Annotated in this window: 49 protein-coding genes and 1 tRNA gene (2 of these 50 cut by a window edge); 34 read left to right on the top strand and 16 right to left on the bottom strand. The window is 36.7% G+C overall.

Annotation, left to right across the window (positions count from 1 at the left end; all coding sequences use genetic code 11):
- The 12 genes from leuS to DDF69_RS03125 form a co-directional block, all read left to right on the top strand.
- Positions 1–1,965, top strand: the 3' portion of a protein-coding gene (gene leuS, locus DDF69_RS03180; RefSeq protein ID WP_114819493.1) for a leucine--tRNA ligase. 849 nt of this gene lie to the left of the window's left edge; 1,965 of the gene's 2,814 nt are visible here — the last part of the coding sequence; the start codon falls outside the window, past its left edge; it ends in the stop codon at positions 1,963–1,965.
- Between the two features lie 240 nt (positions 1,966–2,205).
- Positions 2,206–3,069, top strand: a complete 864-nt coding sequence (locus tag DDF69_RS03175; RefSeq protein ID WP_105681686.1) for a MotA/TolQ/ExbB proton channel family protein — start codon at positions 2,206–2,208, stop codon at positions 3,067–3,069.
- A gap of 61 nt (positions 3,070–3,130) precedes the next feature.
- On the top strand, positions 3,131–3,739 hold the full coding sequence (locus DDF69_RS03170) for an ExbD/TolR family protein (RefSeq protein ID WP_114819492.1): 609 nt from the start codon (positions 3,131–3,133) through the stop codon (positions 3,737–3,739).
- Between the two features lie 11 nt (positions 3,740–3,750).
- On the top strand, positions 3,751–4,320 hold the full coding sequence (locus tag DDF69_RS03165; protein WP_114819491.1) for an ExbD/TolR family protein: 570 nt from the start codon (positions 3,751–3,753) through the stop codon (positions 4,318–4,320).
- Between the two features lie 29 nt (positions 4,321–4,349).
- Positions 4,350–5,192 (top strand): energy transducer TonB, encoded by an 843-nt coding sequence (locus tag DDF69_RS03160; protein WP_062675757.1) that lies wholly within the window; start codon positions 4,350–4,352, stop codon positions 5,190–5,192.
- 75 nt (positions 5,193–5,267) lie between these two features.
- Complete coding sequence (locus DDF69_RS03155) at positions 5,268–5,465, top strand: DUF308 domain-containing protein (RefSeq protein ID WP_171006307.1); 198 nt, start codon at positions 5,268–5,270, stop codon at positions 5,463–5,465.
- Positions 5,455–6,327: a PstS family phosphate ABC transporter substrate-binding protein gene (locus tag DDF69_RS03150; protein ID WP_114819490.1), complete on the top strand. Its 873-nt coding sequence runs from the start codon at positions 5,455–5,457 to the stop codon at positions 6,325–6,327. Before DDF69_RS03155 ends, DDF69_RS03150 begins: the two co-directional genes overlap by 11 nt.
- Before the next feature lie 91 nt (positions 6,328–6,418).
- Complete coding sequence (locus DDF69_RS03145; RefSeq protein ID WP_114819489.1) at positions 6,419–8,071, top strand: tetratricopeptide repeat protein; 1,653 nt, start codon at positions 6,419–6,421, stop codon at positions 8,069–8,071.
- Between the two features lie 82 nt (positions 8,072–8,153).
- Positions 8,154–8,873, top strand: a complete 720-nt coding sequence (gene bshB1, locus DDF69_RS03140; protein WP_114819488.1) for a bacillithiol biosynthesis deacetylase BshB1 — start codon at positions 8,154–8,156, stop codon at positions 8,871–8,873.
- A gap of 35 nt (positions 8,874–8,908) precedes the next feature.
- Positions 8,909–8,984, top strand: a tRNA-His gene (locus DDF69_RS03135).
- Between the two features lie 150 nt (positions 8,985–9,134).
- A complete protein-coding gene (locus tag DDF69_RS03130) occupies positions 9,135–10,805 on the top strand; it encodes a T9SS type A sorting domain-containing protein (RefSeq protein WP_114819487.1) in 1,671 nt (556 codons plus the stop codon).
- Between the two features lie 208 nt (positions 10,806–11,013).
- Positions 11,014–13,347: an FG-GAP repeat domain-containing protein gene (locus tag DDF69_RS03125; RefSeq protein WP_114819486.1), complete on the top strand. Its 2,334-nt coding sequence runs from the start codon at positions 11,014–11,016 to the stop codon at positions 13,345–13,347.
- A gap of 128 nt (positions 13,348–13,475) precedes the next feature.
- Here DDF69_RS03125 and DDF69_RS03120 read toward each other — a convergent pair whose 3' ends face one another.
- On the bottom strand, positions 13,476–13,811 hold the full coding sequence (locus DDF69_RS03120) for a DUF3276 family protein (RefSeq protein ID WP_002976288.1): 336 nt from the start codon (positions 13,809–13,811) through the stop codon (positions 13,476–13,478).
- Between the two features lie 99 nt (positions 13,812–13,910).
- A complete protein-coding gene (locus tag DDF69_RS03115) occupies positions 13,911–15,572 on the bottom strand; it encodes an ABC transporter ATP-binding protein (protein WP_114819485.1) in 1,662 nt (553 codons plus the stop codon).
- Positions 15,573–15,663: 91 nt separating this feature from the next.
- Here DDF69_RS03115 and DDF69_RS03110 point away from each other — a divergent pair, with 91 nt between their 5' ends.
- From DDF69_RS03110 to DDF69_RS03090, 5 genes are all read left to right on the top strand, one after another.
- The gene (locus tag DDF69_RS03110; RefSeq protein WP_114819484.1) at positions 15,664–16,569 is read left to right on the top strand and encodes a transcription antitermination protein NusB; all 906 of its coding nucleotides are present in this window, start codon (positions 15,664–15,666) and stop codon (positions 16,567–16,569) included.
- Between the two features lies 1 nt (position 16,570).
- Positions 16,571–17,077 (top strand): DUF1573 domain-containing protein, encoded by a 507-nt coding sequence (locus DDF69_RS03105; protein WP_114819483.1) that lies wholly within the window; start codon positions 16,571–16,573, stop codon positions 17,075–17,077.
- A 10-nt stretch (positions 17,078–17,087) separates the two neighbouring features.
- Positions 17,088–17,450, top strand: coding sequence for a preprotein translocase subunit YajC (yajC, locus tag DDF69_RS03100; RefSeq protein ID WP_062675766.1), 363 nt, complete (start codon positions 17,088–17,090; stop codon positions 17,448–17,450).
- 141 nt (positions 17,451–17,591) lie between these two features.
- Positions 17,592–18,326 (top strand): SDR family NAD(P)-dependent oxidoreductase, encoded by a 735-nt coding sequence (locus tag DDF69_RS03095; RefSeq protein WP_114819482.1) that lies wholly within the window; start codon positions 17,592–17,594, stop codon positions 18,324–18,326.
- Between the two features lie 276 nt (positions 18,327–18,602).
- Complete coding sequence (locus DDF69_RS03090; protein WP_114819481.1) at positions 18,603–19,448, top strand: mechanosensitive ion channel family protein; 846 nt, start codon at positions 18,603–18,605, stop codon at positions 19,446–19,448.
- 51 nt (positions 19,449–19,499) lie between these two features.
- On the opposite strand, the gene DDF69_RS03085 is transcribed toward DDF69_RS03090, so the two are convergent.
- The 4 genes from DDF69_RS03085 to DDF69_RS03070 all read right to left on the bottom strand — a co-directional run bounded on the left by DDF69_RS03085 (position 19,500) and on the right by DDF69_RS03070 (position 23,405).
- Positions 19,500–20,039: a hypothetical protein gene (locus tag DDF69_RS03085; protein WP_114819480.1), complete on the bottom strand. Its 540-nt coding sequence runs from the start codon at positions 20,037–20,039 to the stop codon at positions 19,500–19,502.
- A gap of 32 nt (positions 20,040–20,071) precedes the next feature.
- Positions 20,072–21,943: a DNA ligase D gene (ligD, locus tag DDF69_RS03080; RefSeq protein ID WP_114819479.1), complete on the bottom strand. Its 1,872-nt coding sequence runs from the start codon at positions 21,941–21,943 to the stop codon at positions 20,072–20,074.
- 71 nt (positions 21,944–22,014) lie between these two features.
- Positions 22,015–22,620 carry a DNA polymerase ligase N-terminal domain-containing protein gene (locus tag DDF69_RS03075; protein WP_114819478.1) on the bottom strand — a complete coding sequence of 202 codons (606 nt, stop codon included), beginning with the start codon at positions 22,618–22,620 and terminating at the stop codon, positions 22,015–22,017.
- Complete coding sequence (locus DDF69_RS03070) at positions 22,620–23,405, bottom strand: Ku protein (RefSeq protein ID WP_114819477.1); 786 nt, start codon at positions 23,403–23,405, stop codon at positions 22,620–22,622. Before DDF69_RS03070 ends, DDF69_RS03075 begins: the two co-directional genes overlap by 1 nt.
- Before the next feature lie 147 nt (positions 23,406–23,552).
- Here DDF69_RS03070 and DDF69_RS03065 point away from each other — a divergent pair, with 147 nt between their 5' ends.
- Both DDF69_RS03065 and DDF69_RS03060 read left to right on the top strand, forming a co-directional pair.
- Positions 23,553–24,122 (top strand): Crp/Fnr family transcriptional regulator, encoded by a 570-nt coding sequence (locus tag DDF69_RS03065; protein ID WP_114819476.1) that lies wholly within the window; start codon positions 23,553–23,555, stop codon positions 24,120–24,122.
- Positions 24,123–24,302: 180 nt separating this feature from the next.
- On the top strand, positions 24,303–25,571 hold the full coding sequence (locus DDF69_RS03060; RefSeq protein ID WP_114819475.1) for an adenylosuccinate synthase: 1,269 nt from the start codon (positions 24,303–24,305) through the stop codon (positions 25,569–25,571).
- A 69-nt stretch (positions 25,572–25,640) separates the two neighbouring features.
- Here the strand turns inward: DDF69_RS03060 and DDF69_RS03055 are convergent, their stop codons facing one another.
- From DDF69_RS03055 to DDF69_RS03045, 4 genes are all read right to left on the bottom strand, one after another.
- Positions 25,641–26,624 carry a M12 family metallopeptidase gene (locus DDF69_RS03055; protein ID WP_262510844.1) on the bottom strand — a complete coding sequence of 328 codons (984 nt, stop codon included), beginning with the start codon at positions 26,622–26,624 and terminating at the stop codon, positions 25,641–25,643.
- Positions 26,625–26,797: 173 nt separating this feature from the next.
- Positions 26,798–26,971, bottom strand: coding sequence for a hypothetical protein (locus DDF69_RS22250; protein ID WP_228411912.1), 174 nt, complete (start codon positions 26,969–26,971; stop codon positions 26,798–26,800).
- A 514-nt stretch (positions 26,972–27,485) separates the two neighbouring features.
- On the bottom strand, positions 27,486–29,240 hold the full coding sequence (gene aspS / locus DDF69_RS03050; RefSeq protein WP_114819474.1) for an aspartate--tRNA ligase: 1,755 nt from the start codon (positions 29,238–29,240) through the stop codon (positions 27,486–27,488).
- A 138-nt stretch (positions 29,241–29,378) separates the two neighbouring features.
- A complete protein-coding gene (locus DDF69_RS03045) occupies positions 29,379–29,741 on the bottom strand; it encodes an ankyrin repeat domain-containing protein (RefSeq protein WP_114819473.1) in 363 nt (120 codons plus the stop codon).
- Between the two features lie 112 nt (positions 29,742–29,853).
- Here DDF69_RS03045 and DDF69_RS03040 point away from each other — a divergent pair, with 112 nt between their 5' ends.
- Together DDF69_RS03040 and DDF69_RS03035 are read left to right on the top strand one after the other, a co-directional pair.
- Positions 29,854–31,248 carry an MATE family efflux transporter gene (locus DDF69_RS03040; RefSeq protein ID WP_114819472.1) on the top strand — a complete coding sequence of 465 codons (1,395 nt, stop codon included), beginning with the start codon at positions 29,854–29,856 and terminating at the stop codon, positions 31,246–31,248.
- Positions 31,249–31,368: 120 nt separating this feature from the next.
- Entirely contained in the window at positions 31,369–31,488 is a 120-nt protein-coding gene (locus DDF69_RS03035; RefSeq protein WP_079243310.1) for a 30S ribosomal protein THX, read from the top strand.
- Positions 31,489–31,548: 60 nt separating this feature from the next.
- Here the strand turns inward: DDF69_RS03035 and DDF69_RS03030 are convergent, their stop codons facing one another.
- Both DDF69_RS03030 and DDF69_RS03025 read right to left on the bottom strand, forming a co-directional pair.
- A complete protein-coding gene (locus tag DDF69_RS03030) occupies positions 31,549–32,205 on the bottom strand; it encodes a DUF937 domain-containing protein (protein ID WP_114819471.1) in 657 nt (218 codons plus the stop codon).
- A 110-nt stretch (positions 32,206–32,315) separates the two neighbouring features.
- A complete protein-coding gene (locus DDF69_RS03025) occupies positions 32,316–32,825 on the bottom strand; it encodes a DUF2480 family protein (protein WP_114819470.1) in 510 nt (169 codons plus the stop codon).
- A gap of 78 nt (positions 32,826–32,903) precedes the next feature.
- Between DDF69_RS03025 and lpxB the strand changes: the two genes are divergently transcribed.
- From lpxB to DDF69_RS02965, 12 genes are all read left to right on the top strand, one after another.
- The gene (gene lpxB / locus DDF69_RS03020; RefSeq protein WP_114819469.1) at positions 32,904–34,007 is read left to right on the top strand and encodes a lipid-A-disaccharide synthase; all 1,104 of its coding nucleotides are present in this window, start codon (positions 32,904–32,906) and stop codon (positions 34,005–34,007) included.
- Positions 34,008–34,042: 35 nt separating this feature from the next.
- On the top strand, positions 34,043–35,134 hold the full coding sequence (locus tag DDF69_RS03015; protein ID WP_114819468.1) for a glycoside hydrolase family 99 protein: 1,092 nt from the start codon (positions 34,043–34,045) through the stop codon (positions 35,132–35,134).
- A gap of 141 nt (positions 35,135–35,275) precedes the next feature.
- A complete protein-coding gene (locus DDF69_RS03010; RefSeq protein WP_114819467.1) occupies positions 35,276–37,048 on the top strand; it encodes a ComEC/Rec2 family competence protein in 1,773 nt (590 codons plus the stop codon).
- A gap of 145 nt (positions 37,049–37,193) precedes the next feature.
- Complete coding sequence (locus tag DDF69_RS03005) at positions 37,194–37,856, top strand: succinate dehydrogenase cytochrome b subunit (protein WP_034693075.1); 663 nt, start codon at positions 37,194–37,196, stop codon at positions 37,854–37,856.
- 15 nt (positions 37,857–37,871) lie between these two features.
- Positions 37,872–39,884, top strand: coding sequence for a fumarate reductase/succinate dehydrogenase flavoprotein subunit (locus tag DDF69_RS03000; protein WP_114819466.1), 2,013 nt, complete (start codon positions 37,872–37,874; stop codon positions 39,882–39,884).
- A 24-nt stretch (positions 39,885–39,908) separates the two neighbouring features.
- Complete coding sequence (locus DDF69_RS02995) at positions 39,909–40,676, top strand: succinate dehydrogenase/fumarate reductase iron-sulfur subunit (protein ID WP_034693080.1); 768 nt, start codon at positions 39,909–39,911, stop codon at positions 40,674–40,676.
- A gap of 308 nt (positions 40,677–40,984) precedes the next feature.
- Positions 40,985–42,526 (top strand): TlpA family protein disulfide reductase, encoded by a 1,542-nt coding sequence (locus DDF69_RS02990; protein WP_114819465.1) that lies wholly within the window; start codon positions 40,985–40,987, stop codon positions 42,524–42,526.
- Positions 42,527–42,634: 108 nt separating this feature from the next.
- A complete protein-coding gene (gene rlmD, locus DDF69_RS02985; protein WP_114819464.1) occupies positions 42,635–44,047 on the top strand; it encodes a 23S rRNA (uracil(1939)-C(5))-methyltransferase RlmD in 1,413 nt (470 codons plus the stop codon).
- 31 nt (positions 44,048–44,078) lie between these two features.
- Entirely contained in the window at positions 44,079–44,555 is a 477-nt protein-coding gene (locus tag DDF69_RS02980) for a DUF6452 family protein (RefSeq protein ID WP_114819463.1), read from the top strand.
- Positions 44,521–45,186 carry a DUF6048 family protein gene (locus DDF69_RS02975; protein ID WP_114819462.1) on the top strand — a complete coding sequence of 222 codons (666 nt, stop codon included), beginning with the start codon at positions 44,521–44,523 and terminating at the stop codon, positions 45,184–45,186. The genes DDF69_RS02980 and DDF69_RS02975 overlap by 35 nt, the downstream gene beginning before the upstream one ends.
- A gap of 276 nt (positions 45,187–45,462) precedes the next feature.
- Complete coding sequence (locus DDF69_RS02970; RefSeq protein ID WP_114819461.1) at positions 45,463–48,495, top strand: reprolysin-like metallopeptidase; 3,033 nt, start codon at positions 45,463–45,465, stop codon at positions 48,493–48,495.
- Between the two features lie 167 nt (positions 48,496–48,662).
- Positions 48,663–53,093, top strand: a complete 4,431-nt coding sequence (locus DDF69_RS02965) for a GEVED domain-containing protein (RefSeq protein ID WP_114819460.1) — start codon at positions 48,663–48,665, stop codon at positions 53,091–53,093.
- A 138-nt stretch (positions 53,094–53,231) separates the two neighbouring features.
- Here DDF69_RS02965 and coaE read toward each other — a convergent pair whose 3' ends face one another.
- From coaE to ruvB, 4 genes are all read right to left on the bottom strand, one after another.
- Entirely contained in the window at positions 53,232–53,861 is a 630-nt protein-coding gene (coaE, locus tag DDF69_RS02960; protein ID WP_114819459.1) for a dephospho-CoA kinase, read from the bottom strand.
- 9 nt (positions 53,862–53,870) lie between these two features.
- The gene (locus DDF69_RS02955; protein WP_114819458.1) at positions 53,871–54,737 is read right to left on the bottom strand and encodes an MBL fold metallo-hydrolase; all 867 of its coding nucleotides are present in this window, start codon (positions 54,735–54,737) and stop codon (positions 53,871–53,873) included.
- Between the two features lie 13 nt (positions 54,738–54,750).
- Positions 54,751–55,362: an FMN-binding negative transcriptional regulator gene (locus tag DDF69_RS02950; protein WP_114819457.1), complete on the bottom strand. Its 612-nt coding sequence runs from the start codon at positions 55,360–55,362 to the stop codon at positions 54,751–54,753.
- A gap of 61 nt (positions 55,363–55,423) precedes the next feature.
- A complete protein-coding gene (gene ruvB, locus DDF69_RS02945) occupies positions 55,424–56,446 on the bottom strand; it encodes a Holliday junction branch migration DNA helicase RuvB (RefSeq protein WP_114819456.1) in 1,023 nt (340 codons plus the stop codon).
- 260 nt (positions 56,447–56,706) lie between these two features.
- On the opposite strand from ruvB, the gene hutI reads away from it, so the two are divergent.
- A protein-coding gene (gene hutI, locus DDF69_RS02940; protein WP_114819455.1) for an imidazolonepropionase crosses the window boundary here: on the top strand, positions 56,707–57,671 show its 5' portion. The gene runs 259 nt beyond the window's last position; only the first 965 of its 1,224 coding nucleotides appear in the window; its start codon is at positions 56,707–56,709; the stop codon falls past the right edge of the window.

The raw sequence follows: 57,671 nt of genomic DNA, 5'->3' as shown, positions 1-57,671 counted from the left end.
GGAGCTCAGGTGCAATTCAATGTAGAAGGTCATGATGAAACCGTTGAGGTATTTACCACAAGACCTGACACCATCTTTGGAGCTACCTTTATGGTATTGGCTCCGGAAAATCCTTTAGTGGAAACGATTACTACAGATGCTCAAAAAGTAGAAGTAGATACTTATATTGAAGAAACTTCCAAAAAAACGGAGAGAGACAGAATGTCTGACGTGAAAAACGTGAGCGGAGCTTTCACAGGAAGTTATGCAATCAATCCTTTCAGCAATGAAAAAATGCCGATCTATATTTCAGATTATGTGTTGATGGGATATGGAACAGGAGCTGTGATGGCAGTTCCGGCACATGATGAGCGTGACCACAGATTTGCGAAGAAATTTAATCTTGAAATCAAGAAAGTGGTAGAAACGGAAGAAGACGTTCAGGAAAAATCTTTTGATTCCAAAGATTCTGTTTGTGTAAACTCTGATTTCTTAAACGGATTACATTATAATGAAGCGAAAGCAAAAATGATTTCCGAGATCGAAACGAAAGGAATCGGTCATGGAACTACAAACTACAGACAGCGTGATGCTATTTTCTCAAGACAGCGTTATTGGGGAGAACCAGTTCCTATATATTATAAGGATGGAATGCCTTACACGTTGCCAACTTCTGCTTTACCTTTGGAACTTCCTGAAGTTGAAAAATACTTACCTACAGAAGATGGAGATCCGCCATTAGGAAATGCAAAAGAATTTGCATGGGATGAAGCTAACCAGAAGGTAGTGGCTACAGATCTTATTGATGACAAAACTATTTTCCCGTTAGAATTATCTACAATGCCAGGTTGGGCAGGAAGCTCATGGTACTTCCTTAGATATATGGATCCTAACGATGAAGAAACTTTTGTTAAAAAAGAATTAGCAGATTACTGGGGGCAGGTAGACCTATATATAGGAGGAAGCGAGCATGCAACCGGTCACTTATTGTATTCCCGTTTCTGGAACATGTTCTTAAAAGACAGAGGCTATATCAGCCATGATGAGCCATTCCAGAAATTGATCAACCAAGGGATGATCTTAGGGATGAGTGCATTTGTGTACAGAATTGACGGTACGAATCAATATGTATCTAAAAATTTAGCTAAAGATTATCAGACTCAGCAGATTCACGTAGACGTATCCTTATTAAAAGGAACCTCTGACGAATTGGATACAGAAGCCTTCAAAGCATGGAGACCGGATTATGCTGAGGCAGAATTTATTCTGGAAGACGGAAAATACATCACAGACCGTGAAGTAGAAAAAATGTCCAAGTCAAAATATAACGTAGTCAATCCTGATGACATCTGTGAAGAGTATGGAGCAGACGGATTAAGATTATATGAAATGTTCTTAGGACCGTTGGAACAATCCAAGCCTTGGAATACTCAAGGGTTGAGCGGAGTGTATGGTTTCCTTAAAAAATTCTGGAACCTGTATTTCAACGGAGATGTATTTGAAGTTTCAGACGAAAAACCTACAAAAGCGGAATACAAAGTTTTACATACCTTAATAAAGAAGGTGGTATACGATATTGAAAACTTCTCTTTCAATACTTCAGTATCATCCTTTATGATTGCTGTAAACGAGCTTCAGAAAATAAAATGCAACAAGCGCAATATTTTAGAACCGCTTGCCGTTATCATTTCTCCATATGCTCCTCACATCTGTGAAGAATTGTGGAGTTTATTAGGACACGGTACATCGATAGAATTTGAACAATTCCCGGCATTGAATGAAGATTATCTGGTTGAAGACGAAATTGAGTATCCGGTAAGTGTAAATGGTAAAATGAAGTTCAAAATTTCACTTTCAGCGCAATTATCTGCCAAGGAAGTAGAAGATTTGGTGATTTCGAACGAGAAAATGCAACAGATTTTGGAGGGTAAAACCCCTAAAAAAATCATTGTAGTCCCTCACCGTATTGTGAATATCGTAATTTAAAAAAAAATTAACATTGGGAAATTAAAAAAAATGGGTGTCTTATTTTTATGATTTTTTAATTCAAATGTTAAATTTGGATAAAATAAATAAAATAATTTAAAATAATTATTATTTCGAAATCGTATTAAAATTTCTTTATCAAAAAAAAGCAAAATGTTTAATTAAGACTCTTGCATTTTAATTAATTTTGCCTTTAATTTACACCCTGTAAAATTTTAAAACAATATAATTTAGTTAAATATGGAAATGAATGTTTCAAAAAATGATGAGCAAGTAGTTGCTAGAAAGGCAGGAGGTTTAAATCCAGCTGTTATTATTCCTATTCTATTTGCTATAGGAGTATGTATTTATTTATTCGTTCTTGGTAGCCCAGGAAACTTTAAAGATGCAGATAAACTAGGAAGTGGTTCTGTAGCTTTTTCAAGTGTTGAAGGAAAAGACATTCACCCAGAATCGTTTTTAGGTATTATCTACAAAGGAGGGGTTATCGTACCAATCTTGATTACTTTCATGATTACTGTAATCGTTTTCTCTTTTGAAAGATATTTCGTTCTTGGTAAAGCAGCTGGAAAAGGAAACTTAGACAACTTCGTTGTTCAGGTAAGAAGCTTACTAAACCAAAACAAAATCGACGAAGCTATCGAAGAGTGCGACAGACAACAAGGTTCTGTTGGTAACGTAGTAAAAGAAGGTCTTACTACTTACAAAGCACTTTCTCACGATACTACATTAAATAAAGAGCAGAAAATGGTAGCTCTTAACAAAGCTATCGAAGAAGCTACTACTCTTGAGATGCCAATGCTTGAGAAAAACATGATGATCCTTTCTACTCTAGGTACAGTTGCAACCCTAATCGCACTACTTGGAACAGTAATCGGGATGATCAAGGCGTTCTTTGCATTAGGTTCAGGAGGTGGTACTCCGGATGCTGCTGCTCTATCTACAGGTATCTCTGAAGCCTTGATCAACACGGCATTAGGTATTGGTACTTCAGCAATCGCTATTATCCTTTATAACTTCTTTACATCTAAAATTGATGGATTAACTTACAAGATCGACGAGATCTCTATGAGTATCCAACAATCTTTCGCTGAATTCAACTAAGAATTAGCAAGATATTTGCATTGGCAATTAAAAGAAGTTTAATTAAAAATATTTTATAATAATGGCGAGAGTCAAACCTAAAAGACATGGAGTCGTAACGGACATGACCGCAATGTGTGACGTTGCGTTCCTACTTCTTACGTTCTTTATCTTGACCACTCAGTTTAAAAAACCTGACGTGGAGCAGATCAAACCGCCATCTTCAATTTCGGAAAAATTGCTTCCTGATGCTAGTTTAATGACTATCAACGCTACTCCGGACGGAAAATTCTATTTCCAGCCGGTAGAAAATGCATCAGAAAGAATTGCTCTTTTGGATAAAATGGGACAAAAGTATGGAATTACTTTTGACAACAACCAAAAAGCTGCTTTCCAGAAAGTTCAGGCAATCGGAGTTCCAATGAACCAGCTTAAAGGTTACTTGGATATGCCTGCAGATGAGCAGAAAAATTATAGAAGTCCGTCAGGAATTCCTATGGACAGTACAAATAAGCAATTAATTGATTGGGTAAAAGAAAGTTTGAGCGTTAACCCTGACTACAAGTTAGCGATTAAAGGTGACGTTACAACTGAATATCCTAAAGTGAAAAGCCTATTTGAAGGTTTAAGAGATATTGATTTTCTTAAATTTTGGTTGATTACATCACAAGAAGGTAAACCTAACGAATAATATCGATAGAAATGGCAGAAGTACAAGTACAAGAGAAAGGCGGCAAGGGCGGCAAGGTCCGTTCCAAGAAGCAAAACACCAGAGTCGATATGACTCCGATGGTGGACTTGGGTTTTCTATTGATTACCTTCTTTATGTTCACAACTACGTTCAGTAAACCGAACGTTATGGATTTGGGTCTTCCGGCTAAACCGAAAGATGAAAAACAAAAACCACCTCCAACAGAAATTAAACTTTCTAACTCAATTTCTATCTTATTAGGAAAAAATAACAGAGTTTTCTGGCACCAGCAAGATGCTACATCTTTGAATGACCAAACTCTTATGGAAACTAGTCTTGACAGAGAAGGAATTAGAAAAGTAATTCAGCAGGCAAAATCTAGAGCTGCAGATCAAACGAAATTTACCGTGATCATTAAGCCAACTGACGATGCTGTATATAAGAACTTTGTTGATATTCTTGATGAAATGGCAATTACCAAAAGTGAGCAGTACGGGGTTACTGACATCAAACCTTGGGAAAAGGCTATTTATGAGAAAAAAGTAGGAGGTGCTGCTGCACCGGCTGCTGCTACAAAGTAATTTAACCATAAAATTGTTATATCTAATCTATGGCAGATGAAAATGTATACGGTCAGAATCTTACTTTAGACGAGATCGTATTTGAAAATAGAAACAAGGAATATGGTGCCTATGATCTTAGACATCAGTATCCGAGACTTTTAACAAAGTCTTTTATTATCGGAACAGCATTATTCCTTTTGGCAGCTTTGTCTCCGTTCATCTATCTTACGATTAAGAATCTTACCGCTCCGCCTAAGCAAGAAGTGAAGGCAGATCTGGTAGATATTATCGAAGAAGATCCGATTATCGAGCAGCCTAAAGAAGAAGAACCACCTCCACCACCTCCACCTCCAAAAGAAGAGGAGAAAATTGAGGTAATTCAGAACGTGGTTCCTGAGCCTGTAAAAGCTCCGAAAATTGAAACTCCACCACCACCGATTTCTAAGCAGTTGGAAACTACAACTGGTTTACAAAATCAGGAGGGGGTAAAAGCTCCGGCTTATACACCACCGCCGCCACCACCATCTACAGGTACTAAAGCCAGTACAGTAGAAGTAAAAGCGAACAACCCTAACGAGATCTATAAAGATGTTGACCAGTCTGCAGAATATCCTGGAGGTATGGGTGCATTAAGAAAGTTCTTGGGAGATAACTTCGATACTTCTTTGATGGAAGGAGGTGAAGGAACACTTAAAGCGAAGCTTAAGTTCGTTGTAGAAAAAGACGGAACTGTTTCGAATGTTACTATTGAAGAGAAATCTCCAAATGGCGACTTCAACAGTGAAGCAATGCGTGTAGTTAAGAAACTTAAAAAATGGACTCCTGCGAAGAGAAACGGGGAGAGCGTTAGATCTTACTATAGCGTACCATTTACGATGAACTTTGAATAAGACTTATTTATTCAAAATATAAATAAAAAGAGAGGCTTATGCTTCTCTTTTTATTTTTTTTGGTATTTTTGTTACATGATGTTCAATTGGTTATCCCTGGTTACGGGATTGTTTTATATCGTTTTAGGAATTGTAGTGATTGTCTACAAATTCTTCTTTACTATTTTAGAACCTGCTGTTGCTTATGCATTAGGAGTGGTGCTCATTATTTATGGTATTTTTAGAATTTACAGAGCGATCTCAAGAATTAAAAAATCGAGAAATGAAGAATAGTTTAAAGCTTGCAGTAATTTTTGTCTTGAGTATGATGCTTGCAAGCTGCAAAAAGGAGAAAAATGCTCCCTCCTATCACAAAGGTGATCTTACCATTTTTACCGACGAATCTTTTCAAAGCGTTACAGAAGCATTAGCAGAAGGCTATATGATCAACTATCCTGAAACACACATCAAAGTAGAAACCAAGAAGGAAGATTTAGGACTTTTGGATCTTTTGAAAGGAAGTGCTAAAGCGGTAGTAATGTCCAGAAATCTTACCCCTGAAGAAATAAAAACATATGAGGAAAGAACAGATCTAAAGTTTCTTCCTTCCAGATTTGCTGCGGATGCAGTGGTTTTTGTCGTTCCTAAAGACTCTCCAAAAGAAAGTATTTCAATGGAAGAAATCAACAACGGTCTGATGTCTGATAAAAAAGAATTTATTTTTGACGGAACCAACTCCAGTAACCTGAATTTTGTTGCTGAGAAATTCAAAAAACAACCGAAAGACCTGAAATTTTCAATTATTCCGGGAAATCAGAAGATTATAGAGGAATTGGGGAAATATCCTGATAAAATAGGCGTTATTGGATTGAATACTTTCAGCCGTCCTTATGATAAAACTTCAGAAAAATTAAGAGAGATGGTGAAGGTTCTTCCTGTAGTAGAGAAAGGTAAATCATATAATGCAGATTTTGATGGACTCCGTACAATGGAATATCCGTTTACAAGAGTGCTTTATTTCCTGATTAACGAAGGTAATTTCAATATTGCCAACGGATTTATAAGATTTTCATGTACCCATTTAGGACAGAAGATTGTACAGAAAGAAGGCTTGCAGCCGTATAATATTTATAAGAGAGAAGTTCAGATGCGTTAAAAAATATTAAATTCACAATTTAACCATATTAAACTTTTTGATTTGGTCTAAAAATTGTGTATAATAAAACTCAATTATTAGAAAATATAAAATGAAAGATATAATGAATATGAATGTAAAGAAGATTGCTTTAGGAGCAGCCGTGGTATTTTTTGCCGGTTTTGCCTCTGCACAGACATTGCAGGATGGTATCAACAGTATAGACAGTGATAAATTTGCGCAGGCAAAAACAAATTTCACTGAAATGATTGCTAAAGAGCCCACAGCTGAAAACTACTTCTATTTAGGAAATACTTTCTTAAGACAAGGAGAGCCGGACTACGCTAAGGCAACTGAAAATTTCAATAAAGGCTTAGCTGCTGACGGTAAAAGCTATCTGAACAAAATCGGTTTAGCTGCCGTTAAATTAGGTAAAGGTGATAAAAGTGCCGTTGCTGAAATTCAGAAAGTAGTAACTGATTCAAGAGAAAAAGATGCTGAAGTTCTTTTCAGAGCTGCTGAAGCATTAACTCTATTCGAGAAAAACAGTTCACCTGATCTTGCCATTCAGTTTTTGACTAAAGCTATTGAAAAAGCTGAGAAAAAAGGTGTTCCTGCACACTATTATTATACATTAGGAGATGCTTACAGATTAAAGAGAATGCCGGGAGAGGCTATGTCTGCTTATGATAAAGCATTACCTACTGCTAAAAATAAAGCTTCCGTTTATACAAGAATGGCAACTTTATGGATGGCTGCACAACAATGGCAGCAAGCTAAGCAAAACATTGATAAAGCTGTTGGTGTAGATGCTACTTACGCGCCTGCATATAAGGCGTTGGCTGGTTATAATATCAGATATCAGCAGAATGCGAAAGCTACACAAGACCTTATCAACTATACAAAGTATGCTGATGAAGATCCATATACTCAGTTAGAAATTGCAAAACTATACTTCACAAACGAAGATTATGCAAATTCTAAAATGGTATTAGACAAAATTTTTGATAAAATTGATGATCCGATTAAGTTCAAATTAAGAGCGTATAATGCCTATGCAGATAGAAATTATGCAGATGCTAAGCAAAATATGGATACTTTCGTTTCTCAGGCTGAGAAAACAAGAATATTGCCTGCAGACCAAGGTTTACAGGGGCTTATTGCTGCTGGTTTAGCGAAAGATGAAAAAGATGCTGCTAAGAAATCTGCTTTAATGGCTGAAGCTCAGCAAAAAGTAGGTATTGCAAAAGCTGCTAAGGATGAAACAATGAAGTGGGATCTTGAATTGGCAAACATCGCAGGCGGTGGAGGAGCTTCTCAGGCAGAAGCTGACAAAGGACCTACCAATCCTGAAATTGAAGCATTGAAACAGAAAGTTGCTGCCAACAGTCAGGATTCTGATTCATTATTTAAGTTAGCAACAGCGTACCAGGATGTTAAAAACTGGAACGGAGCTATCCTTACATGGCAAAAAATGTCTGCCCTTCTTCCGGATTGGGCACCTGCATATTACAGCCAGGGATATTCTTACCAACAAGCTGGAAATAATGACGCTGCAAAATTGGCTTATGAGAAATTCATCAGTACAGTAAAACCAGCTGATCAGGAAGCTAACAAACAGACTCTTGCTTACGCTTACTTTGCGGTAGCATACATGAGCAAAGATTCTGATGCTACAAAAGCAAAAGATTATGTAGCGAAGTCTTTACAGTTAGATCCTACTTATCAGGATGCTGTAAAATTAAATGCAGAAATCAATAAGTAATTTAAAATTTAAATTATAGATATTAAAACTTCCCATACGTAATGTTTGGGAAGTTTTTATTTTAAACCCTATCTTTGAGTTTATGAAAACTGATATACTTGCTTTTGGTGCCCATCCTGATGATGTAGAACTGGGATGTGGCGGAACTATTGCCAAAATGGTTTCTGAAGGAAAAAAATGTGTTGTTGTAGATCTTACAAGAGGTGAGCTCGGGACAAGAGGTACAGATGAAACCAGAAAAGCTGAGGCCGCAGATGCAGCCAAAATCCTAGGACTTTCTGCAAGAGAAAATCTTGGAATGAAAGATGGCTTTTTGGTAAATTCTGAAGAATACCAAATGAGAATCGTAAAAATGATCCGCAAATACAGGCCAGAAATCGTCTTGGCTAATGCAATTGATGATAGACATCCGGATCATGCAAAAGGAGCGAAATTAGTGTCGGATGCGTGCTTTTTGTCCGGACTGCGGAAGATTGAAACCGTATTGGAGGGAGAATCTCAGGAAGTATGGAGGCCGAAGCATGTTTTTCATTATATTCAGTGGAAAGATATCAAACCGGAATTTGTTATTGATATTTCGGAGCATCTTAATACAAAGTTGGAAGCTTGTATGGCATACAAAACTCAGTTTTATGACCCAACGTCTAAAGAACCTGAGACTCCCATTACCACAAAAGACTTTTATGAAAGCTTAACTTACCGTGCTCAGGATTTAGGACGGTTATCGGGAGTTGCTTATGCTGAGGGCTTTACGTCTGAAAGATTAATTTCTTTGAAAAATTTTGATGGAATTGTTTGGTAGTTGAGGAAATTGTCCTATATTTGCACTCAGAAAACGGTGATTGTAGCTCAGTTGGTTAGAGCGTCGGATTGTGGTTCCGAAGGTCGTGGGTTCGAGACCCATCATTCACCCTAAATTAGCACATTTTCGAAAGATAATGTGCTATTTTATTTTATCTCTGAATAGTCAGTTTATATTAATACGCCACTTTTTGGTGTGTTAATTTTCTTTTTAATGACTTTTAAAAGTATATTTGCACGGTAATTATCAACATAATCGGGGATGAAAAATATATACTTTTTACTTTTTTTATTGAATTCTATACTAATTTCTTCAACGGTAAGGTATGTGAATGCTAATTCCAATGCTGGAATTGCACCTTACACTTCTTGGGCTACAGCAAGTAATGATTTACAGACAGTCATCAATGCGAGCCAGATTGGGGATGAAATCTGGGTATCCAGCGGAACTTATATTCCAGCACGAGATCCCTTTGGAAACAGCTCTCCTTCGGATAGTCGGGATAAAACGTTTTATTTAAAAGACGGTATTTCTGTGTATGGTGGATTTAATGGAACTGAGATATCTTTAACAGAGCGAAATATCAACAATAATATAACAATTCTGAGCGGTGATATAGGTACCTTAGGAACTAAAACTGACAACTGTTACCATGTTGTATTGTTTTCTGGTCATAGTACCAATGCAATTGGTGTGAGATTAGATGGATTTTCTATTACTAATGGCTTTGCGAATGGTACTGTTAATAATAATCTAAACGGAAATGTTGCTTCGAGATTAGCAGGTCCTGCCATCTATTTTATTAACGGAAATAATACAATTTCCAATAACAGGATTTATTTGAACTCCGGCTATTCAGGTGGAGGAATTTATACTTCAAATGGTAATAATATCATTTCAAACAATGAGATTTATAATAATAAAGCTTTTTATGACGGCGCAGGTGTGATTGTATTTCAAGGAACCAATACCATTACCAACAACTATATTCACGATAATACTGCCACGGGCGATGGTGGAGGGATCTATGCGGTTTTGGGTGTAAATAATGTAATCAGTAAAAATGTAATTGCTAAAAATAAAGCTGGGATCAGCCAGATTGATACCTATTATTATGGCGGTGGTGGTATTTATACTGAAAAGGGTTCAAATCTCATTGTAAATAATCTGCTTTACGAAAATACTTCAAACTATATGGGAGGTGGAATTTTTCTTTATTACGGAAGCAATAAAGTCATCAACAATACCATTTATAAAAATACAGGAACAAGAGGAGGCGGATTTTTTACCTATTTGGGAAATAATTATGTAAAAAATAATATATTCTGGGGTAATATCAATGGTACGGATAGTCAGCCCGGAGCAGATTATAAAAATCATAATGACTGGCCCGCTGAAAATTACTTCTACAATAATCTTTTTCAGCTGCCGCAGGGATTTTATACTTTGGCAAACCAAAATTCTTTATATGGTTATCCCAATAATATATTCCAGACTAATCCCGGCTTTACAGATGAAACCAATATTGTTGGAGCTGATGGAATTTTAAGAACTTCAGATGATGGATTATCCTTGTTACCCGGTAGTGTTGCTGTTAATTACGGAGTATTAACGGATGCTCCTGCAGATGATATAAGAGGAGTAGCCCGTATGGGTAACCCGGATGCCGGAGCTTATGAATTGATGGGAAGTCTTGGTGTTGCAGAAGTATCCATTAATGATTTTAAAATTTATCCAAATCCTGCTAAAGATGTTTTAAATATAAAAACTGGTCATAAAATTTTAAAGGTGGAGATCTTTAATCTCACAGGGCAGCTCATAAAAACTACAAAAGAATCAAAAATAAATATTTCAGAACTTCCGACTGGAAACTATATCCTAAATGTCGTTACAGAAAATAAGATCATTACAGAACAATTTATTAAGGAATAAATTATCTTTAATTCTTACCCTATTTTAGCCTTTCAAAATCTGAAAGGCTTTATTTTTTTCAAGTCTGTGTAATAACTTTTCGCTTGATTTACTGTAGCCTAAAGGGCTGCAAAATAAATTCTATGATCAGTGACTAAAACACTTATATTTGTTTAAGGAGAATCGTGAGAAAAATCTCACTCAACTCACTTTAATCAAAGCTATTAACATGAAAAAACTTTTTACAATTCTTATTGCTTTTTTTGCAATAAAATCCTATTCCCAATCGGGTTCCCAATCTTATTTTAAACGACTTTTTGATACCAGAGGACTCGACCAGTGGGATGGTAATTCTACCAGTCAGGATCAGCTTGAGTTTGCCTGGGGCGTGCCTTCCCACATGGAAGCACTGGTTTTGATGTATGAAAAAACACACGAGAAAAAATATGCTGAAACTTTAATCAAGTGTATCGGAAATACAATAGACAGGAGAGATGATTTGAGAAATCCTACATTGGGATACCCGATAATTTATGATTATCGCCATGTTTCCGGTGCTGCCTGGTCTACTAACCATTATAATGCCGTATCAGATACAACAGGATTACCTTATTCTCATTTGGTACATAGTGCCAATATTACATATCCTATGGCTAAGTTTGCAGCAATCGTTAGAAAAGATAGTACTATTCAAAACTTAACATATAATTCAACAGGACGTTATGCAGGCCAAAACTATATTACAATTGCTGATGACCTTATCCAAAAAATAAAAGAAACACTTGCTTACCACGCAGCCCAGTGGTTTATAGAACCTGGTTCTAACAACACGATAGGGTATTACAAGGAACGCAGCGATAATAATCCGCCAATAGGTTTTCCGGGCGAAATTTTACCTTTTAATATGCAAAGCTCCGTAGGAAGAGTGCTGGTGCAGATGTATAGGGCAACGGATGAAAACAATTATCTTGTCCAGCTCAATCAAATTGCCAATTTTATAAAAGCAAATACACAGCTTAATGCCAGCTTAGGATCTAATGTTTGGACCTATTGGAAGCACGATACTTTGCGCGAAGATATTTCTCATGCTGATTTAACGGCAGCTTTTCCTTATGAATGTAACAGGTATGGTATTTCAATCAATGGAAATCTTATTTATACTACTGCAGATATCAATGCTTATACTAAAACGTTGACAAAAGATATTTATATTTCCCCTCTGCATATAAAAAATGGGGTTAATTATAATGATGAGAATTGGAATATTAAATATAATATTAATACCTCTGACCCTACTGTGACTCCTAGATATGGCACTTACACCGCTTATTTATGGTTGTATTTATCTCAATATGATGATAAAACGCTGTATCAGATAGTTTCAGATTTACAGGCTGCTAAAAATTACTATAGTAATATAACGGTATTTGATTCTTCGATCACATGGGCTCTTTTATCAAATTTTGAAAACTTAATTGTGCCCGTCAATACGGATCATGAGTATGGAGAAGACTCTGATTGGAGAGGTGTTGCCAGCGGTAATTTTGACGGAGATAACGATGATGAATTTGTTGTTATCAGAAATTTTGACGGCTTAATGCAGACCTTAGAACCCTATGACAGAGCCTTTCGTCAGGTTAACACCAGTAAAGTATATGGTGGTTCCAATAACTGGAAAGGACTGGCTGCAGGTGATTTCTTTGGAGATAATAAAAGTGAGATCATTGCTTTAAACGATCATGCAGATGCCAACGAAAATGGTATTTATGTCTTGAAAATTGAAAACGGCAGTATTGTGGAACATACAAGATATACCGGATGGGGAGCTCAGTCAGAGTGGGTAGGTGTAGTTGCTGGAAACTTTATCAGTGGTGGAAAAGATGATGTTATCACAGTAAGAAATTTTAATAAAGAAGCCAGAGTGAGCAAATTTGTTGGGACAGACATGCAATCAGTATATTTAAATACACTTAATCTGCCTGCAAGTTCTAAAATCAAAGCAGTAGCATCAGGTGATCTTGATAAAGATGGTAAAGATGAATTAGTACTGCTTGTGGATGCTGATGATAATAACGCTATTTATAATGGTATCCATGTTTATCGGGTAAGTGATAGTGGCGTTCTTACAAAAATTACTGAATTTACAAACTGGGGTTCAGCTTCAGACTGGAAGGGGCTGGCTGTGGGAGATATTGATGCCGATGGTGCTGCTGAAATTATTGCTCACAGGAATTTCGACGGGGATTATAAATTATTTAAAATGAATGGAAATGTCTTATCCGGCATTACTGCTGAAAAATTTCCGATTCCACAAACCCGAAATAATATAATGTGTTTCGGAAATTTTGATCCAAGTACTAAGAATGAAGAGTTGGCTACCCTTAGAAAAGACGGAGGTATTGTCATGTTTTCTGCTGCAAATGTTACGAATAGCGTAAACAGCATGAATAACAGAAATCAGGAAGATCCTTGTAAAAATGAGCTGCCAGACGTGTTATACAGTTTCCTGAAATCAGCACCTTTTAACAAAGAAGAATCAAAAGAAATTGTTTCAGTTGAATAAAAGATGGGAATAATAGTAGATTCATATTCAATAGAACGGGCTGTAGCCCGTTTTTTTTATGTGTAGTTGGTTTTACCGCATAAAAAAAGCATCTTTTTCAGATGCTTGTGTTTTTAGATATTCTTTTTTTAAACCTCGTCGTCAGAATCAATTGTATATGATCTGCTTTTGAAGTCTTTGTCATGTTTTTCTGAAATTACATCCTCACCCTTTTCATTAATGATGAAATCTGTGGACTCATTAAACATCTCCTGGAAACTCTTAAAATCTTCCTTGTAAAGGTAAATTTTATGCTTCTCGAATGTAGCTTCCCCATTCTCTCCGAAATTCTTCTTACTCTCAGTGATTGTAAGATAATAATCTCCTGCTTTCGTCTCGCGCACATCAAAGAAATAAGTTCTTCTCCCTGCTTTTAACACCTTCGTGAAAATCTCATTTTCATGGCGTTCCTTGTATTCACTCATTGTTAGATATTTTTTAATCTTGTTAAGAACAAATATAAAAGAATTCTTTTAATCACAAAATTTTTTTTATGATTTATTTAACAATTGAGAACGAAATGGCTATGCAGTTACAGAATTGGCAATTTCGGTCAGGTTGATAATCTGATGGGCTTTTTGGGCGCTAGACTCTCTGTGTGTGATGATTATGGAAGTAGCGTTACTGATTTTTTTGTCAATATTTTCCAGAATATTCTGCTCCGTTTCAGTGTCCAGGGCAGACAAAGAATCGTCAAAAATAATGATATTGGGGTCCTTAATTAAGGCTCTTGCGATACAAATTCTTTGCTTCTGTCCCCCCGAAAGCATCACTCCGCGTTCACCAACAAGTGTTTTATATTGGTCTTTAAACTCTACAATATTTTTATGAACATCTGCAATATTAGCGTACTCTACTACCTTCTCATGAGAAGGATGATTAATGGCAAAACCAATATTATTTTCAATAGAATCAGAGAATAAATAGCTCTCCTGAGGAATATATCCGATAAAATTTCTGTAGTTTTCAAGATTATGTTCTTTCAGGTTTTTACCATCAATTAAAATTTCCCCTTCCGTAGGATCTATTAACCTGCATAATAATAAGGCAATCGTTGATTTTCCACTACCGGTTTTACCCATAATAGCCAACGATTCTCCGGCGTTTACTTTAAAACTTAGATTGTCCAGTGCTTTGATTCCCGTATTAGGATATACGTAGGATACATTTCTGAATTCTATATTTCCTTTGATCGGATAGTTTTCAAAATTAGTATTAATGATCTCTGATTTTTTATCCATGAATTCATTGATCCTCTGCATAGAGGCCTCAGCTCTCTGGTTGACAGAAGTTACCCATCCTACCATAGAGAAAGGGAAAATCAGCGTGTTGATATACATAAAGAAATCGGCAATCTTACCAATGCTTAATTCTCCTGCAATGTATTTTGTACCACCAATCCAGATAATGGCAACATTTAATAATCCGATCACAAAAAGAATAATGGTGAAGAAATAGGCTTCTGTTTTGGCAAGATCCAAAGCTTTATTCTGATAATCGGTAACTTTGATGCCGTAGTTTTTTTCAATGTATTTTTCTCTTGCGAAAAATTTTACCACACGGATTCCTGAAAAGCTGTCCTGTACAAAAGTAGAAATTGCAGACTGGCTTTTCTGCATGATCTTCGACTTTTTGTTGATAATAGAACTTACCTTATAAATAGCAAAAGATAAAACAGGAAGCGGAAGTAAAGTCCACATCGTCATGGAAGCATCCGTCTTTACCATGTAAATAGCTGTAATCAGCACCAGTACAATCAAATTCGCTACATACATTACCCCGGGACCAAGATACATTCGCACTGCAACAACATCTTCGCTCAATCTGTTCATTAAGTCTCCGATGGTGGTTTGTTTATAATCCGTTAAAGATAAATCCTGATAATGTCTGTAGATTTTATTTTTAAGTTCGTATTCTATTCTTCTGGAGGCAACAATGATGGTCTGTCGCATCATAAAAGTGAAGAATCCTGTTAGAAGAGAACATCCTACAATAATTCCAACATAAATTAAAACCTGCTGGTTGAAACCAAGGTTCCCACTTTTTGTAAGTTCATCCACAGATTTTCCTACAAACTGAACCTTATATATATTAAAGAAATTACTGGCGATGATAAAGAGTACCCCCCAAAACAATAGTATTTTGTGTTTCCAAAAATAAGGGTTTAAGGTTTTTAGCGCTTTCATATAGTTTGACAAAATTACAAAAATGTCATCACACTACGAATTTCATCAATTTTAAATTTTGTATCTTTGCACCCATAAAAAAGCTCTTTGAATGTTAGGAAGACGACAAATCCGTGAAAAAGTAGTACAGACCGTGTATTCTTACTACCAAAATCCTGTAAAATTTGATGTTTTAGAGAAAAACATGTTTGCCGGGATAGAGAAAATCTATTATCTATACATCTATCAGCTCAACTTTTTGGTGGGTTTGAAAGATTTGGCAGAAAATCAGATCGAAATTGGTAAGAATAAATTTCTTAAAACTGATGCTGATATTAATCCTAACCAAAAATTCATTAACAACCAGGTATTGCGTAAGCTGGAAGAAAACCCTGAAAGATTATTTTTTACAGGCCAGCACAAGCAGTTGAAATGGGATATGCATGATGATTTATTGGTAAAAACTTTCCAGAGAATTACTGCTGGGAAACGGTATCAGGATTTCATGAAAGAAGAAGGATACTCCTTCGAAGAAGATCAGAAATTTATAGGTAAATTATTTCTGAGGTATATTGCTGAAAATGAAGATTTTCATGATTATCTGGGAGATAAGGAGCTTTCATGGTACGATGATATCCATATTGCCAATTCCATGGTACAAAAAACAATCGGTTTCCTGAGAGAAGATGAAGAAAGCAGAACTTTGATCAAAATGATTAAAGATGAAGAAGATAAAACATTCGCTGCAAAGTTGTTGAAAGATACCTTGAACAACTGGGAAAACAATGAAAAGAAACTGGAAGAAAGACTGGAAAACTGGGATCTGGAAAGAGTTTCTCTAATGGATAAAGTAATTTTGTCTACAGCCATTGCAGAGCTTGATAACTTTGCTTTCACCCCTTCAAGAGTGATCATTAATGAATATATTGAAATTGCAAAAGTATTTGCTACAGACCGTTCCAATATCTTCATCAATGGTATTTTAGATAAATATTGTAAAGATCAAAATAGAATATAAAATGAAAAAGACGTTATCAATTATCGCCTTGTCTATTATAGGATTTGGGTTAGTTTCATGTAAAAAAGAAAACAAAGAAACTCAAAGTGCTGAAGCTGCAGCTACTGATTCTGCATCTGTTGTAGCTCCCCTAACTACTGATTCTGTAGCAGCACCTGTAAATAGTGAAGCAGCTGCTCCGGTTTCTAACGAGCCATCTACTTCTGTAGCTTTATCTGAAAACAGCTTTGATTTTGGAAAAATCAAAAAGGGAGATAAAGTAGAACACGTATACGAAATTACCAACACAGGTAAAAACCCATTGATTATTTCTGAAGTGAAGCCTGGATGCGGATGTACAGCTCCTGATTTTACAAAAGAGCCAATCATGCCTGGTAAAAAAGGAAAAGTTACATTACACTTTGATTCTTCAAGCTTCGACGGAAACGTGCAGAAGTATGCAGACGTTTTTGCTAATGTAGAAAAAGCTCCAATCAGATTAACGTTCACTGCGAACATTCAACCCTAATATTTAAAATATGCTGACACTATTTTTACAGGCACAAGGTGGATCTTCACCTATGATGCTGATCATGATGGGAGTGATGTTTGTAGGATTTTATTTCCTGATGATCAGACCTCAGATGAAAAAGCAAAAGCAGGAGAAAAACTTTCAGGAAAACCTTAAAGTGGGAACAAGAGTAGTTCTTACGTCAGGTCTTCACGGAAGAATTGCTCAGGTTCAGGATGATGGTTTTGTTATCGAAACATTATCTGGAAAACTGAAATTCGAAAAAGCTGCAGTTTCAAGAGAAATGACTGAGGCTCGTTTTGGAGATAAAGCAAAAACTGCTGAGAAGGCAGATGACAAAAAAGAAACAGCAACTGAAGAAAAAAAATAATTCAGTCTGAAAATATGTAGCTGCGGCGGGTGAACAAAGTTCACCCGCCGCAATTTTTTTCTACACTAGTTTGAAAATTATGTCCATTTGTGAAAAACAATTAATGAAATTAGTGTTTAATAAAACAATTATCTTTGCTTCATGAATCAAAACACAAACAAAACCGTTCTTATTCTGGGGGCTAATTCAGATGTAGCGAAACAATGTGTAATACAATATGTTGAAAAAGGATTTACAGTTATTGCTGCTTCCCGAAATACAACCGCTTTGAATAATTTCATTGATTCAAAAAATCTGGACCGCTCAAAAGTCTCTGTTTTGTATTTTGATGCTGCAGATTTTGATTCTCATCGTCAGTTTTATGCCAGTCTTTCTGTACAACCTCATATTGTAGTTTATGCCGCAGGTTTTTTAGTAGACAATCAAAAAGCACTGACCGATTTCAAAGGAGCGAAACAAATGATGGAAGTCAATTATATGGGTGGAGTTTCTATCCTGAGTATTATTGCAATGGATAAAAGCAATACCAACCTGGAAAGAATAATCGGACTCTCTTCCTTGTCCGGAGTAAGAGGAAGAAAAAGCAATTTTGTCTATGGCAGTACCAAAGCTGCATTTACACAGTTTCTGGCCGGATTGAGACAGGAATTAGCTTCCCGGAAAATTATTGTAAATGCCCTGGTTATTGGTTATATCAGAACAAAAATCAACGAAGGATTAGAACTTAATGAATCTCTGATCATGGAGCCGGAGTATGTGGCGAAATTTATTGTCAATGCTGGAAATTCCTTTACCATTGTTCCCAATTTTAAATGGAAAATTATCTACCATATTCTTAGGCTTTTACCTGAAAGTCTTGCCGCAAAATTACCTTAAGGAATGTTTCTTGATATTTTTTTTCTTTGAATACTGCCCACTTCGGTATCGTTTTTGTAACTCTATGACCGAAAAATTATTTCTTCCTGCAAGATTCAATTTCTGAATGATTATTGAGTAAAGCAGAAATATTCCGTTCTGCTGTCAATCTATTTTAGAGGATAAAATATAGTTTACTTTCACTGATAACAGTGCAGGGTGAATTCTTTTTTTTCCAAATCCTGCAGAAGATGTCAATACTTTTATTGATATAAATAGTAAAACACATAGTATACAATGGACGATTTAGAATTGAACAAGATTCAACAACACTGGGATACCTTAATTTCTTCAGCAATTTCATGGGCACCGAGAATTTTTACTGCAGTCATTTCCGCATTATTGATTTATCTTATCGGATCATGGATGATCAGAATGATAAAGAAACTGGTTGAAAAAGGTTTCAAAAAAAGAAGTATGGAAGCTTCGCTGCAGCATTTTCTTTTAAATATTATCAACTGGGGACTTAATATTCTGCTATTTATTGTTGTTGTAACGCAACTTGGAGTACAGACTTCTGCATTTGTCGCAATGATTGGTGCCGCAGGTTTGGCAGTAGGTCTAGCTTTACAGGGATCTTTAACAAATTTTGCAGGTGGAATCTTAATTCTACTATTAAAACCATTTAAGATTGGTGATTTTATTTCTACCAATTCAGGGGTTTCGGGGACTGTAGATGCCATAGATATCTTTCATACAAAACTGATCACCCCGCAAAACCAATTGATCGTTATTCCTAATGGAGTCGTTTCCAATAACAGTATTACCAATTTTACCCAATTGGGAACAAGGAGAACATCACTGGATATCGGAATTGCTTATGATGCGGATCTTAGGCAGACCAAGGATATTTTAATGAACGTCATTAAGAATAATCAATATGCTCTTGCAACACCTGCCCCACAGGTGGTGGTGACTGAATTGGGAGACAGTGCTGTCAATGTATCCGTAAGAGTAAGTACTTCCACTGAAAATTTCTGGACGATGAACGAAGAACTAATCATCGGTTGTAAAGAAGCTCTCGATAAAGCTGGAATCGGAATTCCTTTTCCACAGAGAGATATTCATGTTTATAATCAATAATTATATTTAATTTTTTTAAGAAGCTCCTGCATTAGTATAATGTGGGAGTTTTTACTTCTCTTTTTTAGAATAATGCTGAAGAGAATCTAATAAAATTTTATATTCATTCTCCTTAAACTCAGATTCTGTAAAAATGAAATTGTTATTAACCATATTTAAAATAAGGTATTGGTCAACCATTTTATACTGAGTTTTATTCCAGACGCAGTTGATGGTATTGAATGGATTTTTAACGGTAATACTATCCTGATGAAGTGTTATAAAGCTTATTTCATCATGTTTTCTTCTGAGGTCATCAATTTGTTCTTCGATTAATTTAAAGGTTTTATTTTTAGTATTGAAATACTGATATAACAGAAGGAAAATATATCCTACAAATAAGAAACCTCCATATTTAAAAATAATGGCAACAGGACCAAGATTCAAAGATTTTATAGGAAGAAATCCTAATGCGAGGAATACAACAGCATATGTGATTGCTTTTTTTAGTTCAGTAAAGTGCTTTTTCCATGTATACTGAAAGAAAAATTTCTGATTTTCTCTTTCTATGTTTTCATTGAAATATAACTGCAATTTGATAGGCTCCTCCATGATTAAAAGTTTTGCGGGCAAAAATAGAGAAATTAATCAATATTCTGCAGCAGTTCCAATGCCTTCATCATATCAATTCCTTTACCCAGAACAGCTTTGAACAAGTCTCCTTTTTCTTTAATTCTGTCAAGAGCATTGTTGATAGTAAAATCGGTCGGTTTCAGTCCGGGTTTCAATTCATCCCATTCCAAAGGCATAGAAACGGAGGCACCTTGTTTAGGTCTCAGGCTGTAAGCGCTGGCAAGAGTCTGGCCTGTTCTGTTCTGCAAATAATCCAGATAAATTTTTTTGTTATCCCTTTTTTGAAGGCTTCTTTCCAAAGTGGTAATCTTCGGCAGTTTTTCATTCACCTGTTTCATAAGGATATGAGCAAAATCTTTTACCTGATCGAAATCGTAATGAGCACCCATAGGAATATAGATATGAATTCCTGTGCTTCCGGAAGTTTTACAATAACCTTTTATTTTAATAGTTGTTAAAACCTCATTCACCTGAAGCGCTGTTTCAATTACCTCATCAAATGTATTTTTTGAAGAAGGGTCAAGATCCAAAACCAGATAATCCGGATGCTCAAGGTCCGGTAAAGAACTGTTCCATGGGTTGAGATCAATACATCCCAAATTATTCAGATAAGCCAAAGTCGCTTTATCGTTGCAGTACATATAATCAATGTATTTGTCATTCGATTCAGAATATACCTGGGTGGTTTTTATCCAGTCCGGAATATGATCTCCGGCATCTTTCTGATAAAAACTCTGCTTGTCAATTCCATTGGGAAACCGGTTGAGAGAAAGCGGACGATTTTTTAAGTAAGGTAAAATATATCGGGCTACGGATTGATAATATTCAATGACATCTCCTTTTGTAATACCATCTTTAGGAAAGTAAACTTTATCCTGATTGGTCAGTTTTACAAGATGTTTATCCAAAGTGATCTCTTTTTCTTTCTCATTAATCTCTGCTTTTTTTAATGTGGCTTTTGATTTCATTTCTTTAGGTTTTTCGGTGAAGGATGGATCTTTAAGATCATCCGGGTTTTTGTCCTCTCTGATTGTGATAAAAACAGGATGCCTGAATATTCCGTCCCTGGTAATCTCAGAATATTTGATTTCGCATACCAGTTCAGGTTTTACCCATGTTACCGGCATATTGGTTTTGGGAACCTGTTCGAACGGAGATGACTTTACAATTATTTTTTGCAGTTTCTCATATACTTCTTTTAAAGAAACCGTATTGAAACCTGTGCCTGTATGGCCACAGTAAGTAAGCTCACCATCAATAAATTTTCCTAAAATCAGGGCTCCGAAACTTTCCCGTGAACCTCTGGGTTCTGTAAAACCACAAATAATCACTTCTTCTGTATTGGAAAATTTGATTTTAAGCCAATCAGTAGTTCTGCTGTTTTCAATATATAAACTCTCTGCCCGCTTTGCAATCATACCTTCCAGTTTCATTTTTTTCATCTGTGCAAAAAATTCAATACCCTTTTCGGGAATATGATCGCAGTATTTGATCTGCTGGGTTTCTGTTAAAGCTTCCTTTAAAAGTTCTTTTCTCTGGATCAGAGGAATTTCTTCGGTAGAATGACCATTCAGCCATAGAAGGTCAAAAACCTGATAAACAAGAGCTGAATTGGGATTATCTCCGATTTGTTGCAAAAGCTGAAAATTAGGCTTCCCTTGTTCGTCGTAGGCCACAACTTCGCCGTCCAGGATCATATGATGTTTCTGTTTGTCGAAATCCTGGGCAATTTTGTCAAATTTTGATAAAAAAGAAATTCCGTTCCGGGAATAGAAGAGCGGAGCATCATGGCTGAGGTCAGCAACAGCTCGGTAGCCGTCCCATTTTATCTCAAAGATCCAGTCTTTATCATTGAAGGCTTTCTCTGAAAGTTTGGCCAGCATAGGTTTGATAAAAGACTTTAATTTTTTTTCGTTTGTTAAAGAATTAAAATTTCTGAATGGTTTTTCAGAAGTTATGACTTCTTTTTTTCTTTTATTTTTAGGCTTTTTTTTTCCTCTAAAAACTGAGTGACCAGAGACTTTGGTGAAGTGTTTTCTTCAGCATTGTAAGGACTTTCTGCAAATTCATCTTTGTGTTTGATGAGCAGCCATGAGTTATCATCCGTATTTTTCATTTTAACCAGAGCAAATTCACCTTTCAGCTTTTTGCCATGTAAAATAAATTTTAAAGAACCTGCATGCAACTCCTTCAGCAGTTCTTTTTCGTCAGAAAATTTAGAATTTTCTTCCAGAGGTTCATAAGTTCCGCTGTCCCATACTTCCACTTGTCCGGCACCATAATTCCCTTCCGGGATATTCCCTTCAAAATCTTTATAATCGTAGGGGTGATCTTCCACCATCATCGCAAGACGTTTGTCTTTCGGGTCTAATGACGGGCCTTTCGGAACCGCCCAGCTTTTCAGTACGCCTTCCATTTCAAGCCGGAAGTCATAATGAAGCCGGCTTGCGGCATGCCTCTGAATCACAAAAATCAGTTTGTCTTTGCTTTTTTTTGCTTTTCCTTTTGGTTCGCTGGTCTCATCGAACTTTCTTTTGTTATGATAATCTTTTAAAGCCATTATGATGCGGATTTGGATTTGGAACTGCTTAGACTTGCTTTTAACTGTGCCATCAGATCAATCACTTTACCTTCTTTTGCAGGCTGAACTTTTTTGGCTTTAATATTTTTACCTTTTGCTTTCTGTTTAATGATCTTCATGAGCTCATCAGAATAGGTATCTTTATACATGGCAGGATCAAATTCCTGAGAAAGCTGTTCTATAAGATTAACAGCCATTTTAAGTTCTGCAGGTTTCGGAGCCTTTTGAGCAGGGATTTTTAAGTCTGTATAATTTCTTATTTCCTGGTTGAATCTCAACCGGTTCAAAACCAGGATCTCTTCATTGTAAGGCCGTATCAATCCGATGGCTTCAGTCTCACGGAGTACAAATGTTCCGATTCCTACCATGGATGTTTTTTCAAGCGCTTTCAATAAAAGCCTGTAGGCACTTTCTCCATTTTTCTGGGGTTCCAGATAATAAGGGGTTTCAAAATACACACTGTCTACTTCCTCTTCTTTGACGAACTGATCAATAGAAAGGATTTTTGTCTTTTCAGGGCTTGCGGCTTCGTAATCTTCTTCATCAAGAACGATATATTTTTCGTCCATGAGATAACCTTTAACGATATTTTCCCACTTAACTTCTTTTCCTGTGTTTTCATTCACCCTTTTAAACCGGATATTGGAAAAATCAGACTTGTCAAGCATATCGAGATCTAATTTTGTGGTTTCTGTTGCTGAGTAAATTTTAACAGGAATGTTTACTAAACCGAAGCCAATAGCGCCGTTCCAAATTGCTTTCATTGTCTTACATTTTTAAAAATCAAGCAATTAACATGCCGTTGGAAGCCTGTGTGGTACCTTTTGCAGGGTTTGTTGCCAAATGACAATTGTTTTTAGCAATGACTTTTATATCTTTATATTTCCGCAATCCGTGGGTAAAACAGAAATATGGAAGAGCTTTTTACTTATATCAAAAAATTTGGAACACTGAATCCTCAGGATGAACTTTTACTTGCTGAAGGCATTCAGGAAATCACTGTGAAGAAGGGAGAACCTTTTGTAGAAGCAGGAAAGGTGAGCCAAAGAATTGCTTTTGTGAAAGAAGGGGTTTTCCGGTCTTTGTATTATAATAAACAGGGTGATGATTTTACCAGATATTTCATCTATGAAGGCAGATTTATAGGAGATTTTCAAGGATTTACAGATCAGCTGCCTGCTCATGAAGATATCGAAGCGATTACGGATGCTGTACTGCTGGTGATTGATCTTAAGCATTTTAAACTCCTGGAAGAGAAAATTGCGGTATGGCCGGTTTTGTTTGCAAGAATCCATGCATTTGTTGTTGAGAATAAACTGAAAGTTGCCAGTATCATGCTCAATCAGGATGCGAAATCACGGTACATTCATTTTTTAAATCATTATCCGGGGCTTGCCAACAGAGTTCCACAGTCTATGCTTGCTTCCTATCTCGGAGTTACTCCTTCTTCTCTAAGTAGAATCAGAAGAAATATAGTCTAGAATTATTAATGATAATTGATAGATGATATTATTTTGAGTCGGAAAGTAATAGGGTTGGTGAGTTGTTACTAAGTTCTAACATCTAGCTTCTGATTTCTCAAGAAATCTCTTTTTGTCAAATGACAATGGTCTTTCTTCTTGACTGTCATAGCTTTGTCCCATAAAATTTAAAGTACGAATATGGATATTGTATTAGGATTACAATGGGGTGATGAAGGGAAAGGAAAGTTTATTGACCTGATCAGTGAAAATTATGACATTACAGCACGTTTTAATGGCGGATCCAATGCTGGGCACAGCATAGAGAGAAACGGCCGAAGAATTACGCTTAAAATGATTCCTTCGGGGATCTTTATGAAAGGAGTGCAGAATGTTATTGGTACAGGAACTGTACTGGATCCTGTAAGTTTTAAAAAAGAAATTGCAAATCTTCAGTTATTTGATGAAACGGTTCAGCCGGAAAACAATGTGATTATTTCATTGAAAGCTCACTTTGTACTGCCTACTCATAAACTTCTGGATGTTTTTATGGAGGAAAGTTCTGATTATACAACCATCGGAACCACCAAAAACGGGATTGCACAGGCTTATTCAAATAAAATCTTAAGACAGAATGTAAGAGTTGGAGATATGTTTACTCCTGACTTTAGAAGCAGAGTACAGCATATTTTAGAAAGAGATTATAAGATGCTGACTGCTGGAGGTATGACACTGCCTTCTCTGGAGGAAATAAGTAATGAATTTTTTGAAGCGGTAGATTTTCTGAAAAAATTCCAATGCACAGAAACTGAGATATATTTAAATAATGCTCTGGCAGAAGGTAAAACAATTTTAGCAGAAGGATCTCAGGCTGCTATGCTGGATATTGACCACGGAACATATCCGTATGTTACTTCTTCTTCCACCACGGCTTCAGGTGCGAGCAGCGGTTTAGGTGTTTCACCGAAAAAGATCGGTGAGATATTTGGAATTGCAAAAGCTTACTGTACAAGAGTAGGGAACGGAGTTTTTCCAACTGAATTATTTGATGAACTAGGTGAAGAAATCAGAACAAAAGGGAATGAGTTTGGTTCCAATACCGGACGTCCGAGAAGAACAGGATGGTTGGATCTTCCTGCTTTAAAGTATGCCGTAATGATCAATGGAGTGACTCAGCTGGTTCTGACAAAGGCTGATGTTTTAAGTGGATTGAAATCCGTAGCAGTTTGTACCCATTATGAACTGGAAAACGGAGAGATTGTAACTGCTTCAGGTTTACTTCCTGAAAACGGAAAACCTATATTAAAATGGATGAATGGCTGGGAAGCGGATTTTTCTGCGATGAAAAGTCCTTCAGAATTACCCGAAGAAGTCAACGAGTTTCTTTCGTTCTTGGAAGAAGAATTAGGAATTCCTGTGGCTTATCTTTCAACCGGGCCGGGAAGAAATGAAATGTTGAAATTAATCTAATAGATAGTTTTAAATATAGAAAGAGGTTAGGAAATTTATTTCCTAACCTCTTTTCTTGTATGAAGAAATTTAGTTAACTTTTGTAAGGATGAAGCGTTGTTTTGTTGAAGGCTGAACCGTTTGATCAGTTGTGCCAATTACAATAGGGGTAAGATTGGTTGTTGTGCCGTTTTTTACCTCTAATCTCAATGCTGGTGCGTTCTTAGGAGCAAATCCAAATCCATTATTTCCTAAATTGAATAATAACCATTTTTGAGAATCTGTATTAGCATTGGTTCTTAATTCAACAGCGGTTCCATTCGTTGTCCCGTTACTTTTCACGGTTAATACCTTTGTAGGGTCCAATATAGATTTGATGGTATAGTAACCATGATCTGATTTGGTGAAAGTAAATCTCTGGTTATTTCCTGTAGAAGCTGAATACAGTATGATGCTGGTGCCGTCTGCAGTTGAACTTCCTGAAACATCTACATTTTTATCACTTGCTAAAGCTGTTGTCATAGTATACGTTCCGTTTACTGTAGAAGTAGCATTAACAGGTCCATACAAATGATTGATACCAGCATAATCACCTGCAGACAATCCCGTCCTTTGCTTGGTGAATGTAGATCCATCCAGCTTAGTCATTACAGGCTGACTTGAGTCTATTGCAAAGTCTGTAGACTGATACATCATCACAGAACCGAAATCAAAAGCACCATGTCCTGCATAATCATTGTAAAGATTGAAGTTATGACGGCTTCCTTCTACAGCCTTGTTAACATCTACAATGATGTACTGATCTCTATCCGGGCGGCACTGCTCATGCATGATTCCCATAGAATGCATGATTTCGTGTGCAATAATAGCGGGATAAGTAATATTATAGATTTTTATACCGTTAACTCTGTTTTTTTGCCATCCAAGCGGAGAACTGTTGGACGTTGTATACGTAAAGGTGATATATTCTGTTTGATTGGTTCGTTCAACAAACTGCATGCTGGTCTGTGAAGAAATCATATCAAATGCTTTGTTGATATTGGTCAGGAAAGTATTGTAATTCTGAGTACTCATACTTCCCTGGCTGGGTAATGTATAGTAGACGGTTGCATCCGGCCATGTCTTGATAAAGGAGCTTACAATGGTACTTTTCTCTGCTGTTGATGTTCCTGGGTTGGCCTGCTTTTGTAATACATTAAACTGTTCGGGGCTAATGGTAATATCTTCTGCATAAAAATATTCACCATTTACTTCGTTAACATAAGTATATTTCCGTCAATTAGTAATTTGTGAACCTTTGCATTGTCCAGCTTAGTCGTTGTAAGGTCGATAGATTCTGTTTGTGGATTTTCAATATCCGATCTGCATGAATTCAGTGCCAGAACAAGGCATCCTGATAATAGTAATAGTTTGCTTTTCATATTATTTAATATTGGTTGGTGATCAAGGTTTAAAATATGAACAGCTATATTATTATCATACGCATGAGATTATAAAAATACATCAATTCCTAAGTTTTGATGAAGTCTTCATTATAATTCAGCTGTGTAACGTAAATATATTAATAAAAATCATATTTACATATAACATAATATAATGATTGTTTTGTTGGGTTTTTATTTGGAAAATGTATTTATTTCGTTGATTTAATTGTTTTAATTTAATTTTTACTATTAAATTTTAAATTTGATTATTTCACGAATATTTGACATAGTGTGTAAAAATGTATATTTTACTAGTGTATAGTTTGTTTTGTTAGAAAATTGATAAATAATGTTAGGATTTGTAATGTTTTTTGATTCTAAATAATGCTGCTTTATTAAAATTTATTTTTCAGAAATAGTATCGTCAGTATAAAACATTAGGAAGTTTAGAGTGAACTTAAGTCCTGTAATAAGAATATAAAAAAAGCGGGGCAAATACCCCGCTTTACATTTATGCTTTTAAATTCAATTGTAATTCTAATTCGTCGAGCTGTGCATCAGCAATCGAAGCAGGCGCATCGATCATTACATCTCGTCCTGAATTGTTCTTAGGGAAAGCGATATAATCTCTGATCACTTCGTTCCCGTCAAGAATCGCTACCAGACGGTCAAATCCGAATGCTAAACCTCCGTGTGGCGGAGCTCCGTATTTAAATGCATTCATCAGGAATCCAAACTGAGCTTCTGCTTCTTCTCTGGTAAATCCTAATAAGTCAAACATTTTAGACTGAAGATCTCTGTCAAAAATTCTGATAGATCCTCCTCCGATTTCGTTTCCGTTCAGAACCATATCATAAGCGTTAGCTCTTGCTTTTCCGGGATCAGTTTCCAATAAGTGGATATCTTCCGGTTTTGGAGACGTGAACGGGTGGTGCATTGCATGGTATCTTTCAGTGTCTTCATCCCATTCCAATAGAGGGAAGTCAACAACCCAAAGTGGTGCAAATACATTTCCTTTTCTTAGTCCCAAACGGTTACCAAGTTCCATTCTCAATGCAGAAAGTTGAGCTCTTACTTTATTTTCGTTTCCGGAAAGAATCAACATTAAGTCACCTTCTTTTGCTCCGAATTTTTCGATGATTTTTCCTAAATCTTCCTCGTTGTAGAATTTGTTTACCGATGAGGTTTTCACTCCGTCATTCTGGAATTTTGCCCAAACCATTCCTGAAGCACCAATCTGAGGACGTTTTACCCAATCCACAAGTTCATCGATCTGCTTTCTTGTATAGTCTGCACATCCTTCTACATTAATTCCGACTACTAATTCAGCATCATCAAATATTTTAAAGTCTTTTCCTTTTACCAGTTCATTCAGTTCTACGAACTCCATTCCGAAACGGATATCCGGTTTGTCATTTCCGTATTTTCTCATCGCATCTGCGAAAGTCATTCTTGGGAAAGCTCCGAATTCCTGACCAGTAATATCTTTTATAAGCGTTTTGGTCATTCCTTCGAATACGTTCATCACGTCTTCCTGCTCTACAAAAGCCATTTCACAGTCGATTTGTGTAAATTCCGGCTGTCTGTCTGCTCTTAAATCCTCATCACGGAAACATTTTACAATCTGGAAATATTTATCCATTCCACCTACCATCAAAAGCTGTTTGAAAGTCTGTGGAGACTGTGGCAATGCATAAAACTGTCCAGGATTCATTCTGCTTGGTACAACAAAGTCTCTTGCTCCTTCCGGAGTAGACTTGATCAATACAGGAGTTTCCACTTCAATGAAACCTTCGTCAGATAAATAATTTCTTACTTTCTGTGCCATCTTGTGACGGAAGATCAGTTTATCTTTTACCGGATTTCTTCTGATATCCAGGTAACGGTATTTCATTCTTAATTCTTCACCTCCGTCTGTTTCATCTTCAATAGTGAAAGGTGGAAGCTGAGAATCATTCAGAATTGTCAGTTTTTCTACCAGAATTTCAATTTCCCCGGTTGGAATATTAGGGTTTTTGCTTACTCTTTCAATAACTCTTCCGGTAGCCTGAATCACAAATTCACGGCCCAGTTTCTTAGCTTCTTCCATCAATTGAGCAGAAGAGCGCTCCTGGTCAAAAACCAGCTGGGTAATTCCGTAACGATCTCGAAGATCTACCCAAATCATAAATCCTTTATCACGGATAGTCTGTACCCATCCTGATAGTGTAACTTCTTCATTCAGATTTTTCAGAGATAGCTCTCCGTTGGTGTGTGATCGAAACATAATTATTTGTTTAAAGTTCAATGTTTAAGGTTCAATTCCGAACCTTGAATTTTTCGTTGGCAAAGATAAGATTTTTGCAGGTTTTATAAATAAAAAAAACTCCCTTTCGGAAGTTTCATATATTGTTTTTAGATTTTTTTAGATTCTATTACCACCTTTTGCAATCAGAATTCTCTTTACTTCTTCACTGCCTTTTGTTTCATCAGCTACTTCAAGAGGAGTTTTATTCTGACATTTTTTATTCACATTCGCTTTGTTATCCAAAAGGAAGTTGATAATATTCTTTCTGTCAGACATTACACTGAAGCCAAGGGGGGAATAAAGTAGATCTCCCACAAGGAAACATTTGTTGTAATCTCCCGGAGCAAACTGTTTTTTAAATGTTACTATATCATCAGAATAAATGGCTTTCATCTTTTCCTGACTCATCTTCTGGGCAGAGAACATGCTGCCGGACAGTAACATTCCAAATAGAAAAGTAGTAGAGATTATTTTTTTCATAAGGATAATTTTTAAGAATATACAAATCTAAATTAAATTTTATTACCAATTGCTAAGTTTTTCTAATAATTGGATTTGTATTTTTGGGATTACATAAAATATTAATTGAGAAATGACAAAATATATTGAATTTTTGAAAAAAGCATTCAGCGGTGAAGAGACTGATTTTACAAAAGTGAACATCAGAAGTGCTGTATTGCTTTTAGCGATTCCCATGATGCTGGAAATGGCTATGGAATCCGTATTTGCACTTGTTGATCTCTATTTTGTCGGCCATCTGAAAGAAAGTGGTTTTGCTATCCAGACCGTAGGACTTACCGAATCTGTACTTTCGATAATGTATTCTATTGCCATTGGGATGAGTATGGCGGCCACAGCTTTGGTAGCAAGAAGAATTGGTGAGAAAAATCCAGAACAGGCTTCCAGAAGCGCAGCGCAAGTATTACTCGTTTCCTTTGGGATTACTTTCGTTTTAAGCTTACTTGGAGTAATTTATGCTGAGGAAATTCTGATTCTGATGGGTTCAAAACCAGAGGCAGCAGCTTATGGGAAGGATTTTACCCGAATTATGATGGGAAGCAGCACCATTATTATGCTTTTGTTTTTAATTAATGGGATTTTCAGAGGAGCGGGAAATGCAATGATTGCTATGAAAAGTTTATGGATCGCAAATATTGCTAACATCATTCTCTGTCCGATTCTGATAAAAGGCTTAGGTCCTGTTCCTGCTTTGGGACTTACAGGAGCTGCTTTGGCAACAACAATAGGACGTAGTATTGGGGTTATTTATCAGCTCTATCATCTTTTGGTAGCCGATACTCAGATAAGAATTAAACTACCTTATTTTAAACCGGATTATGTATTAATTAAATCTATCATAAAAATTGCAACTCCCGGAATTTTTCAGTTTGTCATCGCCTCATGCAGCTGGATTTTCCTTGCAGAGCTTGTTGCAACTACCGGAGGAGAGAATGCATCGGCAGGTTATCAGACCGCTTTAAGATTGATGATGTTTTTTATGCTTCCAGCCTGGGGATTGAGTAATGCTGCCTCTACATTGGTAGGCCAGAATATGGGAGCGAATGAAATGCTGAGAGCAGAACAGTCGGTGATGAAAACCGTGAAATATAATGTCATTTTTATGCTGATAGTTAGTCTGATCTTTCTTTTTATGGGAAATTTTTTAGTAAGCTTTTTTACTCAGGAAATGGCGATTAAAGATTTTGCTAAAAATGCGCTTCAGATTATGAGTATAGGATTTATTTTCTATGGAATCGGGATGGTGATGATCAATGCCTTCAATGGAGCTGGTGATACATGGACTCCTACCTGGGTTAATCTTTTTGGATTCTGGCTGTTTCAGATTCCGCTGGCCTATTTTTTATCAAAATATCTTGATATGGGACCCAAAGGAGTTTTTATATCAATTCCAGCTGCAGAAACATTGATTACTATTGTTGCTTTTATCTTATTTAAAAAAGGAAAATGGAAGACAATAAAAGTGTAGAAAGCGTAGGTAATGGAATTCTCCAGCTTCCCTTCCTAATTTATAAAACTTTAACAGCTTCATTAATTGGATTTTAGTATTGTATTTTCTAAATTCGTAGGACAACAAATACATAATACTATGGGAAAAGGAGACAAAAAATCAAGAAGAGGGAAAATTAATTCCGGAAGTTATGGTAAAAGAAGACCTAAAAAAGCTTCAAAATCATTTCCTGCTTCTGCAGAAAAATCTAAAAAGTAATTAAAAATAAAAAAGACCGAAGATCATATCTCCGGTCTTTTTTTATGAAAATTAAATTAATTATTTACCTCCCAGAATATTACCAAGGATGCTGCCTAAACCGCCGCCGCCTTGTTGTTGGTTTCCACCGCCCAATACACTTCCCAGGATATCATTCAAAGGATTTCCTGAAGATTGAGATTGTCCGCCACCTCCTAAAACACTTCCAAGAATGTCATTCAAAGGATTAGACTGCTGAGCTTGTGCCTGATTGGAAGCATTACCAAGGATTCCTCCTAAAAGATCACCTAAACCTCCTGCTCCTACATTGCTCTGTTGTTTCTGCTGTCCGATATAACCCATTACTACAGGTGCAAGCATCGCAAGGATAGGACCTATTTTGTCTATTGAAATTCCTGTGTTTTGTGACAGTTGGTTTTCAACAGTACTTTTTTGCCCACCGAAGATATGATCAAGAATAGATCCTCCTTCAGCCTGTCTTGCTTCAATTTGTGAAGCATCATTTAAAATACTTCCGTTATGGTCTTTATCTAAAGCATTATTTAAAGCTTCTGCTTCTTTAGCATCCTGAGATTTATTTCTAAGATAAGAAATGATAAGAGGAGTAGCAACAGCTAACAGCGCGATTACCTGGTTCTTACTGATTCCGAATTTATTTTCAGCCTGTTCAGCAACCTGGTTGCCTGTGTTCCCTGTAAGTAGGTCAATTAAACTCATTTTTTGTGTTTATTTAGTATTAAGTACACCAAAGTTATCAAAAAATATGCCTCACAAAATCACCCCCTTTCATAATTATTGTTAAAGTTTCTGAGAGCGTTTCAGAAGCTTTAGTTTTTAATGATAGGAACGTTTGAACACGCTTCTCCGAACATCAGGGATTTTACAATAGGTTTCAGTTGTTCTACCAATTCAATATAAGCATTTTCAGGAATTTCTTTATCTGAGCATCCTTTTACAAGCACTCTTTTTCCTCTCATTTCCTCAAAATCATGAGTCTGGATGGCATTATGCATTAAAATAACTTCCAGATCCTCGCGGTTTCCAAAAACTACTTTCTTTGCTGCATCGGTAATTTTTGCTGTTAAAACAAAATAAGCCCAAAGAGGAATAATAGTGTCAACAGAATTGTAAATGTATACATAAGTGTCTTTATATTGTTCCGTATCGATAGCATCTACCTTTTCGCGGAAATCTTTTTCTTTCAGGATCATTTCCTGCCAAAGGAAATCTTTAAGGTCAATACCCTTTCTTTCCCCTTTTGGCAGTAAAGTGGTAAGGTCAAAATTGATAAGGCCGCTTTCTGCAACTTTATTCCGGATTTCAAATTCTTCTGACATTTTTTATCATTATCTTTGAACAAATTTACGAATTAAGATCATATCTATCTTAATTTGTTCTCTATCCTTACTATAGAAATGAAGTATTATATTATTGCAGGAGAAGCTTCCGGTGACTTGCATGGAAGCAATCTGATGAAAGCCTTACAACAAAAGGATCCCCAAGCGGAATTCAGATTTTGGGGTGGCGACCTGATGAAAGCTCAGGGCGGAACGTTGGTGAAACATTACCGTGATCTTGCTTTTATGGGATTCCTGGAAGTGGTGATGAACCTCCGTACCATTCTGAATAATATCAAATTCTGTAAAGAGGATATTCAGAAGAACAGGCCTGATGTTTTGATCCTGGTGGATTATCCGGGATTTAATCTGAGAATTGCAAGATTTGCCAAAGAATTGGGAATCAAAGTTGTTTATTATATATCTCCACAGCTTTGGGCATGGAAAGAAGGTCGTGTGGAGATTATCAAAAAATATGTGGATGAGATGATGGTCATCCTTCCATTTGAAGAAGACTTTTACAGAAAACATGGAGTACATTCTCATTTTGTAGGTCATCCGTTGCTGGATGCTATTTCGGATCTTCAGGAAATAAGCGTTGAAAATTTCAAATCGGAACATGGCTTAAATGAAAAAGAAATCATTGCATTGCTTCCGGGTTCCAGAGAACAGGAAGTGGAAAAAATGCTTGAAATAATGCTTTCCGTAAGACCGCAGTTTCAAAACTATCAGTTTGTGATTGCCGGAGCACCAAGTCTTCCAAAAGAATTTTATCAGAAATATGTAGATGATAATGTTCATTTTGTTTCTAATAAAACCTATGATCTGCTGAGATGTTCAAAAGCTGCTTTGGTGACTTCCGGAACAGCTACGTTGGAAACCGCTTTGTTGAATATCCCTGAAGTGGTTTGCTATCGTGGAAGTAAAATTTCCTATGCTATTGCTAAAAGATTGGTTAAAAATATCAATTATATTTCTCTGGTTAATCTGATTATGGACAGGGAAGTGGTGAAAGAATTGATTCAAAATGATCTGAATACTAAAAACCTGGTTGAAGAGCTCAATAAAATTTTGTCAGGAGAAAAAAGGGAGCAGGTGCTGAATGACTATAATCTTCTTAGAGAAAAGCTTGGCGGGAAAGGAGCCAGTGAGCATGCTGCTGACGTGATTTTGAAAGTATAGTTTGTACTGAGTTTCTGATTATTTAATTTTTAACTATGAATTATTGTAACCGCTTTCTGTTATTCCTGACTTTTACATTATTTTTCTCAAACAGTTTTGCCCAGCAGAGCAACTCAAGAGATAAAGTTCAGATATTTTATTACGGCTGGTACGCCAATCCGGCAACAGACGGAGAGTATCAGCATTGGAATCATGAGATCCTTCCTCACTGGAGCAATCCGAAGTGGAATAATCTGGGCCATCATAAAGGAGGAGATGATATCGGAGCAAATTTTTATCCGGCTCTAGGCAATTACAGTTCCAATGATCCGAAAACCATCGAGCAGCATATGAAAATGATCAAAGACTCCGGAGTAGGAGTGGTTGTTGTAAGCTGGCTGGGAAAAGATTCGTTTACGGATAAAAGTCTTATCAAATATTTAGATATTGCGGATCGGTTTGATTTAAAAATAGCATTTCACATTGAGCCCTTTTATAAAAATACTTCAGAATTAAAAGAGCAGCTTTCTTATCTGGTAAAAACGTATTCCAATCATCATGCATTCTATAAAAAAGAAGGGAAACCTCTGTTTTATGTGTATGACAGCTATAAAATTCCTAAAGAAGAATGGATGAAAATATTATCCAAAGATGGAGAGGGAACAGTCAGAAACACGGATTTAGATGCTCTTTATATCGGACTTTGGGTTGAGAAAGATGATGCTGAATTTTTTGATTCGGCAGGCTTTGATGGTTTCTATACCTATTTTGCCAGCGAAGGATTTGTATATGGAAGTACAACGGCTAATTGGGATTTTATGGCCAAATTTGCTAAAGATCATCATCTGATTTTTATTCCGTGTGTAGGTCCTGGTTATTCTGATACAAGAATCCGTCCGTGGAATGAAGCAAATTTCAAAAGCAGAGACAATGGAAAATATTATGAGAAAATGTTTGATGCCGCTATCAAAGTAAATCCGGAATTCATTGGCATTACCTCATTCAATGAATGGCATGAAGGAACACAAATAGAGCCTGCTGTTCCTAAAAAAGCAGGTGATTTCCAATATGAAGATTACGGGAGAGATCCTTTATTTTATATTAAAGAAACGAAGCGTTTAACGGATAAATTTTTGAAAAAGAAATAATATACTTTCAAACATAATTTTCAAAACAAAAAATAAAGCGTTCTGTTGACATTTTTAATGAATACAGAGCGCTTATTTAGTTCTTTAGGAGTTGATAAATTCTCGGTTAATTATCTATTTTAAAAGGATAATTAATGGAAATTGCACAAGCAGCCCTTACTTATTCTGGCAGTATGTTTTATTCTTGGAATTCTTTTTCAGGATAAAATACCATTGGGAGAATCTTTGATTGATGGGGTTGCTGTAACTTGTTTAATTCTGCTTGTTTTAATCTGCTTTCATTCTTATCTTCTGCATAAAATCAAAACAGTTTTCCTGATGTTTCTGTTGTTTGGAGGGGGAATTGTTCTTCATTTCTATAACACTTCTTCACCAGTTGGTAAGCTTCTGATGAAGAAGCATGAAACGGTTTCATTTAAGATCTCTCAGAAATTAAATTCCTCTGAAAAATATAGAAAATATGAAGGAATAGCCCGGAAAGACAGTACAACTTTCAATGCAATTTTTTATGTTCCAAAAAATGAGGAGGCGCTGGATTTTATTCACTACTACAAAGCTGATGCTTATATTACGCAACCTAAGGCACCACCATATGATTTTCAGTTTAATTATGCACAATATCTAAACAGGAAGCATATCCGTTACCAGATCTATATTTCAGAAGGAATGGTATCTGCGCAAAGGAACGACTTAACATGGGCAGATTGGCTTAAACAATACAGGCTCGATGTTCTTAACAGAATTGATGAAACAGGAATTTCAGGAAAAACTAAAGAATTTTTAAAAGGTATTATTCTGGCGGACAGGACAGAGATTGATGCAGGTACTGTCAGAGATTTCAATAGATCAGGGCTGGTTCATTTCCTGGCTATTTCCGGAACTCATATTGTGGTTATTTTTGGAATGTTCTACTTTTTTCTCATCCGGTTTGCTCCTTTACAATTCAGAAAATATGCGGTTATTTTCAGTTTGGTTTTTATCTGGTTGTTCGCTGCTTTCATTGGATTTGGTAATTCAGTCTTGCGGTCCTGCATCATGTTGAGTGTTTATTTCATCTTTGTTTTGCTTCAGCGAAAGCCGGATCTGCTTCACTCACTGGCCTTATCTGCTTTTTTTATTTTATTAGGAGATACCCAGCAGCTTTTTGATGTAGGTTTTCAGCTTAGCTTTTTGGCTGTTTTGGGGATTTACTGGCTGAATCAGCCTCTGTTGAAATACTTCCCAAAACAGGATAATTATATTAAAAAACTTCTGTTTAATACGATTACAATATCTTTGTCTGCACAGCTGGCAACGCTACCTCTGGTGTTGTACTATTTTCATCAGTTTTCATTGATATCAATCATTGCCAATTTTGTGATCGTGCCTTTTTCTGAGATCATTATTATTTTCTCCTTTCTAATAACGGTTCTTATTTCTTTTGGGATTGATTTTGAACTTATAAATGGTATGTATGACGGGATTATTGAGTTTTTACTGAAGGTAATTCATTGGTTTGCTGAGGTGGATGTGCTGTTCTTTGAAAATATCCCAATGAATGAGATAGAAGTGATGTCAGTATCCCTGTTTGTCTATTTACTGAGAGCAGCCATACTGAAATTTAATGTGAAAAATGCGATGAGATTAATAATGACAGCCTTACTATTTCTCATGATAAGAAGCGGAATTACGGCTTTTGAAAATCGGAAGGAAGAGATATTGGTTCATCAATTCAACAGAAACAAAATTTTTTCAGTGAAAAATGGGGCCAGAGTCTGTTTCTGGATTTCGGATATGAAAAATAAGACGAAGATTTTACAGTATTTAGTCAACCCTTATTGTGCCTCCAGACGGGTAGATCATTTTGAGATAAAAACCTTGTCACCTACCATTCAAAAAGTAGTTTTCAGGAATAAGATTTATGATCTCAAATGATGGTTCTGAATTTAGCCATTTTCCTGTATTTATAATGGGTGAAAATCTTATTTAGAAAGATTACAAACTGTCTATTTGTGAGATTTCTCACTTTTCGATATTGTTAAACTTTCTTAATTTTGTGGAAATTCAAATTTAAACTTATATGGCAGGTTTAACGAGTTCTACGATAGGTAGAAAATACGCTATGGCATTATCAGCTATGTTTTTGCTGATTTTTCTTATACTGCATTTGACAACCAATTTGTTATCAGTTCTAAATAAAGATGCATTCAATACAGCATCTGACTTTATGGGCTATAATCCTTTTGTGCAGTTCTTAATGCAGCCTATTCTTGGTTTTGCAGTAATTTTCCATTTTGTAATGGGATTTGTGCTTGAGATCAAGAATAATAAAGCGCGTCCGGTAAAGTATGCAGCTAACAACGCATCAGTGAATTCTTCATGGATGTCCAGAAATATGATTATTTCAGGAGCTGTTATTTTAGCTTTCTTGGCGCTTCACTTATATGATTTCTGGCTACACGAAATTAATTACAAGTATGTAGAAGGATTAACTCCTGATGCAGAACGTTTCTGGCCGGAACTTCATGAAAAGTTTGCTGACCTTTGGAGAGTAGCTTTGTATGTAATCTCTTTTGTTCTACTGGGATTACACCTAGCGCACGGATTCCAGTCTTCATTCCAGTCTATCGGTGCAAGACATCCAAAATATACGCCGGTGATCAAAGCTTTCGGGACATGGTATTCAATCCTTATCCCTGCAGGATTTATCATCGTTGCAGTTTTCCATTTTATAACTCAATAATATCAATATACTAGTATGAGTAAATTAGATTCAAGAATTCCAGCGGGTCCTCTTAAAGACAAGTGGAAAAATCATAAAGACCATATGAACCTTGTTGCACCAAACAACAGAGATAAGATTGATATTATTGTTGTAGGTACAGGTTTGGCAGGAGGTTCTGCTGCAGCTACATTGGCTGAGCAAGGATATAACGTAAAAGCGTTCTGCTACCAGGATTCTCCAAGAAGAGCACACTCTATTGCAGCTCAGGGAGGGATCAACGCAGCTAAAAATTACCAGGGAGACGGTGACTCTACTTACAGATTATTCTATGATACCATCAAAGGTGGTGACTATAGAGCAAGAGAGGCCAACGTTTACAGATTAGCTGAAGTTTCTGCAAACATTATTGACCAGTGTGTTTCCCAGGGGGTACCTTTCGGGAGAGATTACGGCGGTCAGCTGGATAACCGTTCATTTGGTGGGGTTCAGGTAAAAAGAACTTTCTACGCAAAAGGACAAACAGGACAGCAGCTATTATTAGGTGCTTATTCTTCAATGAGCCGTCAGATCGGTAAAGGAAGAATCAAAATGTACAACCGTCATGAGATGTTAGATCTTGTTATTGTTGATGGAAAAGCAAGAGGGATTATCGCAAGAAACCTTGTAACAGGTGAAATTGAAAGACATTCTGCTCACGCTGTAGTAATTGCTTCAGGAGGATACGGAAACGTATATTTCCTTTCTACCAATGCCATGGGATCCAACGTTTCTGCTGCATGGAAAATTCACAAAAAAGGAGCTTACTTCGCAAACCCTTGCTACGTACAGATTCACCCGACTTGTATTCCTGTTCACGGAACACAGCAGTCTAAACTGACTTTGATGTCTGAATCATTAAGAAACTCAGGAAGAATCTGGGTTCCTAAGAAAATTGAAGATTCAGTAGCCATCAGAGAAGGTAAATTAAGACCTGAAAATATTAAAGAAGAAGATAGAGATTATTATTTGGAAAGAAGATACCCTGCATTCGGTAACCTTGTACCTAGAGACGTTGCTTCCAGAGCTGCTAAGGAAAGATGTGATGCTGGATTCGGAATTGAAAATAATGATACTCAGGAAGGTGTTTACCTTGATTTCTCTACAGAGATCATGAAAAAAGGTAAAGAAGCCGCTATCGAAAAACATATTCATAATCCTACAGATCAGCAGATCTACGATTTAGGTAAGAGCTGGGTAGAGGAGAAATACGGTAACTTATTCGTAATGTACGAAAAAATTACTGCTGATGATCCTTACAAAACTCCAATGAAAATCTATCCTGCAGTTCACTATACAATGGGTGGTGTATGGGTTGATTATAACCTTCAGTCTACAATCCCGGGTTGTTTCGTAATCGGTGAAGCTAACTTCTCTGATCACGGTGCAAACAGATTGGGTGCTTCTGCATTGATGCAGGGTCTTGCTGACGGATATTTCGTACTTCCTTACACGATTGCAGATTACCTTTCTGCAGATATCAGAACAGGAGCTATTCCTACAAACTCAGGAGCGTTTGACGAAGCTGAAAAAGGAATTAAAGATAAAATTGATTTCTTCTTAAACAATAAAGGAACTCACTCTGTAGATTATTTCCACAAACAGTTAGGAAACATTATGTGGAATAAAGTTGGAATGGGAAGAACTCCTGAAGGATTAAGAGAAGCAATCAAAGAAATTGAAGAAGTAAGAAACGATTTCTGGAAAAACGTAAAAGTACCAGGAGAAGGAGAAGGGATGAACACTGAGCTTGAAAAAGCATTCAGAGTAGCAGACTTCCTTGAACTTGGACAATTAATGGCTATCGATGCACTACACAGAAATGAATCTTGTGGTGGACATTTCCGTGAAGACCATTCAACTCCGGATGGAGAAGCGGAAAGAGATGACGTAAACTACAAATACGTCGGAGCTTGGGAATATCAAGGAAACGATATCAATGCAGAAGTGTTGCATAAAGAAGAATTGATATACGACAACATCGAGGTTAAAACTAGAAGTTATAAATAATCTCCAACCTATAAATATAACATTATGAGTGCAAAAAAAGGCTTACATCTTACGCTGAAAATTTGGAGACAAAAAAATAGTAAAACTAAAGGTCAGTTTGAGACCTATAAAATATCAGATGTATCTACAGATTCTTCATTTTTGGAGATGTTGGATATTCTGAACGAAAACTTAATTAACGAAGGAAAAGAACCTATCGCTTTCGACCACGACTGTCGTGAAGGAATCTGTGGTATGTGTTCTCTTTACATCAATGGTAGAGCTCACGGACCTGATACTGGTATTACAACTTGTCAGCTTCACATGAGAATGTTCAAAGATGGTGAGACGATCGTTATTGAACCTTGGAGAAGTGCTGCTTTCCCTGTAATCAAAGATTTGATGGTGGACAGAAGCGCATTCGACAGAGTAATGGCAGCAGGAGGATTCATTTCTGTGAACACTTCTGGTAATACGTTGGATGCTAACGCTATTCCTGTGCCGAAAGAAGATGCAGATAAAGCAATGGATGCTGCAGCTTGTATCGGATGTGGAGCGTGTGTAGCTACATGTAAAAACGGATCTGCAATGTTATTCGTTGGAGCAAAAGTTTCTCAGTATGCATTACTTCCACAAGGTAGAGTAGAAGCTAAGAGAAGAGTTCTGAACATGGTGAAGGCTATGGACGAAGAAGGATTCGGAAACTGTTCAAATACCGGAGCATGTGAGGTAGAATGCCCTAAAGGTATTTCTCTTGAAAACATCGCAAGAATGAACAGAGAGTACATGGCTGCTCTTGCAGATCAAGGATAGAATTGATTCAAATACATAAAAAATCGCCTTCATTTTTGGAGGCGATTTTTTTATGAAAAAGATGATCCTGTTAAAGTTTGTTAACTTATTGATTGATCTTCGTTATTCTTTATTTATTAAGTATATATTTGGGAGGTAATTGAATCGTTTTCTGAAAAAACTTTCAAATACTTTTTACCTTCAAAAAGATAGCCCTCAATAATTGGAATATCCCTTTTGAATGGTAATAATAAAATTTTTAAAAAAAATTATCAGAGTGAATTAACAAGCCCTAAAAAGCGTATTTTTGTGTAATATTAAAAATTGAAATGAAAAAATATCTTTTATTGTTTATCATCACATTCTTTGTGATGTCTTGTTCAAAAAAAGTAGAAGTAAAAGGAAAAATTACCGGAAGCTCACCATTAGAAAGAATTGAATTTGTAGAAGCTTCAGGAGTAGGAACCCTGCCTTTAATTAATATAGGTCTGGATAAAGACGGAAACTTTTCAGGAAATTTTGACGCTCCTAAAGATGGAATGTACGTAATCAATTACGCTGGCAGACAAAGCCTGATCTATCTTGAAGGTGGACAAAAAGTAAATATCTCAGGAAACGGAGCTACTTTCCCAAATGAATATGTGATTACCGGAGATGCTAAAAAAAATAATGACTTCCTTACAGCAAGTATGAAATTCTTGGCAGACTATGGTAGCAAAGTAAATTTACCGGTATTAATGGGTGGAGACGAAGCTGCATTTTTGAAAGGAATGCATAAAATTGAAGCAGATATTAATAAGAATGTGGATGATCTTGCCAAGAAAAATAATCCAAGCAAAGGACTTTTAGAGTGGAAGAAAAACGATGTGAAAGTAACCATTCTTAACTTGCTTGCCAACTATGAAATGTCTCATGGCCAGATGTCCGGAAACCCTTCTTACAAATCTTCTAAGGCTTTCAAAGATTACGAAACTCAGTTAGAAACAGACAAAGATGGAATGGTAAAAACAATTCCTCTTTACAGACAATATCTTCTTGTAAAAATGACTCCGGATTTCCAGAAGTATGCGGAAGCAAACAGCAAAGGAAAAACTGGGATTACAACTTCTGAGATGTTCGCTCAGTATTTAAAAACAAAAAAAGATTTATCTCAAACTGCAAAAGATTATCTACTTGCATTTGTAATGGCTCAGGCGGATATTCATCCAACAACTCCTGCAGCCAATATTGACAAGATTAAAAAGATCATCGATACAGATATTAAAGATGCTACGATTAAAAGTGACCTTTTAAAAATGCAGGTTGCTATTACAGGACTTAAAATCGGAGAAGCAGCTCCAGAAGCAGCGTTAGCAAAACAAGACGGAAAAGCATATCAACTTTCTGAAAACAAAGGAAAACCTTATATGTTATTCTTTTATGCTTCATGGAATCCTTACATTAGCGAAGCTACTGTACCTGTATTAAAAGAAGTGGTAAACTTTTATAAGTCGAAAATGAATTTTGTTTTTGTAAACGTAGACGATACAAAAGATCAATTCATTAAAACAAGCAATTCTTTATTAAAAGGAATTCAGGGAGTAAATGTTTATGGAGAAGGAGGACTGAACTCTGATATTGCTAAGAAATACGGAGTATATGGTTTCAAATTACCTTGCTTTGTCATTATTGATAAAGATGGTAAAATTGCCAGCAGATCTTTCGTAAACCTTGGTGAGCAGGAATTGGTGACTATTTTGGATAAACAAACAGGTCTTTCAGCACCGAAGGTAGATCCAAATGCACAAATGCAGCCACAATTACAGCTTGATCCATCTGCAATGCAGCAAGCTCCACAGCCAGCAAATCCACAGCCGGCTCCAACAAAATAATAAACTTTAACACAGTATAGAAACCTTATCTTCGGATAAGGTTTTTTTTATTGTATTTTTGCAAACTGGAATGTAAAAGTTCCCATTAGGAAAATAGAAAATTTTAGAATGAGTAGGAAGAAAAAAAGAGATCTGACTCTTGAAAATATAAAATTGTTGACTGCCGGAGCAAAAGGCGTGGCAATAGGAAAAACAGAAGAAGGTAAAACGGTAATGGTAACAGGCGCAATTCCTGGTGATATTGTGAATGTGAGAGTGAAAAAAGCAAAGTCGAAATATTATGAAGGCGAAGCAATTGAAGTACTTGAAAAATCACCGTACAGAGTTGAGCCTAAATGTATTCATTTCGGTACTTGCGGAGGATGCAAGTGGCAGAACATGAGCTATGAAAAACAGCTTGATTTTAAACAGGAAGAAGTCTATAACAATATCAAAAGAATCGGAGGAATTGATGAGTTTGAAACCGTGCCAATTCTAGGATCTGAAGAACAATATTTTTATAGAAATAAAATGGAGTTTTCATTCTCCAATGCAAGATGGCTTACTCAGTACGAAATCAGTTCTGAAGAAAATTTCGGGAGCAAAGATGCTTTAGGTTTTCATATTCCCGGCATGTGGAGCAAAATTCTTGACTTGAAAGAATGTTTCCTTCAGGAAGACCCTTCCAATGCTATTAGACTGGCTGTAAAAGAATATGGAGTTAATAATGGTTTGGATTTCTTTGACGTAAGAAATCAGGAAGGTTTCTTAAGAACCTTAATGATGAGACAGAACTCTCATGGAGAATGGATGGTTCTTTTCCAGCTTTACAGAGAAGAAAAAGAAAACAGAGAGAAGCTTTTTGAATTCTTATTAGAAAAGTTCCCGCAGATTAAAACATTGGTATATGCCATCAATCCTAAGCAGAATGACTCTATCTATGATTTAAACATCAATGTATACTTCGGAGAAGGGTACCTTATGGAAGAAATGGATGGGCTGAAGTTTAAGATCGGACCGAAATCATTCTTCCAGACCAATTATAAACAAGCGTTGGAACTATACAGAAAAACACTGGAGTTTGCAGATCTGAAAGGTGATGAAGTAGTATATGACCTTTATACAGGAACAGGAACAATTGCTCAGTATGTTGCAAGAAATGCAAAGCAGGTAATCGGAATAGAATCTGTACAGGAAGCCATAGATGCGGCAATAGAACATGCTGCATTGAACGGCTTAACAAATACAACATTCTATTGTGGAGATATGAAAGATATCTTTAATGATGAATTCATGGCCAATCATCCTAAAGCAGATGTATTGATCACAGATCCACCAAGAGACGGAATGCATCAGAAGGTTGTAGAACAGATTCTTAAGCTTTCACCGGAAAAAGTAGTTTATGTAAGCTGTAACTCTGCTACACAGGCAAGAGATCTTGCTTTAATGAAAGAACATTACACTTTGGTGAAGATCTTACCGGTAGATATGTTCCCGCAGACACACCATGTAGAAAACATTGCATTACTGATTAAAAAATAAATTTATTTAAATTTGAATTTCAAATCTTAATATGAAGTACTTTAAATTTCTTATAGCGATCTGCTTTTTAGGAATGCTTGTTTCCTGTGGGGGTGACGATGATATTTGTGAAAGCGGAGAAGGAACTCCCAGAATGAAGGTGGCCTACAGAGATATGGACAGTGGAAAAGAGACTACTCTGGACTCTCTCTATGTTGCAGTAGATTATGGTGCAGGAAAGGTAGATTTGGGAGTAGCTGTAAAGACTGATTCCAGGTTAATTCCTCTACGGGTAGATAACTCTCCTTATACAGACGTTTATTTTAAACTTACCAAAAAGGGGACGGAATCTAAAGTAAGAATTAATTATACTACAAAATCGACCTATGTATCTCCGGGATGCGGAATCAAAAAGTATTACGAGAATTTAACTTCAGAATTAGTAACTCCTAACCCGGTGCTGAAAGTGGAGGCCGGACAAAATCAAATAGAGAATGAAGACAAGACTAATCTTTACCTTTCTTTTTAGTTTATTTGGAATAATAAGCTGGGCACAAGACAAAAAAAAGGAAGCAGAAAAGAAGGTTCACGAAAAATATGAACCTAATTTTATGGTTGGCCTTGATGTATTGAATACAGGAGCCGGATTTTTTTCGGATAGAAAGCTGTATCAGGGATTTATTTCCTCAAAGATCAAAGGAAGTATTCATGCTATTGCGGAAGCCGGTTTTGAGAAAAACGTATATCAGAAGAATGGCTACGATGCTAAGGCAAGCGGTCCTTTCGTTAAGTTGGGAGCATTCTATATGCTTGCAAAAGATGCGGAAAATGAATTCAACGGATTTTATGCCGGAGGAAAAGTGGCTGGATCATTTTATAATCAGGAGTATATGGCTGTTCCCGTTCGTGGATTTGGGGGAAGTAACTCCTCTGAAGCATTTCCTTCATCCTCACAGTCTTCTTTTTGGCTGGAAGGAACTATAGGAGGAAGAGTGCAGCTATTCAGCTCTAATTTTTATATTGATGTGAATCTTCAGCCAAGATATATGGTATACACTTCCAAGCAGGATGACATCTCTCCGATGATAGTTCCCGGGTTTGGAAAAAGTTCCTCAAAGTTTAATATGGGATTTGCATGGAATATAGCTTATAAGTTTTAGAAATAACAGCTCTTACCGTTTAAAATATAAAAACCACAAACTTTAATTATTCTAAAGTTTGTGGTTTTTTTAATGAATGCTACTTATAATTTTTAGAAATGATAATCATTAACTTTTACAATATATAAAATACAAACTTAATCTTGTTGTTCGCTTTGAATTTTTTTTAATGATTGTGCTAGTTGTATGTATAATATTAAAAAATATTAAGTTATTTTATTTGTTTGAGTCGTAAAATGGTTATATTTGGCGGAAATTATAATTGTGTTTTAATTTATGAAAAGAGTATTTACTGCTTTAATGTTAACTTGTATAGGAGGGGCAGTGTTCGGCCAATGGACACCCACTTCTCTTAAAAAAGGAGACGATAACAAAAGAAGTACAGGATTTAGAGTAGATCAATCTAATGTAAGAAGTAACGGGTACTATAAACTGGACCTGAACTTACTGAGATCTCAGCTGAAGAATGCACAGGAAATGGGAACAAATTCCACTCCTGTAGTAATTTCTCTTCCTACAATGAGTGGGAAGATTGAAAGGTTTAATGTATACAGTTTTCCAGTAGTTGTAAAAGAACTGGCAGACAAGTATGAATTAGGATCTTATGTTGGAACAAGTGTAGATGACCCTACCAAATACTTAAGATTCAGTATCGCTCCTAATGATTTTCAGTCAATGATTATCCATGGAGATAAATATGAATTTATTGATCCTGCTTCAGCAGACAAAACAGTGTATGCTGTTCATCCTAAAACAAAAAAGGATAAAAACGGTTTCTTGTGTTCTACAGAAGAATCTCCTGCTGCTAAGAAGGAAATAGATGCTCTATTAAAAAACGGACAGTCGTTCACTAATCAGCCAACAACTTTTAACAAAAGTTCTGATAAAAAATACAGAACAATGAGACTGGCAATGTCTGTTACGGGTGAGTACACGCAATACTTTATGGGACTTGCTGGTGTACCTGCTACTGCCACGGATGATCAGAAAAGAGCTCCTGCAATTGTTGCTATCAATAATACTCTAACCAGAGTAAATGGGGTTTTTGAAAAAGACTTTGCATTGCATTTGAATTTACAGAACTTTCCTAATGTAATTTATATTGATCCTGCTACTGATCCATATTCTGCTGCTGCAACCGGAGCGGGTGGAGCTTGGAATACACAACTGCAAACGGCTTTGACAAATAATGTAGGAAATACCAACTATGATATCGGACACTTATTCGGTAAATCAGGAGGTGGAGGAAACGCCGGATGTATCGGATGTGTATGTATTAATCCTACAACTTCAGTTCCTAAAGGAAAAGGTTCAGGGTTTACTTCTCCTGCAAATGGAATTCCATCAGGGGATAGCTTCGATATCGACTATGTAGCTCATGAGATGGGACACCAGTTAGGAGCTAACCATACTTTCTCTCATAATCTTGAAGGAAGTGGAGTAAATATGGAACCTGGTTCAGGAACTACTATTATGGGATATGCTGGTATTACCGGTCCTGATACAGATGTTCAGCAAAACTCTGATCCTTATTTCCATAAAGCAAGTATCGGTCAGGTACAGGCGAACTTAATTGCAAAAACTTGTGACGTAGAAACTACCATTACCAATAACCCACCGGTAATTGCTGATCTGCCAACATATACTATACCAAAAGGTACTGCTTTTGCCTTGACAGGTAGTGCTACAGATCCTGAAAATGACCCAATGACTTATTCTTGGGAAGAGGTAGATGATGCTTTAGTTTCTATTGATAAATATAACTTAGGAAATACAACATCAGGAGCTTCATTCAGATCTGCTGCTCCAAACGCAAGCCCAACAAGATATTTCCCGAAATTTACGTCTGTAATGAACGGAGTATTAAATAATGCAAACAATACCTGGGAAGCAGTATCTACTACGGCAAGAACTACAAATTTTGCATTAACGGTAAGAGATAATAATTCCAATGTAGCTGAACAGCAATCTGCTTTTAAAGTTCAGACTATTGTTGTAGGAGATAATGGCCCATTCAGATTAGCGAACCAATATGCTGATGTAAATACGCCAACTCCGGTTCAATGGATTGTTGCCAATACCAATGCAGCTCCTTATAATGTTGCTAATGTAAAAATTGATTATACTACAGATAACGGAACAACCTGGACGGTACTATCTGCGTCAACACCTAACGACGGATCTGAAAACTTTACTTTCCCTTCTTCATTGAACGGTCAGACAATTAAAGTAAGAGTTTCTTCAATAGGAAATGTTTTCTATGCAGTAGGACCTGTAAGTATTGCACCTCTATCTGCTTGTAGCAGTGCTGCACCAACTAACGTTGTTGTAAGTAACATTACGGTGTCTTCAGGAAGTGTATCTTGGATGTCTTATACAGGCGCAACATATAAAGTACGTTACAGAAAAGTAGGTACAACTGTATGGACTGAAGCTGATACAGCAGTTCCTTCAATCAACTTAAGTAATTTAATTGATGGTACTACTTATGAAGTTCAGGTAGCTTTAGTTTGTGGTACTACAGTAGGAACATATTCTGCATCTGTAAACTTCAGTACACCTGCACTTTCTTACTGTGCCGCTGCTTCAACGAGTGCAGACTATGAGTATATTGCCAATGTAACACTTGCGAATGTAAATAACACTTCTGCAAATAGTACATATACAAACTATGCAACAAATACAGCACTTCAGATTAACTTAACAAAAGGGAATGTTTACCCTATGTCTGTTACTGTAGGGAACTCCGGTGGTGCTGATTATGATACTGTAGCTGCATTTATAGACTTTAATAAGGATGGTGTTTTCAGTGATTCAGAAAGAGTATTGAATTATCCTGTAACATTAACGCAGCCATCAACTGTAGTAAGTGGGAACGTTACAATTCCTGCGAATGCAGTAGAAGGACAGCCGTTAAGAATGAGAGTTGTAGCATTCTATGTAGGTGCTGGAACTGGAGGTGGTAACGTTGGTTTATCATTACCTTCAGATTATGTTTGTGATGAACTTTTCGATGGTGAGGTTGAGGATTATAACGTAGTGATTACAGGTAACCTTGCTACTTCTGAAAGTACTGTTAAAAATAATGGTATTCAGATTTATCCAAACCCTGCAACTGATGTTCTGAATATTACTAAAGTTTCAGATAAAGCAACTTATAAGATTTATAGTGCAGCTGGACAATTAGTAGACAGAGGAAATATCAATAATGGAAAGGTTAATGTTTCAGCTTTAGTTAAAGGTGGTTATATTATTACAATAGATGATAAAGGAATTGAACAATTCAAATCTAAATTTATCAAGAAATAAAGATAACCTTTAAATATTAGTAAATCCCCGGGAAGTCCCGGGGATTTCTTTATTTAGAGCATAAGTAATAAATTTGTTATTTTTTTATAAAAAAAACATAAATGTACTTATAAATTAATAATAAAAAATGATTAGATTTGTGTGATTAATATTATAATGAAAACATTATGAAGAAATTCTTTACCTCTTTAATTCTGTTTCTCTGTTTGATTTGCACAGGCTTTGTATCCAAAGTCTCGGCTCAGGCAGGACAGATCGGGACAGGAACGGGTACCTCTGTGTATCTCCCCATACGTTCCTATTATGGGTATAGTTATTCCCAGCAGATCTATACGGCTGCGGAACTTACGACTGCCATTGGTACGTCGAACTATATCACGGCTATAAAGTTTTATTCCACCACCGTTGCAGCCTCTCAGGCTGTATATAAGGATTGGGTGGTATATATGGGAAACACAACCCAGACTAGCTTTACATCCAATACAAACTGGGTTCCGGTAAGTTCTATGACTCAGGTGTTTGACGGAGTTTTACCTAACTTAACGAACGGAAGCTGGGTAACTCTTCAATTGTCTACACCATTTTTATGGAATGGAACAGACAATCTTGTGGTTGCCGTAAATGAAAAAACTCCCGATTATGCATCTTCTCCGGGTACGGCCTGGGGATCATATAATGCAGGAGCAAATAGAGGGATAATCTATTATGAAGATAGTGCAAACCCGGACCCTGCAGCACCGCCTTCTGCAAAAGACAGACTTGCAGATATTCCAAGAATACAGTTGGAAAGCCACCCGCTTGCAGCTTGTTCAACAGCGCCACCTACCAATATTACAGTTTCAAACCTGACAACAACTTCTGCTAATGTAGGATGGTATCTTGCCTCAGGTGCCACTTATGTTGTAAGATACAGACCTGTTTCAGGGGGAGCTTGGACAACAATCAATGTTACGACTCCTATGGTCGCAAACCAGATTATTACCGGATTGACTGAGCAGACTCAATATGAAGTTCAGGTAGCGACTATCTGTGGAGGTACACAGGGAGCATTCTCTTCCAGTGTCAACTTTACAACCCCTGCACTTACTTATTGTACTTCCGGTGCTACAAGTACCTATATTGACGGATATATCAATCAGGTTTCTGTGAATGCACAGGGAGCTCCGTCTATGTACAGCAACTCTGGCCAGAGCGGCTATACAGATTACAGTACAGATCCTGCTAGAGTAGTTACTTTGGTAAGAGGAGGTACAGGTACCGTTTCAGTTTCAAAAGCTTGGCCAGGAACTCAATATAGCTTCTTAACAGGAGTTTGGATTGACTTTAACCGTAATGGTGTTTTTGAAGCAACTGAAAGAGTACTTACTTCACCAAGTAATACAACAACTCCGGTTACCGCTACATTTACAGTACCAACTGCTGCCGGTGGTGCCTACACAGGAAACCTGACGACAAAAATGCGTGTTGTATTAAATGAATACAGCCCTATTAACGCTTGTGGAACTTATTATTATGGTGAAACTGAAGACTATGCAGTAAAACTGATCGATTTGGCAGGATGTTCTACAGCACCGCCATCCAATATCATGGTTAACAACGTAACTCCTTCTTCGGCAAATGTTACTTGGACATCAACTACAGGAGCTACTTATATAGTAAGATACAGGGTTTCTCCTTCCGGAGCATGGCAGCAAATTGCAGTAAATACCCCATTAATCAGTAACCAAATTCTTACCGGATTATTGGAGCAGACTGCTTATGATGTACAGGTAGCTACGGTATGTGGAGGAACAACAGGTGCATTCTCACCAACTATTACCTTTACAACACCTGCTCTTACTTATTGTACTGCAGGCCCTACAAGTAATACTGCAACAAGCGGATATATTAATAATGTAACTGTTACTCCTACGAATACTCCTATTATGATGAGTAATTCCGGATCTGACAATTATAAAGATTATACGGCAGATGCTACAAGAGTAGTAATCTTTGAAAGAGGTTCTGGAAATAATAAAATCTCTGTAAATAAATACTGGCCAGGTTCTTCTTCTTCATATGCAGTTTCAGCCTGGGTAGATTTTAACAGAAACGGAACATTTGAAACCAGTGAAAGAATTCTTAATACTACATACAATACAACTACTCCGGTAACAGCTACTTTCGCAGTACCTACCGTTGCAAGTGGTAATGTTTATACGGGAACCCTTCCTACCCGTATGCGTGTAGTAATGAGATATTTTGATAACGCCAATCCTTGTGGAACATTCACTCAGGGAGAAGTAGAAGATTATGCAGTAAAATTTGTAGATGCTCAGCCTTGTTCAACAGCTGCTCCAACAAATATTACAGTGAATAATATTGGTGCTACTACAGCAACCGTATCGTGGGTTGCAACAACAGGAGCTACTTATAATATCAGATGGAGAGTTTCTCCAAGTGGAGCTTGGCAAACAGCTACAGTTCCTGCTGGTCAGAACTTCTATGGAATAACTGGTCTTACAGAACAGACTAATTATGATGTTCAGGTTTCTACAACTTGTAACGGTTCTACTGGATCTTACTCGTCAACAGTAACATTCACAACACCTCCGTTAACTTACTGTCCAATGACAGGTACCGGTACGAATGACCATATTTCGAATGTAACCATTACCTCTTCGAATCTTGGAGTTCCACCAATGAATAATACTTCAGTACAAACCAACTATATCAGCTATACTACAGCCGAGACTCTTGTTACTTTAGATGTAAATTCTCAGAATAACAAAATCTCTGTTGCAAAAGGATGGACTGGTGCAACGGGTAACGACGCTGTAACAGCGTGGATAGACTTTGACAGAAACGGACAGTTTACAGATGCTGAGAGAATTTTAATATCTCCAGCTAACACAACTACTCCGGTAACAGCTACTTTTGCTGTTCCTTCAAATGCTTACACAGGACCATTGACAACTACAATGAGAGTGGTACTGAAACGTACAAGTGCTCCTACAATGTGTCAGAATGCAGTAGATGGAGAAGTGGAAGACTACAGAGTAAGAATAAGACCTTGTAGCAATGCAACTCCTAACGCTCCAACATTTACTACAACGCATACAACAGCTACAGTAACCATCACAGGAGCAGGAGTGAGCTATGTGGTAAGATACAGAGTTCAGGGAACAACAGCTTGGACGCAAGTATATGCTTCAGCACAATTGGGTAACCTTCCGCTGGTAATCAGTGGATTGACACCAGCTACTACTTATGAAGTAGAGGTAGCAGCAATTTGTGGAGATATCGTTGGAACCGCAACTCCAATCAAGACCTTCACTACCAGATGTGATCCTACACCTCCAAATGTAACTGTAACAAATATTACTCCAACAACGGCATTGATTACGTGGTCTCCGCTTGCGGCAAGTTCTACGTATACAATGAGATGGAGAAAAGTAGGTACTACTACATGGGCTACTATAAGTTTACCGGCAGCTCCTGCAAATACTTATGTATTAGGAAGTGTAACTCCTTTAGAGCCATATACAACTTATGAAGTGCAGATTGCTAACCAGTGTAACGGTGAAACTACATTAAATCCATATTCTAACCCTAAAGTATTTACGACAGAAAGAATATGTCAGATTCCGCCTCCGGGATTAACAATTACTCAATTGCTTCCTACATCAGCGGCTATCCAGTGGGATCCGTTCCCGGGAGCAACGTATGTTCTTAGATATAGAAAAGTGGGTATTCCAAGTTGGACAGAAGTACCATCATTAGTTAATAACCTTGTATTGACTGGTCTTACAGAATTAACAAAATATGAAATGCAGGTAGTAAATATCTGTAATGGTACGCCAGGAAACTATACTCCTCCTTACTACTTTACAACGCCTACAGTAATCTACTGTAAGATGAAGGCTGAAAACTCTACAGGAGAGCATATCTCTAAAGTGACAGTGAAGCCTACAGGTAAGAAAACAATGGAGAACGAATCCGGAGCATCTACTTATACAGATTATACCGGAGTTCCTAAAACATTCATCGAAATGATCCAGGGATCAACCGACAATGAGATCATCATCGAGAAAAAATGGACAGGAACTACTTACAACGAAGGAATTGCAGTTTGGATTGACTTCAACAGAAACGGAGAGTTTGACATCAACGAAAGAGTATTCACTTCTTCACCCAATTCAAACAGCCCTGTTTCAGGTAAATTCAATGTACCTGCAGATGCATTTGTAAGCATGACAGATTACAAGTATGTAGTGATGAGAGTAGCCATGTCTAGAGACGGCATCCCAGTAAACTGTACAGACTTCAAAAACGGAGAAGTAGAGGATTACACGGTAAGAATCTCTAAACCGGTAGTTGCTAATCCAATTGATCAGACAAGTGTGATGATTTATCCTAACCCGGTAAGCTCAGTATTGTTTGTGAAAAATGTTAGCAAAAGAGCTAAATACAAGATCTACAATGCTGCCGGGCAGGTTATTGCTGACGGTATCTTACTAAACAACCAGATCAATGTAAGCAGATTGATTAACGGTGTTTATGTTATTGATATCGATGATAACGGTAATACTACCCAAAAGAAATTTATCAAAGAATAAGTCATTTAAATTTCAAATAGAATAAGCCTCCAGAAATGGAGGCTTATTTTTTATTAAAATATCTCATTGGAATAATCCCTCAGAAATTATTTTTTTGCATAAAAAAACTCGTTAGAAAAGCTTCTAACGAGTTCTTTTTTATTCAATACTGAAAACTATTTTTTCAGTCTGTTCTTTTAGTTCTTCCAGATTGGTATTATTGTAAATGATACAATCTGCTATTTTAATTTTATCCCTTTCAGGCATCTGTTTTTCCATGACAGCTTCTACCTCGCGATAGGTTTTGTTATCCCTGTCCATTACTCTTTTAATTCTGATATTATCCTCAGCAGTTACTAAAAGAGATTTATAACATTGTCTGTTAAGTTTCAATTCAAACAATAAAGCTGTTTCTTTAAAAACTAAATATTTGCTTTGTTTCTTTACCCAGTTTTCAAAATCAATTCTTACAGCGGGGTGGATGATCTCATTCAATTGCTGAAGCAGATCTCTGTTATTAAAAACCTGATCAGCCACAAATTTTCTGTCATACAACCCGTTTTCATCATAAGATTCTTCACCAAGAAGTTCCTTGATTTTTATTTTCAGGTCTTCACTCTCATTGACAATGGCTTTGGCTCTGTCATCGGAATAATAAACCGGAAAACCGAATTCCTCTATAAAGCGTGCTACTGTAGTTTTTCCTGAACCTATTCCTCCTGTTAAACCAATGATCTTGGGTGCTGGTTCCGGCTCTGTCTGTTGTGTTTCTGAATGTAATTCTTCCATGATTAAAAATTAATATCCAAAAACATCATTAAAGCTAAACGTCTCATCAAGTCTCACTCCTTTTTCGGTCATTTTAAGACTTGCCAGCTCGTTGTGGGCATCATGTTCAAAGAATAATAAATATTCGTTGTCTACACACTGCTTCAGGAACTTTGCTTTCTCTTCCATTGTGAGAAGAGGCCTGGTATCATATCCCATCACATACACCGGGTTGATATGTCCTGCTGTAGGAATAAGGTCCGCCGCAAAAACAACAGTTTTTTCCTGATACTGGATAACCGGAAGCATTTGTTTTTCCGTGTGTCCGTCTACGAAGATAACGTCCATTTTAAGATCAGGTGCGAAACCGTAGTTTCCGGTAGTAGGAAGTGGCAAAAAGTTAAGTTGCCCGCTTTCCTGCATTGGCATAATGTTTTCCTTCAGGAAACTTGCTTTCTCTCGTGCATTAGGCTCTGTTGCCCATTGCCAGTGATTTTCATTCGTCCAGAAATTGGCATTTTTAAAGGCAGGCCTGTACCCGGTTTTATCATCATTCCATTCTATCGCTCCACCACAGTGATCGAAGTGAAGGTGAGTAAGGAATACATCCGTAATATCCTCCTTTATAAAGCCGTATTTTTTAAGATTTTTATCAAGAGTATCATCTCCCCAAAGAGAGTAGTGACCGAAGAATTTATCATCCTGTTTGTTACCAAGACCGCAGTCTACCAGGATCAGTTTTTTTCCATCTTCAATAAGCAGAGAACGTGTCCCCAGCTCGATCAGGTTTCTTTCGTCTGCTGGGTTTGTTTTTTCCCACAGACTCTTCGGGACGACTCCGAACATAGCACCGCCGTCCAGTTTAAATTTTCCACATTGTATTGGATATAACTTCATATGTATATTTTGATTATTTCTTTATTAATTTCATTTTCTCAGCAATCTTTCTCGCATTATCATCAGATTGTTCAAGTTGAGTAATGATGTTGTTAAAATCATTCTCTTTTCTGTTCTGAGAAAGTTTTTGTTTGATAAATATTTCGGTTGGAATAACTTTAATCCCAAAAGCACCTTTCATTTCCTTTTCTACAAATTCTTTTCCCATGTCTTTCACCATCATTGGACATTGCTGAAAACTTTCATATTTGGACGTTAATTTATCCAAATGCGCATACAGTTCATCATGATTCATTATTTCAACTTTTCCATAAATCTGTACGGCCTCATAATTCCAGGTGGAAACATTGATATGATCATACCAGCTGCTGGATATATAAGTATGGGACCCTAAGAAGTCACAAAGAACTTCATCACCATTTTTTAAGGCTTTGGCCTGAGGATTTGCTCTTGAAATATGAGTTTCAATATAGGCATTTTGAGGATCATCTTCATTAAGCATCATCATAGAATGGGTTGCCCGTATCTTATCAACAGAAGAAATCAGTAAAGCAAAAGAATTTTCTTTGATGATCTTTCGCATCACATCAAAATCTTCACTTCTATATAATTTGGGTATAAACATAAACTAATCAATTCTCATTAACCTTAACCTTAACCTTAAACTTTGAACTCAAAACTTTGAATTAAAATAGCTCTCCCGGATTTTTAGGTCTTGTAATATTCAAATGTTTGTAAGCTTTGTCAGTAACTTCTCGTCCTCTCGGAGTACGGATAATAAACCCTTCCTGAATCAGAAACGGTTCATACACTTCTTCCAGTGTTTCCGGATTTTCAGCAATAGATGTTGCCAGGGCAGAAATACCAACCGGTTTTCCTTTAAAGTTTTCAATCATGACACGCATGATCTTATTATCCATTTCATCCAGACCAAATTCATCCACATTTAAAGAGTCTAAAGCATATTTTGTAATCTTGATTTCAATTTCACCATTCCCTTTGATCTCAGCAAAATCCCGTACTCTTCTCAGTAATGCATTCGCAATCCTTGGTGTTCCACGGCTTCTTCTCGCAATTTCGATCGCTGCATCTTCATAAATAACTACGCCTAAAACCCTTGCACTTCTTTGAATAATCATAGACAAAAGCTCAATAGAGTAGTATTCCAGTCTGCTTTGAATTCCGAATCGGGCAAGCATTGGCTTTGTAAGCATACCACTTCTTGTTGTAGCACCTACGAGAGTAAAAGGATTCAGTCCTATCTGTACACTTCTGGCATTAGGACCTGTTTCCAGCATGATATCAATCTTGTAATCCTCCATTGCAGAATACAGGTATTCTTCTACTACAGGAGAAAGACGGTGAATCTCATCAATGAAAAGAACATCATTTTCTTCCAGATTAGTCAGTAAACCAGCTAAACTTCCAGGTTTATCCAATACAGGACCTGAAGTAACCTTACAGCTTACCCCAAGTTCATTAGCGATAATATTGGCTAAAGTGGTTTTACCAAGCCCTGGCGGACCATGTAATAAAACATGATCTAATGCTCCGCCACGTCTTTTTGCAGCGGTAACAAACACCTCAAGGTTCTCCAGCGTTTTTCTCTGTCCCGCAAAATCCTTAAAGCTCTGGGGACGGATCTGTTCTTCCTGCATCAGCTCCTCTCGTGAGTAGTTTTCCTTATCTGGATGTAAAAAATCTGGCATTAATTCATTTCATTTACTTCAAAGATAGCAAATTTAGACAAAGGTTGAAGGGCAGATTGAGAAAACGTTGAGATTGACAGAGAGGTTTAAGCCCCGGCTGAAAATGAGAACAGCTAAGATTTAAATAATTGGGATATTTTAAGTATTTTTGAGAGAAGAAATTATTAATAAAAATTAATAAAATTTTCAATGTTTAGAAAAAGAGTACTGATATAAAATTGAGTCGGCTTGAATCTAAACAACGCATTAACTTTAAACTAATGAAATTAATAGGACCATTTAAGCAGGTGGTAACGCTTGCTAACTTACCATTAAGAGGAAAACTTTCCGATGAACAGCTGGAAATTATTGTAGACGGAGGAATTGTAGTAGATCAGAATACCATCCGGAAAGTCGGAAATTTTGAAACATTAAAAACAGAAAATCCTACCATAGAAATCGAACAGATTGAAGGAGAACAGATTGTTCTTCCTGCTTTTGTAGATTCACATACCCACATTTGTTTCGGAGGAAACCGTGCGAATGACTTTGCCATGCGTAATGCAGGAAAAACCTATCTGGAGATTGCAGAAAGCGGTGGTGGAATCTGGAGTTCCGTGCAGCATACAAGAAATGCTTCAGAAGAAGAACTATTAAAAACTTTAGGAGAAAGAATCAATTTTTTGCTTGATCTCGGAATTACCACCATTGAAGTGAAGAGTGGTTACGGTCTGGATGTGGAAAACGAGCTGAAGATGCTTAGAATTATTAAAAAAGCACAGAATGTAACCAAAGCCACTTTAGTTCCAACCTGTCTTTCAGCCCACTTAAAACCAAGAGATTTTGAAGGAAGCAATCCCGAATATCTGGAATATATCATCACCGAAGTTTTACCAAAAGTAAAAGAAGAAAGCTTAGCGAATAGAGTAGATATCTTTATTGAAAAGTCTGCTTTTCAGCCGGAAGAAAGTAAAGAATTCTTGCTTAAAGCAAAAGAATTAGGCTTTGAAATTACGGTTCACGCAGATCAGTTTACCCCTGGAAGTTCAAGAATTGCTGTGGAAGTAGGAGCGAAGTCTGCAGATCATTTGGAAGCAACAATAGATGAAGATATTCAGTTTCTGGCAGAGTCTGATACGGTGGCAACAGCCCTTCCGGGAGCAAGTTTAGGATTGGGCGAGAAATTTACTCCCGCAAGAAAATTATTGGATGCAGGAGCTATTGTAGCCATTGCTAGTGACTGGAA

Source organism: Chryseobacterium sp. KLBC 52, assembly GCF_003347605.1.
GTDB lineage: Bacteria > Bacteroidota > Bacteroidia > Flavobacteriales > Weeksellaceae > Chryseobacterium.
The sequence above is the reverse complement of the archived record's forward strand: the minus strand, read 5'-3'. Positions and strand labels throughout refer to the sequence as shown.

Excerpts from the sequence above, each read along its gene's own strand:
- DDF69_RS03030 (WP_114819471.1), bottom strand. The coding sequence starts at position 32,205 with ATGAGTTTAATTGACCTACTTACAGGGAACACAGGCAACCAGGTTGCT.
- aspS (WP_114819474.1), bottom strand. The coding sequence starts at position 29,240 with ATGTTTCGATCACACACCAACGGAGAGCTATCTCTGAAAAATCTGAAT.
- DDF69_RS02970 (WP_114819461.1), top strand. The coding sequence starts at position 45,463 with ATGAAAAGAGTATTTACTGCTTTAATGTTAACTTGTATAGGAGGGGCA.
- DDF69_RS03035 (WP_079243310.1), top strand. The coding sequence starts at position 31,369 with ATGGGAAAAGGAGACAAAAAATCAAGAAGAGGGAAAATTAATTCCGGA.
- DDF69_RS03005 (WP_034693075.1), top strand. The coding sequence starts at position 37,194 with ATGGCAGGTTTAACGAGTTCTACGATAGGTAGAAAATACGCTATGGCA.
- DDF69_RS03160 (WP_062675757.1), top strand. The coding sequence starts at position 4,350 with ATGGCAGATGAAAATGTATACGGTCAGAATCTTACTTTAGACGAGATC.
- DDF69_RS03165 (WP_114819491.1), top strand. The coding sequence starts at position 3,751 with ATGGCAGAAGTACAAGTACAAGAGAAAGGCGGCAAGGGCGGCAAGGTC.
- DDF69_RS02975 (WP_114819462.1), top strand. The coding sequence starts at position 44,521 with ATGAAGACAAGACTAATCTTTACCTTTCTTTTTAGTTTATTTGGAATA.
- DDF69_RS03085 (WP_114819480.1), bottom strand. The coding sequence starts at position 20,039 with ATGGAGGAGCCTATCAAATTGCAGTTATATTTCAATGAAAACATAGAA.
- DDF69_RS03075 (WP_114819478.1), bottom strand. The coding sequence starts at position 22,620 with ATGGCTTTAAAAGATTATCATAACAAAAGAAAGTTCGATGAGACCAGC.
- DDF69_RS03150 (WP_114819490.1), top strand. The coding sequence starts at position 5,455 with ATGAAGAATAGTTTAAAGCTTGCAGTAATTTTTGTCTTGAGTATGATG.
- lpxB (WP_114819469.1), top strand. The coding sequence starts at position 32,904 with ATGAAGTATTATATTATTGCAGGAGAAGCTTCCGGTGACTTGCATGGA.
- DDF69_RS03065 (WP_114819476.1), top strand. The coding sequence starts at position 23,553 with ATGGAAGAGCTTTTTACTTATATCAAAAAATTTGGAACACTGAATCCT.
- DDF69_RS02980 (WP_114819463.1), top strand. The coding sequence starts at position 44,079 with ATGAAGTACTTTAAATTTCTTATAGCGATCTGCTTTTTAGGAATGCTT.
- DDF69_RS03175 (WP_105681686.1), top strand. The coding sequence starts at position 2,206 with ATGGAAATGAATGTTTCAAAAAATGATGAGCAAGTAGTTGCTAGAAAG.
- DDF69_RS02965 (WP_114819460.1), top strand. The coding sequence starts at position 48,663 with ATGAAGAAATTCTTTACCTCTTTAATTCTGTTTCTCTGTTTGATTTGC.
- DDF69_RS03125 (WP_114819486.1), top strand. The coding sequence starts at position 11,014 with ATGAAAAAACTTTTTACAATTCTTATTGCTTTTTTTGCAATAAAATCC.
- DDF69_RS03095 (WP_114819482.1), top strand. The coding sequence starts at position 17,592 with ATGAATCAAAACACAAACAAAACCGTTCTTATTCTGGGGGCTAATTCA.
- DDF69_RS03070 (WP_114819477.1), bottom strand. The coding sequence starts at position 23,405 with ATGAAAGCAATTTGGAACGGCGCTATTGGCTTCGGTTTAGTAAACATT.
- ligD (WP_114819479.1), bottom strand. The coding sequence starts at position 21,943 with ATGCTGGCCAAACTTTCAGAGAAAGCCTTCAATGATAAAGACTGGATC.
- DDF69_RS03060 (WP_114819475.1), top strand. The coding sequence starts at position 24,303 with ATGGATATTGTATTAGGATTACAATGGGGTGATGAAGGGAAAGGAAAG.
- yajC (WP_062675766.1), top strand. The coding sequence starts at position 17,088 with ATGCTGACACTATTTTTACAGGCACAAGGTGGATCTTCACCTATGATG.
- DDF69_RS03110 (WP_114819484.1), top strand. The coding sequence starts at position 15,664 with ATGTTAGGAAGACGACAAATCCGTGAAAAAGTAGTACAGACCGTGTAT.
- DDF69_RS02955 (WP_114819458.1), bottom strand. The coding sequence starts at position 54,737 with ATGAAGTTATATCCAATACAATGTGGAAAATTTAAACTGGACGGCGGT.
- DDF69_RS03025 (WP_114819470.1), bottom strand. The coding sequence starts at position 32,825 with ATGTCAGAAGAATTTGAAATCCGGAATAAAGTTGCAGAAAGCGGCCTT.
- DDF69_RS03000 (WP_114819466.1), top strand. The coding sequence starts at position 37,872 with ATGAGTAAATTAGATTCAAGAATTCCAGCGGGTCCTCTTAAAGACAAG.
- ruvB (WP_114819456.1), bottom strand. The coding sequence starts at position 56,446 with ATGCCAGATTTTTTACATCCAGATAAGGAAAACTACTCACGAGAGGAG.
- DDF69_RS02995 (WP_034693080.1), top strand. The coding sequence starts at position 39,909 with ATGAGTGCAAAAAAAGGCTTACATCTTACGCTGAAAATTTGGAGACAA.
- DDF69_RS03120 (WP_002976288.1), bottom strand. The coding sequence starts at position 13,811 with ATGAGTGAATACAAGGAACGCCATGAAAATGAGATTTTCACGAAGGTG.
- rlmD (WP_114819464.1), top strand. The coding sequence starts at position 42,635 with ATGAGTAGGAAGAAAAAAAGAGATCTGACTCTTGAAAATATAAAATTG.
- bshB1 (WP_114819488.1), top strand. The coding sequence starts at position 8,154 with ATGAAAACTGATATACTTGCTTTTGGTGCCCATCCTGATGATGTAGAA.
- DDF69_RS03130 (WP_114819487.1), top strand. The coding sequence starts at position 9,135 with ATGAAAAATATATACTTTTTACTTTTTTTATTGAATTCTATACTAATT.
- DDF69_RS03105 (WP_114819483.1), top strand. The coding sequence starts at position 16,571 with ATGAAAAAGACGTTATCAATTATCGCCTTGTCTATTATAGGATTTGGG.
- DDF69_RS03015 (WP_114819468.1), top strand. The coding sequence starts at position 34,043 with ATGAATTATTGTAACCGCTTTCTGTTATTCCTGACTTTTACATTATTT.
- DDF69_RS03155 (WP_171006307.1), top strand. The coding sequence starts at position 5,268 with ATGATGTTCAATTGGTTATCCCTGGTTACGGGATTGTTTTATATCGTT.
- DDF69_RS03040 (WP_114819472.1), top strand. The coding sequence starts at position 29,854 with ATGACAAAATATATTGAATTTTTGAAAAAAGCATTCAGCGGTGAAGAG.
- DDF69_RS22250 (WP_228411912.1), bottom strand. The coding sequence starts at position 26,971 with ATGAAAAGCAAACTATTACTATTATCAGGATGCCTTGTTCTGGCACTG.
- coaE (WP_114819459.1), bottom strand. The coding sequence starts at position 53,861 with ATGGAAGAATTACATTCAGAAACACAACAGACAGAGCCGGAACCAGCA.
- DDF69_RS03170 (WP_114819492.1), top strand. The coding sequence starts at position 3,131 with ATGGCGAGAGTCAAACCTAAAAGACATGGAGTCGTAACGGACATGACC.
- DDF69_RS03090 (WP_114819481.1), top strand. The coding sequence starts at position 18,603 with ATGGACGATTTAGAATTGAACAAGATTCAACAACACTGGGATACCTTA.
- DDF69_RS02990 (WP_114819465.1), top strand. The coding sequence starts at position 40,985 with ATGAAAAAATATCTTTTATTGTTTATCATCACATTCTTTGTGATGTCT.
- DDF69_RS03045 (WP_114819473.1), bottom strand. The coding sequence starts at position 29,741 with ATGAAAAAAATAATCTCTACTACTTTTCTATTTGGAATGTTACTGTCC.
- DDF69_RS02950 (WP_114819457.1), bottom strand. The coding sequence starts at position 55,362 with ATGTTTATACCCAAATTATATAGAAGTGAAGATTTTGATGTGATGCGA.
- DDF69_RS03055 (WP_262510844.1), bottom strand. The coding sequence starts at position 26,624 with ATGAGTACTCAGAATTACAATACTTTCCTGACCAATATCAACAAAGCA.
- DDF69_RS03145 (WP_114819489.1), top strand. The coding sequence starts at position 6,419 with ATGAAAGATATAATGAATATGAATGTAAAGAAGATTGCTTTAGGAGCA.
- DDF69_RS03115 (WP_114819485.1), bottom strand. The coding sequence starts at position 15,572 with ATGAAAGCGCTAAAAACCTTAAACCCTTATTTTTGGAAACACAAAATA.